The organism is Rhodococcus sp. 1R11 (assembly GCF_004563845.1).
In the GTDB taxonomy this organism is placed as follows: domain Bacteria; phylum Actinomycetota; class Actinomycetes; order Mycobacteriales; family Mycobacteriaceae; genus Rhodococcoides.
On record NZ_SPNG01000002.1, the window covers coordinates 230687 to 286523 of the forward strand.

Below are 55837 nucleotides of genomic sequence, written 5' to 3' on the forward strand. Positions count from 1 at the left end.
CGATGCGTGCGCAGTATCTGGACCGGATGGACATCGAGCGCGAACGCGGAATCACCATCAAGGCGCAGAACGTGCGTCTGCCCTGGGTCGTCGACGGCGAAGAATTCGTTCTGCACCTCATCGACACACCCGGCCACGTCGACTTCACGTACGAGGTGTCCCGCGCGCTCGAAGCGTGCGAAGGTGCTGTCTTGCTCGTCGACGCTGCTCAGGGCATCGAGGCGCAGACACTGGCCAACCTCTACCTGGCTCTCGACAAAGAACTCACCATCATCCCGGTGCTCAACAAGATCGACCTCCCCGCTGCCGACCCGGATCGCTACGCCGCCGAGATCGCGCACATCATCGGTTGCGAGGCCGACGATGTGCTGCGAGTGTCCGGCAAGACCGGAGTGGGCGTCGAGGAACTGCTCAACGAGGTCGTCAAGCTGGTGCCGGCCCCGGTGGGCAATCCCGACGGCCCGGCCCGCGCGATGATCTTCGACTCGGTGTACGACACCTACCGCGGCGTCGTGACCTACGTCCGAGTGGTCGACGGCGCACTCAACCCTCGTGAGAAGGTCACGATGATGTCGACCGGCTCGACGCACGAGTTGCTCGAAGTCGGCATCGTGTCGCCGGACCCGAAGGCCACGAAGGGCCTGGGCGTCGGCGAGGTGGGGTACCTGATCACCGGTGTCAAGGACGTCCGTCAGTCCAAGGTCGGCGATACCGTCACCACGTTCCGCAAGGGCGCGACCGAGCCGCTGACCGGTTACCGCGAGCCACGTCCGATGGTCTACTCGGGCCTCTACCCACTCGACGGCTCGGACTACCCGGACCTGCGCGACGCCCTCGAAAAGCTTCAGCTCAACGACGCGGCCCTGACCTACGAGCCGGAGACCTCCGTGGCTCTCGGGTTCGGCTTCCGCTGCGGCTTCCTCGGGTTGCTGCACATGGAGATCACCCGCGAGCGGCTCGAGCGTGAATTCAACCTCGACTTGATCTCGACCTCACCGAACGTGGTCTACCGCGTCGAAATGGAGGACGGTGCCGAGCACATCGTCACCAACCCGTCGTACTGGCCCGAGGGCAAGGCGCGGGAAGTATTCGAACCCATGGTCAAGTGCACCATCATCTCGCCGAGCGAGTTCATCGGCTCGATCATGGAGCTGTGTCAGGGTCGACGGGGCGAGCTCGGCGGTATGGACTACCTGTCGGAGACCCGCGTCGAACTGCGCTACACGATCCCGATGGCCGAGATCATCTTCGACTTCTTCGACATCCTGAAGTCACGTACTCGGGGATACGCCAGCCTCGACTACGAGGAAATCGGCGAGCAGAGCGGTGCATTGGTAAAGGTCGACATCCTGCTGCAGGGCGAGGCCGTGGACGCGTTCTCGGCGATCGTCCACAAGGATGCTGCCGCTGCTTACGGCAACAAGATGACGACCAAGCTCAAGGAACTGATTCCGCGGCAGCAGTTCGAGGTGCCGATTCAGGCTGCTATCGGATCTCGCATCATTGCCCGTGAGAACATCCGCGCCATCCGTAAGGACGTGCTTGCCAAGTGCTACGGCGGCGACATCAGCCGTAAGCGCAAGCTGCTCGAGAAGCAGAAGGAAGGCAAGAAGCGAATGAAGACCATCGGACGGGTCGAGGTTCCGCAGGAAGCCTTCGTGGCGGCACTGTCCTCGGAGTCCTCGTCGGACAAGCCGAAGAAGTAGCCGGACGTAACCTCCGCTCTCCGAAGTCGTTGTAACGCAACCTGTTCCGGCCCCGCACCGTGTTCTCGGTGCGGGGCTGGTGTGTTTGTGTGGGGCTGGTGTGTGTTTTGCGTGGGGTTCAGGCGATGTGGGGGCCGGCTCGGGCGTGGGATTGTCGGGGTTGTCGGTTGGGGTCGACGGTGGCCGGGGGTACGAACCAGGGGTGCTGGTCGGCGGCGATGAACACTTCCCAGTCGCTGTGGTGGATGAGTCGGTGGTGGAATCCGCAGAGTAGGACGAGGTTGTTCATGTCGGTGGGGCCGCCGTCGGCCCAGTGCCAGATGTGGTGGCCTTCGGTCCAGGCGGCGGGTTTGCCGCAGCCGGGGAACGCGCAGCCGTGATCGCGGGCAGTCAATGCGCGTTTCTGTTTGGCGGTGACGGTGCGTGCGGTGCGGGCGAGGTTGAGTGGGTTGCCGTTCTCGTCCATGACGATGGCGGTGAGTAGGCAGTCGCAGGCGAGTTGGCGGGAGGTGTTGCGGGAGAGGGGCCCCATCCAGGGCAGCCACCCGACCGACGTGCCGTCACCGAACAGGTCCCGATACGCGCCGCGGTCGGCGGCGACTGGATCGCCGCCGCCACCGTCGGCGTTGGCTTCGTCGTTGTCGGATTCTGCTGCGGCGCGGGTGGTTTCGTCGTCGGTGATGTCGCTGTTGTTCTGACTGTTCTGGCTTTGGAGGTCTTGTAGTCGGATGTGCAGGTTGATGTGTGGTTTTTCGCCGCCTTCGGTGGGTCTGTTGCTGGAGGCGAGGTAGCGGTCGAGGATGTGCCCGAAGGCGTCGGCTCGTCTCTTGGCGGGGCTGCGGTCGTCTCCGGCTTTTAGTGTCTCGGTGCCGTCGGCGGCGGGGTGGGGTTCGGTGAGCGGGGAGAGTGCGGTGAGGAGTTTCTCTCCGGTGATCGCGTCGAAGTCGCCTTTGAGCACCAGGCGCCCGTTCAGGGTTGTGGAGGCGAAGAGTTCGTTGCGGTCGGTGTCTTCGGCGGGTGGCTTGTTGTTGCCGAAGGTGTCCTGCAACCTGGTGATGGCTGCGCGGATGCGGCTGGTGCGGGCTTCGGGTCCGGTGGCGGCGGCGATCAGAGCTTTACGTGCGACATCGCGACCCTCTTCCGACAGGTTCTTCGGGGGTGTTTCGGCGAAGGTGAGGATCAGGGCGGCGTGGTCGACGGACATGACGCCGGTGTTCACGGCGTCGGCGATGTCGGGGAAGTTCTTCATGCCGCGGGCGAGGGCGACGATCTTGGTGGCTTTGGACGGTGAGAGAAGGGTGGTGGAGGTGAGCCAGCCGGCGGGTCCGGGGAACCCGAGCTTCTCTCGGCTGACGCGGGTGTCGATGTCGGCGACCAGAGCAATCCGTCGTGCTTCGAGCAGTTGGATCCGGTGGGAGACCGCGGCAGCGTCGGCGAGGAGTTCTGCCTCGCTCAGTTGCCAGATCTCCGTGGTCATGGATCAAGTGTATCGAACGGGTGTTCGACACGCAATTATGATCAAGTCGAAAACTATTGCTGCGCAGAATGATTCGTGAATCGAAACCTGTCGGTGGTCCGTGGTATCGGACGGAGAGTACATTTCGAATCTGTGACGACGCCGATCCTGAAGAAATTGCGTGTTCCCGTTGTCGGTGCGCCCATGGCGGGCGGTCCGAGTACTCCCGAGCTCGCCCGGGCTGTGTCCGAGGCCGGCGGACTCGGAATGATCGCCGGCGCGTTGTTGACGCCGGATGCCCTTGCCGCGCAGGTAGATTCGATGCGGGGTCTGGTGTTCGGGGTCAATCTTTTCCTACCCGAGGAGCCGTCGGGCGCGAACGTCGACTCTTACGCCGAGCATCTGGCACCGTGGTTCGAGCGATTCGACGCCGAACCCGGCGTGCTGAAACGCCGCGATGATTACTACCCGGAGAAATTCGCCTGGCTGATTGCCCATCCGGTGCCGGTGGTGTCGAGTACATTCGCCACCTTCGATGCCGACGAGGTTGCCCAGTTGCATTCCGTGGGAACCGAAGTGTGGGCAACGGTGGCAACCGCCTCCGATGCGTCGATCGCCACCGCGAATGGTGTGGACGCGCTGGTGGTGCAGGGGCCCGAGGCGGGCGGACACCGAGGCACGTTCGACGGGTCGGCTCCGGAGGAGCCGTTGACGGAGTTGCTGGTCGCCGTACGTGGAATCTCGGATCTGCCCCGTATCGCGGCCGGCGGGCTCATGGACGGCAACGATATTGCGCCGCTGCTGGATTCGGGTGCCGCGCATGCAGCTCAGCTGGGTACTGCGTTTCTGAACACTCCCGAGGCAGGAACGAAGCCTGTGCACCGCGAGCAGCTGGCCAGTGCGTCGGGTACCGCCGTGACGAAGGCGTTTTCGGGTCGTCCTGCGCGAGGCTTGGTGAACGAGTTCATGCGCGAGAACTCCGAAGCCGCTCCGCTGGCGTATCCCGATCTGCATTACCTGACCGCGCCGATGCGCGCGAAGGCCGCAGCAGCGGGTGACCCGTCGGGACTGTCGATGTGGGCCGGGACCGGTTATCGCCGCGCTCAGGCGAAACCGGCGGCCGAGCTGGTCGCCGAATGGGCGAGGCAACTCGGCCGCTGAACCAGACAGCTCAGGGGTTGGCGTGGGCGGGCTGGAAGTGTCCCGATGCCTGGGCTTCCTCGGCTCGGATGACGTGCACCACTGCGTTGATCAACGCCAAGTGCGTGAATGCTTGCGGAAAGTTGCCGAGGTGACGGCCGGTGCGATGGTCGATCTCTTCGGCGTAGAGCTTGAGCGGGCTCGCGTAGGCGAGCAGTCGTTCGCACAGGTGCTTGGCGCGCGGGAGTTCGTCGATCTCCACCAGAGCGGACACGAGCCAGAACGAGCAGATCGTGAACGTGCCTTCCTCGCCGGCCAAGCCGTCGTCGGTGGTGTCGGTTCGGTAGCGCAGAACCAAGCCGTCCTCGGTCAACTCGTCGGCGATGGCGAGCACTGTGGCGCGGATTCGCTCGTCGTCGGCCGGCAGGAATCGCAGCAGCGGTGCCAGCAGCAACGACGCGTCGAGCGACGGGTCGCCGTAGCGCTGGGTCAGTACTCCGCGCGAGTCGGTGCCGTTCTCGAGAATGTCGGCCTTGATCTCGTCCGCGATCTCGTTCCACTGGTCCGAGTAGTCCTTCTCGCCGTGGATATCGGCGAGCTTGGCTCCGCGATCGAGCGCGACCCAACACATGAGCTTCGAAGACGTGAAGTGCTGCGGTTCGCCGCGCACCTCCCAGATGCCACGGTCCGGTTTGCGCCAGTTCGCGATCGCTTCCTCGACCTGTCGTTTGAGCAGCGGCCACAGGAATTCCGGGACGTGCTCGCGCGACTTGACGTGCAGGTACACCGAGTCGAGCATGGTGCCCCAGATGTCGTGCTGCTCTTGGTCGTAGGCCCCGTTGCCGATGCGCACCGGCCGCGCGCCGTCGTATCCGGACAGGTGCGGAAGCTCGCTCTCGTCGAGGGTCTTCTCTCCGCCGATGCCGTACATCACCTGCAGCGGATTGACCTCGCCGTTCGCCGTCGTCGCCACGTCGGACATGAACGCGAAGAAGTCGTTGGCTTCACGGTCCAGTCCGAGCGTGTACAGACCCCACAGAGCGAATGTCGAGTCGCGGACCCAGGTGTAGCGATAGTCCCAGTTACGTTCTCCGCCCGGTGTTTCGGGTAGCGACGTGGTCGACGCGGCGAGCAGTGCTCCCGTGGGTGCGTAGGTCAGTCCTTTGAGGGTCAGAGCGCTGCGCTGGAGGTAGCCGCGCCACGGATGATCGGGGAATCGGCCGATTGTGATCCACTGCCGCCAGCATTCCGAGGTCTGCCACATCTTGCTGGCCGCTTCCTCGAACGTCTGGGGTGCGGGAAGATCGGACCACGACAGCGCGACGAAGATGTTGTCGCCCTCCGTCATTCGGGTTCGCGCGCGTGCTTCGCGGCCCTCGATGCCGATCCGAAGATTGGTGGTCAATTTCAGGGTGGGCTGGTCGCCGTCGGCGCTCGCCTCGCAGGTCGCGGTGGTCTCCTCGTACACCTTGCCGGTGTACTCCCATGTCGCGGGTGCCCTATGGTAGTCGAAGGCGGGCTCGCAGCTCATCTCCAATTCGACTGTGCCGCTGACACATTTGATGGTACGGAGCAAGATGTGCTCTGCATCCCAGTCGCTCGGTGCGCGCTTGTGAGTTCGAGAACGCTGATCGGTGTTGTGCCAGGGGCCCATCACCAACGCGTCACGCACGATGAGCCACCCGGTCTCGGTCTGCCAGGTCGTCTCCACGATGAGGCCGCCGGGCAAATAGCGCCGCGCCGCAGGGACCGACTGACCGTAGGGGCCGACTCGAAAGTGGCCGGCACTTCGATCGAGAATCGCTCCGAAGATGCTGGGGGAATCCGGCCGGGGCACACACATCCACTCGACGGAGCCGTTTCGGGCGATGAGGCACGTCGTCTCGCAGTCCGAGAGAAATGCGTAGTCGTCGATGGGCGGGAACGCGCTGCGATAAGAGACCAACGTGGACACCGGCGCATCGGTGCTGCCCAACGCACCTTGGACCTCCGTTCCGCCCAGGCCTGGATGTCCTGAGCCCATGGCCGGCTCCTCGGCGACCGGGGGCACGGGCGAAACCTCATCGAATGCCGTCATGGCGTAATCATCGACCGATCCGTGGCAGCCGTCCACTGAGAGGCTGCACTCGGCGTGGCGCGGCTCGGGTGAAGGCCTGGTTTAAGCTGCGAGGATGGAATCGTTCGCGCGGTGGTGGGACGGCGTCGAGCTGTGGGTGACGGGCCTGCCGTTCGTTCCGCAGTCGGTGGTCGTGCTCGCGGTGCTCGTTCCTGTTGCGTTCGTCTCGGCTCGGGTGTTCGATCGCGTGCTGGCAGTGATCCTGCGCGTGTTGGGCCGTGACGCCAGCGCAGCACGCGAGGCCGAGTTCTCGGCCTCGACGTCTACGACGAAGGATGGACTGTAATGCCGCGGTCTCGGGTGACATGGGCTCTGCTCGCGCTGCTGGCGTTGGTCGTCATCGCGTGGTTGATCACTCGCTGATTCTTACGCCTCGTGCACGTGCACGACTCCTCTGATTAGAGTCGGTTCGGAACCTCTGCTAGATTCCTGACCGTGTCTTCTGCCGCCGAGTACCGCGTCCGCCACCAGTTGGCGTTGATTGCTGTCGGCATGCTGGCAGTCGCCGATATCGACTGTTGTTGATTCTTTCCTTCGCGAATCGGTTTCGTCGATCCACCGTCGCCGCGTAGCGCAGTGTGTCCGCAAGACGGACCGGAGTCCGTGCCGCCAGTTCACTGCTTCGTCGGCCGGGTCCTGACTGCTGCGGCGTTCAGCGCGAAACTCCTTGCGTGTCTTGTGTTCTTTCCTCATCGTCACACCACCATGAAAGGCCTTTCGCAATGAGGCATCGTTCTCGTTATCTGCTCACCACGTTCGCAGCTGTGGGAACTCTTCTGGTCACCGCCTGCGGCGGCGGTTCCAGCGATGTCGTCGGGGGCGGGTCGGATACTGCCAGCGGTCCGGCACTGACACTCGTCGGCTACGCAGTGCCGAAGAACGGCTGGGACGCAATCGGTCCGGCGTTCGCGGCCACCGAGGACGGAAAAGGTACGGCGATCAACGCCGATTACGGCGCCTCGGGAAACCAGTCGCGCAAGGTCGCCGACGGCGCGCCTGCGGACATCGTCAACTTCTCCGTCGAGCCGGATGTCACTCGACTCGTGAAGGCGGGCAAGGTCGACGAGAACTGGAACCAGAACGCGTACGGCGGGGTGCCGTTCGGCTCGGTGGTGACCATCGTCGTCCGCGAGGGCAACCCGAAGAACATCAAGACGTGGGACGACCTGATCAAGCCCGACGTTCAGGTTATCAGCCCGAGCCCCCTCAGCTCCGGATCGGCGAAGTGGAACCTGCTCGCGCCGTACGCCGCCAAGAGCAACGGTGGCCAGGACAAGCAGGCCGGTCTCGACTTCGTCCGTACGCTCGTCGCCGATCACTTCCCTGTGCAGCCCGAATCCGGCCGCGCCGCAACCGAAGCGTTCCTGCAGGGACAGGGCGACGCGCTGCTGAGCTACGAGAACGAGGCACTGCTCATCGAGGAGCAGGGACAGAAGGTGGAGCACGTGGATGTCCCCGTCACCTTCCGCATCGACAACCCGGTGGCAGTGATCAACAGCAGTGCGAACCTCGAGCGTGCCAACGCACTCAACGATTTCGTCTACTCCGACGAAGGCCAGAAGATCTGGGCCGAAGCGGGTTTCCGGCCGACCAACCCGGAGATCGCCTCCGAATACTCGGACAAGTTCTTCACGCCCGAAAAGCTGTACACCATCGATGATCTCGGCGGCTGGACTCAGGTCGACGCCGACCTGTTCGGAGACAACGGCGCAATTGCGACGATCTACCAGGAAAGTACTCGGTAGATGTCGTCGTCGACCGGTGAACCCGAAGCCCCGGGTTCGATCGTCCCGCCCAGTGCGACACCTCGGTTTCGTGCTGGTCGGGAAGGTCGCAAGTTCCGGGGCCCCGGTTCGGTGGGTCCGCTGGGCCTCGGTGTCGCCGTTCTGTGGCTCAGTGTCATCGTGCTGCTGCCGTTGGCGGCGTTGACGGTTCAGTCGTTCGACGGCGGCCTCGGTGGTTTCTGGGATGCGGTCACCGAGACACGTGCCATCGCCACGTTCAAGGTGACTCTGCTGGTGTCCGTGGCCGCCGCCGTGATCAACCTCTTTCTCGGCACTCTGATCGCGTGGGTTCTGGTGCGAGACGAGTTTCCCGGCAAGCGTTTCGTCAATGCCCTGATCGACCTGCCGTTCGCGCTGCCGACGATCGTGGCGAGCTTGGTGTTGCTGTCGCTGTACGGACCGTCGAGTCCGATCGGCATCGTGTTCAACGCCACCAAGCCCGCGGTGATCGTGGCGCTGCTGTTCGTCACGCTCCCGTTCGTGGTGCGTGCGGTGCAGCCGGTGCTGATCGAACTCGACAAGGATGTCGAGGAGGCGGCCGCATCGCTGGGTGCGAACAACTGGACCATCTTTCGGCGCATCGTGTTGCCGGTGTTGCTTCCGGCTGTGCTTTCGGGCGGCGGGCTCGCGTTCGCCCGCGCCATCGGCGAATTCGGGTCGGTGGTGTTGATCGGCGGCAATATCCCCAACGACACGCAGGTCGCTTCGCAGTACATCCGTGAACTCATCGAGTACGACCGCCCGATCGATGCAGCCGCAATCTCCGTGGTGCTGTTGGCAATCGCCTTCGCTGTGCTGTTCGTGCTCCGCATCGTCGGCAACAGGTTGGCCAGACGGGAAGAGCAGATCTCGTGAAAATCGGTCTCCCGATCAAACTGTCCCTGCGTGCCGTCGCACTGATCTATCTCGCCGTGCTCGTGCTGTTCCCCCTCGGTGCCATCCTGTTCCGCACGTTCGAGGACGGAGTGGTGGCGTTCTGGGAGCAGATCACCACTCCCGCCGCGCAATCCGCTCTCCAACTGTCGCTGTTGATCGTGGCTGTCGTGGTTCCCATCAACGTCGTATTCGGAATCGTCACGGCGTTGGCATTGGTACGCGGACGGTTCCGCGGCAAGGGGATACTCGAAGCGATCGTGGACTTGCCGTTCGCGGTGTCGCCGATCATCACCGGCGTCGCGCTCATCCTGCTCTGGGGTGCCAACGGATGGTTCGGTGGCATCGAAAGCCTCGGTTTCAAGATCATCTTCGCACTGCCCGGCATGGTGATCGCGACGATATTCGTTACCTTGCCGTTCGTCGTTCGCGAGGTGGAACCGGTCCTGTACGAGATCGGTGAAGAGCAGGAAGAGGCTGCCTCGACCCTGGGTGCGAGTACCTGGCAGACGTTCTGGCGAATCACGTTGCCTGCCATCCGCTGGGGACTGACCTACGGCGTGGTGCTCACCGTCGCGCGTTCGCTCGGAGAATTCGGCGCGGTCATCATGGTCTCCACCAACCTGCCCGGCATTTCCCAGACGCTCACCCTGCTGGTCAATTCACGGTACGAGGACTTCAATCAGCAGGGCGCATATGCAGCGTCCACACTGCTCATGGCGATTGCCGTCATCGTGCTGCTGCTGATGACGGTGCTCGACAAGAAGAGGACGAAGTAATGACCGAGACATCTTCCGAGATCGAGATCTCCGTGGTCGGCGCGAACAAGCGCTACGGCGATTTCGCAGCCCTCGACGACGTCAGCATCGACATCCCGAAGGGCTCGTTGACGGCGCTGCTCGGACCCAGTGGCTCGGGCAAGTCCACGCTGCTTCGATCGATCGCAGGCCTCGAGCAGCTCGATACGGGCCGAGTGGTGCTGGCCGGCCAGGACGTCACCTGGGTGAGCCCGCAGCGTCGCGAGATCGGGTTCGTGTTTCAGCACTACGCCGCGTTCAAACACCTGACGGTGCGCGACAACGTTGCGTTCGGATTGCAGATCCGCAAGCGCCCCAAGGCCGAAATCGCCAAGAAGGTCGACGAACTGCTCGAGATCGTCGGTCTGGCCGGTTTCCAAGGCCGCTACCCGGCGCAGCTGTCCGGAGGACAGCGTCAACGCATGGCGCTGGCACGTGCACTCGCCGTCGACCCGCAGGTTCTCCTCCTGGACGAGCCCTTCGGGGCCCTCGATGCCAAGGTGCGCGCAGATCTACGGACGTGGCTGCGTCGATTGCACGACGAGGTGCACGTCACCACCGTGTTGGTGACCCACGACCAGGAAGAAGCGCTCGACGTCGCCGATCGAATCGCGGTGCTGAACAAGGGCAGAATCGAACAGGTCGGCACCCCGGAGGATCTCTACGATCGCCCTGCCAACAACTTCGTGATGTCGTTCCTCGGTCAGGTGGCCAGGCTGAATGGACTTCTGGTGCGCCCGCACGACATTCGTGTCGGACGCGACCCGTCGTTGGCGCAGGCGCAGGCGAGTGGCACGGCAGAATCTGCCGGGGTGACGCGCGCCGTCGTCGAACGGGTCGTACGCCTCGGCTTCGAGGTGAAGGTCGAGCTGAAGAACGCGGCTACCGGCGAGTTGTTCGCGGCGCAGATCACACGCGGCGACAGCGAGGCGCTGGGGTTGCACGAGGGTGAAACGGTGTACGTCCGTGCGACCCGGGTGCCGACGATCACGGATGCAACCGAATCGGCTCCGGTGCACTGATCGGACGAGCAGGGCTCTTCGTGCTACGCGATCGAGCGATCGTGCACGAGAGCTGCGTCGTACCGCCGGGAGGCGAGCTCGGCCACTGCCGGATGAGGGCCCAGGACATCGGCATACGTCACGTTCGGGACGCCGTCCAGCACCTGTGAGATGCGGTCGGTGAGTCTTCCGGGTGCCAGGAACCAGGGAGCCACCACGATCCGGGTGGCTCCCAGCGCATGCAACTGCGCGACCGCGTCCAGTGCAGACGGATCGACGGACGTGGCGAAACAGGTGACAACTCCCGCCCAGCCGGTGCCGGACATCAGTACGTTCGCCACTCGGCGGCTACGGTCGTTCGCCGAGGAATCGCTCGATCCGACGGCAGCCAAGGCGACTCCGACGGTCGAATCGCCGAGCGCCGCGCCGGTGTCGAGGACACGGTCACGAACGGCGTCGACGAGAAGTCGATCGTCGCCCAGCACCTCGGACTGACCGACCGATACGTGCGGATGCCGTACCCGCGCTTCGGCCAACAATGCAGGCAGGTCCACTCGGGCGTGAAAAGCACTGCCCAACAACAGCGGAACCGCGACGATGCGAACATGCCCTGCATCGGCCAGCTCGTCGAGTACCTGCCCGACACCGGGCTCGGTGAGGTCGAGAAACGCGACGCGAACGTCGAGATCCGGACGCCGTCGACGCAGGACGTCGACGGCGCGGTGGATCGTCTCGCTCGAGCGGGGATCGCGGCTGCCGTGCGCCACCGCGAGCAGAGCCGTCACGCCGGAACTGCCGACCCCAGCTCGACAGCAGCCAGTGCGTTACCCACCAGGCCGGCCGCCAGTGTGTTGCCACCGGCCGGATCGATCAGCAAAAAGCTGCCGGTGTGCCGATTGACGGCGTAGTCGTCCGCCACGATGGGTTCGGCGACGCGAACAGAGATACGTCCGATCTCGTTGAGTTCCAACGACTCCGGACCTTCGTGTGCAGTGAGGTCCTGCTCGTCGAACCGCTCCACGAGAGCCCCGACGATGGCCTGGGTGGTCCGAGTGCCGTGCTTGAGCAGCAGACGAGCGCCCGGGCGAAGCGGCTTCTCGGCGAGCCAGCACACGGTGGCCTCGAAATCGCCGATCGGCTCCGGTGCGTCCTGCGGGGAGGCGATGGTGTCGCCGCGCGAGACGTCGACATCGTCGGCCAGCACCAGGGTGACGCTGCGGCCCGCATGCGCCGTGCGCAGCTCGCCGTCCGCGGTGTCGATGCGCTCCACTGTCGTTCGGGTACCCGAGGGCAGGATGACGACCTCGTCGCCGACGTCGACGGAGCCTGCTGCGACCTGTCCGGCGTATCCGCGGTAGTCCGGGAATTCCGCTGTGCGCGGCCGGATCACGTACTGCACGGGGAAGCGTAGACCGACCCGGTGCGGTTCGGCGTCCACCGGGACCGACTCGAGGTGCTCGATGAGGGTGGGACCGTCGTAGTACGGGGTCTTGTCGGACTTCACTGCCACGTTGTCGCCGTGCAACGCCGAGACGGGGATTTCGATGACGTCCTCGCTGGACCATCCGAGCGAGGAGGTCAGGGAGTTGAATTCCGCCGAGATGTCGGCGAATACCGTCGCGGGGTCCTCGACCAGGTCGATCTTGTTGACGGCGAGCACCAGGCGCGGAACACCGAGCAGAGCCAGAACGGCGGCGTGCCTGCGGGTCTGGGTGATCACGCCTTTACGGGCATCGACGAGCAGGATGACCAGCTGGGCGGTCGACGCACCGGAGACGGTATTGCGGGTGTACTGCACGTGTCCGGGGGTATCGGCGAGAACGAACGAGCGCTGCGGCGTCGCGAAGTAGCGGTAGGCGACATCGATCGTGATGCCCTGTTCGCGTTCCGCGCGCAGACCGTCGACGAGGAGGGACAGGTCCGGTGTGGCCAGACCCTTGTCCACGGACGCGCGCGTCACGGCGTCGATCTGGTCTGCCAGAACGGATTTGGTGTCGTACAACAGCCGTCCGACGAGAGTGGACTTGCCGTCGTCGACGCTGCCCGCGGTGGCGAGGCGAAGAAGCTGAGTGCCGCGAGTGGAGCCTGCGGAATGACCATTGGATATGCCCGTGCTGCTCATCAGAAGTATCCTTCTCGTTTGCGATCTTCCATGGCAGCCTCGGACACGCGGTCGTCGCCGCGAGTGGCTCCGCGTTCGGTCAGCCTGGACGCGGCGACCTCGGCCAGGATTGCCTGATTGTCGGCAGCCTCGGACAGGACGGCGCCGGTGGTGGATCCGTCGCCGACGGTGCGGTAGCGCACCGACAGTGTCTGCAACTCTTCACCTTCGGCCGGTCCGCCCCAGACGCCCGGCGTCATCCACATGCCGTCGCGCTGATACACCGGGCGCTGGTGGGCGTAGTAGATGCTGGCCAACTCCACGTCGTCGCGAGCGATGTAGCGCCAGATGTCGAGTTCGGTGAAATTGCTGAGCGGGAACACGCGCACCTGCTCGCCGGGGGAGTGCTTGCCGTTGTACAGGTTCCACAGTTCCGGGCGCTGCTTCTTGGGCTCCCACTGCCCGAATGCATTGCGCAGCGAGAAGATTCGCTCCTTGGCGCGGGCGCGTTCCTCGTCGCGTCGGGCACCGCCGAACACGGCGTCGAACCGGTTCTCGGAGATCGCGTCGAGGAGAGGAACGGTCTGCAGAGGGTTGCGGATGCCGTCGGGGCGCTCGGTGAGACGTCCGTCGGCGAGGTACTCCTCGACGCTGGCCACGTGCAGGCGCAGGTTGTACTTCGCAACCACGTGGTCGCGGAAATCCAGCACCTCCTGCAGGTTGTGCCCGGTGTCGACGTGCAGCAGCGCGAACGGCAGGGGAGCGGGCCAGAACGCCTTGATGGCCAGGTGCAGCAGAACGGTGGAGTCCTTGCCGCCCGAGAACAGGATGACGGGGCGCTCGAATTCGCCGGCCACCTCTCGGAAGATGTGGATGGCTTCGGATTCGAGTGCGTCGAGGGTGTCGAACCGATCTGCATCGAGATGGGTGCGTCCGACGGTCGCCGTCGTGAGGTCGAGTGTCATGAGGCGTGCAACCCACATTCGGTCTTGGCCTTGCCGGCCCAACGACCGCTGCGCGGGTCGGCTCCGGGGGCAGGTTTGACGGTGCACGGTGCGCACCCGATGGACGGATATCCCTCGTCGACGAGAGGGTTGACCAGGATCGAATGTTCGTCGATGTAGGCCTGCATCTCCTCGTCCGACCACGGTGCGATCGGGTTGATCTTCACCAGGCCGAACGCGTCGTCGAACGAGATCAACGGAGCGTTGGCGCGCGTCGGGGCCTCGACTCGCCGGATGCCGGTGACCCACGCGCTGTAGTTCGCCAGTTCCTTCTTCAGCGGCGCCACCTTGCGCATCGCGCAGCAGCGGTTCGGTTCGCGGGCGAACAGGTCCTTGCCGTCGATCGCATCCTGTTCTGCGACAGTCTTCTCGGCGCGGGCGTTGACGACGTGTACGCCGTAAACCGCCTCGACGGCATCGCGCGTTCCGATGGTCTCGGCAAAGTGGTAACCGGTGTCGAGGAACAACACGTCCACTCCGGGATGAACCTGTGCAGCGAGGTGAACGAGAACCCCGTCCTGCATGTTGGAGGCGACGATGAAGTCGCTACCGAAGGTGTCCTCGGTCCATTGCAACAACTCGAGCGGGCTTGCGCCGTCGAGTTCGCGGGCACCGCGCTCGGCGATGTCCTTCAGCTGGTCGACCGTCAAATTCAGTCTGGTACTCATCGCAAATCCGCCTCGTCTGCTCGCACGGCCCATTGAGCGAACCGTTCGCCGTCTTCGCGGTGCTTGTCGAAATTGCGCACCACTCTGTCGATGTAATCTCCCAGCTCGGAGCTGTTGACCTTGTGCTGACGCAACTTTCGGCCGAACGCACTGTCCAGGCCGAGGCTGCCTCCGAGGTGAACCTGGAAACCCTCGATCTGATTCCCGTCCCCGTCGTCGACCAACTGTCCCTTGAACCCGATGTCGGCGATCTGCGACCGCGCGCACGAGTTGGGGCAACCGTTGATGTTGATCGTGATCGGAACGTCGAGTCGACTGTTGATGTCGGACAAGCGCTCTTCGAGCTCGGGGACGAGAACCTGTGAGCGCTTGCGGGTTTCGGCGAACGAGAGCTTGCAGAACTCGATGCCACTGCACGCCATCAGATTCTTGCGCCAATGCGAGGGGCGAGCCGGTAGGCCCAGCGCATCGAGGTCCGAGATCAGCTGCTCGAGCGTCTCGTCCGGAACATCCAGCACGATCAGCTTCTGATACGGCGTGAATCGGACGCGATCCGACCCGGCCTTCTCGGCGGCGTCGGCGACGGCCGCGAGGATGGTGCCGGACACGCGACCCGCGATGGGCGCGACACCGACGGCGTTGAGCCCGTTCTTGAGCTTCTGGATCCCGACATGATCACGGGGCCGAGCGGGCTTCTCGGGAGCCGGGCCGTCGATGAGCTTGCGGTGCAGGTACTCGTCCTCGAGAACCTGGCGGAACTTCTCGATGCCCCAGTCCTTGATGAGGAACTTCAGGCGCGCCTTGGTGCGAAGCCGGCGGTAGCCGTAGTCACGGAAGATCGAGACGACGCCTTCCCACACATCGGGAACGTCCGCGAGCGGAACCCAGACTCCGACGCGCTGCGCGAGCATCGGGTTGGTGGACAGGCCGCCGCCGACCCACAGGTCGAGTCCTGGTCCGTGCTCGGGGTGGTTCACACCGATGAAGGCGACGTCGTTGATCTCGTGCACTACGTCCTGCAGACCCGAGATCGCGGTCTTGAACTTGCGTGGCAGGTTCGAGTACTCGGGCTTGCCGATGTAGCGCTCGACGATCTCGTCGATGGCCGACGTCGGGTCGAGAATCTCGTCGACCGCTTCACCTGCCAGCGGGGAACCGAGCACCACACGGGGGCAGTCTCCGCACGCCTCGGTCGTCTTCAGGCCGACTGCCTCGATCCGACGCCAGATCTCGGGGACGTTCTCGACCTCGATCCAGTGGAACTGGACGTTCTCGCGATCGGAGAGGTCTGCGGTGTCGCGACCGAACTCCTTCGAGATCTGAGCCAGAGTACGCAGCTGCTCCAGATTCAATGCACCGGCATCGCACCGGATGCGCATCATGAAGTACTTCGCCTCGAGCAGGTCGATGTTGTCGTCACCGGTGAAGGTGCCGTCGTAGCCCTGTTCACGCTGGGTGTAGAGACCCCACCAGCGGAACCGGCCGCGCAGATCGCCCTTGTCGATGCTGTCGAAACCCTGCTTCGAGTAGATGTTCTCGATGCGGGCGCGCACGTTGAGCGGGTTGTCGTCCTTCTTGGACTGCTCGTTGGCGTTGAGCGGCTCTCGATAGCCCAGAGCCCACTGGCCTTCGGCGCGACGCTTGGTCGGCCGCGGCGCTCGCTCTCGCGGTGTGGCGGAGGCAGCGTCGGTGGTCGCGTCGCTGGTCGACGACATGCAATGCTCCTGCATCTTCGGTGCGGGCCGGCTCCGATCGTTGCGCAGAAGAGCGCTCACGAGATGGTGCGGAACCGGTGGATCGAATGGACTTGCTCCAAGGAGGGCTGGGTCAGCAGCCGGTCGTGTGTCGACACGACGCGCTGCAGACACGGCCGAGATCGACGTGGCGGCGCGCCACGAGTTGAATTCCTGAGTCGGTCACGGGTGCCATTGTGCCACGTCATCGACCGGGTGCCGACCGCGGCGGCCTATTTACCCCAAAATTCCGGTAAATAGGCTGGCAGGGTGCGAGTCGTGCGTGCACAACGCCCTGGGCGGCGCGTGGATCGGGTCGCCGGTGAACTCTGGGACACTGGAGTCCGTGAATACCGTCGTCGATACCTCCTCAGTCTTCGAGCTGCCGTCCGGCGCATTCGACGGAGTGGGGGAACGTGCGTTCGGGATCTACGTGCATGTGCCCTTCTGCGCCACGCGATGCGGGTACTGCGACTTCAATACGTATACGGCCGGGGAGCTGGGCACATCGGCGTCGCCGCAGTCCTGGTTGGAGGGTCTGCGCAGAGAACTCGACGCTGCGGCGAACCTGATCGGAACGGGCACGGGTCGTGTACCGACGGCCGACACAGTCTTCGTCGGAGGTGGGACGCCGTCGTTGCTCGGCGGCGACGGCCTCGCAGACGTATTGGGCGCGGTCCGGTCGAGCTTCGGGCTGTCCGACGGTGCGGAAGTGACCACGGAATCGAACCCGGAATCGACGTCGCCTGCATTCTTCGAGCGGCTGCGGGACGCCGGGTTCACTCGGGTGTCGTTGGGCATGCAGTCCGCGGCGCCGCACGTTCTGGCGGTTCTGGATCGCACCCACACTCCGGGGCGAGCGGTGGCCGCAGCGAAGGAAGCGTCCGCAGCCGGCTTCGAGCACGTGAACCTCGACCTCATCTACGGAACGCCGGGCGAGCGAGACAGCGATCTCGACCAGTCCCTCGCTGCGGTGCTCGACGCGGGTGTCGACCATGTCTCCGCGTACGCACTGATCGTCGAGGACGGCACCGCCATGGCGCGAAAGGTGCGTCGAGGTGAGTTGCCCGCACCCGACGACGACGTGTTGGCGAGCCGATACGAGCGCATCGACACGGCCATGAACGCGGCAGGCCTGTCCTGGTACGAGGTATCGAACTGGGCCGCCGATGCCGATGCGCGTTGCCGGCACAACATCGGCTACTGGGACGGCGGCGATTGGTGGGGTGCCGGGCCGGGAGCGCACAGCCACATCGGCGGCACGCGATTCTGGAACGTCAAACACCCGGCCACCTACGCCGATCGGCTCGCCGCGGGCGAGTTGCCGGTGCAGGGCAGTGAGCTGCTCACCGCGCAGGATCGTCATCTCGAAGAACTGATGCTGACCGTGCGTCTGCGCTCAGGAGTGCCGATGAGTCTGCTGGGGCCGACCGAGCTCGCAGCCGCCGAGCAGACCGTGGCGGACGGGTTGATGGTGCAGCGAGGCGATCACCTCGTGCTGACCGACCGCGGCCGGTTGCTCGCCGACGCCGTGGTGCGCACCATCGCCGCGGCCTGAACGATCTGTTTCAGGCTGCAGTGTTCTCAGGCTTTCGAACCCTCAGGCTCCCAGGGCGTCGTAGTCGAACACTCTGGCGTGCAACACCGTTCGACTGCGCAGCGCGGCCCGGACAGCGCGGTGCAGACCGTCCTCGAGGTAGATGACGCCTCGGAACTGCACAGCGTGGGGGAACAGGTCGCCGTAGAAGGTGGAGTCCTCGGACAACAACCGGTCGAGTTCGAGCACCTTGGTGGTGGTGACGATCTCGTCCAAACGCAGTTGGCGTGGAGGAATTCTCGACCAGTCCCTGATGGACAGGCCGTGCTCCGGGTAGGGCTTTCCGTCTCGTACACCCTTGAAGATCATCGCGAGCCTCGAACCGCTGGACCGAATCGAAAGACAGTTTCCACTCGGACCACAGTAAGGCCTTGCACGAGCATGCGTTCCTCGGCTACTAGACTCGAGCGACGATTGGCAACGAGAACGGAGGTGGGCACCGATGTCGAGCACCGACGACAGGCGGTTCGAGGTTCTGCGAGCGATCGTGGCGGACTACGTGTCCACTCAGGAGCCCGTCGGATCGCGTGCTCTTGTCGAGCGTCACAACTTGGGTGTGTCGAGTGCGACCGTGCGTAACGACATGGCTGTCCTCGAGGCAGAGGGCTACATCGCCCAACCGCACACCAGCTCCGGGCGGGTGCCGACCGACAAGGGCTACCGCCAGTTCGTGGACCGGATCGCCGACGTCAAGCCGTTGTCAGCGGCCGAGCGTCGCGCCATTCTGGAGTTTCTCGAGAACGGCGTCGACCTCGACGATGTGCTGCGCCGTGGGGTTCGACTGCTCGCTCAGCTGACCCGGCAGGTGGCCGTGGTTCAGTACCCGACGCTGTCGGCGTCCTCGGTTCGACATCTGGAGGTCGTCGCTCTCACACCGGCTCGGCTGCTGTTGGTGCTCATCACCGACTCCGGCCGGGTCGATCAGCGCATCGTCGAACTCGGTGACGTCATCGACGACGAGAACTTGGCCCAGTTGCGGCGGTTGCTCGGCGGCGCACTGGAAGGCAAGCGGCTGGCGGCGGCGTCCGCAGCCGTGGCCGAGCTGGCCGAGAATGCACCTCCCGCCCTGCGTGACGCGATGATTCGTTCGGCCACGGTGCTGGTGGAATCGCTCGTCGAACATCCCGAGGAGCGGCTGGTTCTCGGCGGGACGGCCAATCTGACGCGCAACGCGGCGGACTTCGCGGGCGACGCAGGGTTTCCGGGATCGCTCCGAGCGGTACTCGAAGCGCTGGAAGAGCAAGTGGTGGTACTCAAGCTGCTCGCCGTGACGCAGGACACCCGCACCGTCACCGTGCGTATCGGCGAGGAGACGCAGGTCGAGGAGATGCGCGGAACATCGGTGATTTCCACCGGATACGGCTCTGCTGGCATGGTCCTGGGAGGGATGGGCGTTCTCGGCCCCACCCGAATGGACTATCCAGGAACAATCGCGTCGGTCGCGGCGGTTGCCAGGTACATCGGCGAGGTCCTGGCCGAGCGCTGACACGAGCCCACGACCCATCGTCGGCCGCGGGGGCACAGCGGCCGCGACACAGCATCAACGAACGAGATTCATCTTCTAGGACGAAAGAGACGACGTGGCACGGGATTATTACGGGACTTTGGGCGTCGGCCAGCAGGCGACGGACCAGGAGATCAAACGCGCTTACCGCAAATTGGCGCGAGAGTTGCACCCGGACGTGAACCCGGACGAGGCCGCACAGGCCCGGTTCAAGGACATTTCCACCGCATACGAGGTGCTCTCCGATCCGGAGAAGCGTCGGATCGTCGACCTCGGCGGCGATCCTTTGCAGCAAGGCGGCGGCGGTGGTGGCGGCGGATTCGGCGGTGCCGGATTCGGCGGCGGCCTCGGCGACGTCTTCGAAGCGTTCTTCGGCGGTGGCGCAGGCGGTGGACAGCGCGGACCCAAGGGACGCGTACAACCCGGAGCCGATTCGCTGCTGCGAACCAAACTCACCCTCGACGAATGCGCCACCGGCGTCACCAAACACATCACCGTCGACACGGCGATCCTGTGCGACCTGTGCACCGGCTCGGGCACCAACGGCGATTCCAAGCCCGTTCGGTGCGAGACCTGTGGCGGTGCCGGCGAAGTGCAGTCGGTGCAGCGCTCGTTCCTCGGCCAGGTCATGACCAGCCGTCCGTGCCCCACCTGCCGCGGTGCGGGCGAGACCATCCCGGACCCCTGCCGCAAGTGCGGCGGCGACGGCCGGGTGCGTTCGCGTCGGGACATCTCGGTGAAGGTCCCGGTCGGCGTCAGCAACGGCATGCGCATCAGGTTGGCCTCGCAGGGCGAGGTCGGGCCGGGTGGCGGCCCCGCAGGCGATCTCTACGTGGAAATCGTCGAGCAGCAGCACGAGGTGTTCGTCCGTGACGGCGACGATCTGCACTGCACCGTTCGCGTCCCGATGGTCGACGCGGCACTCGGGACGTCGGTGACGGTCGACGCCATCATCGACGGCCCGACCGAGATCTCGATCGAGCAAGGGACACAACCGAACTCGACGACGGTGCTGCGCGGGCACGGGATGCCCAAGCTCCGTTCCGGTATCCGCGGTGACCTGCACGCCCACCTCGAGGTCATCGTGCCGACCAAGCTGGACAGCAAGCAGACCCACCTGCTCGAACAGCTCAAGACCATGCGCGACCGCGATTCGGCGGAGGTCGTCACCACCGGTTCGGCGCACAGCGGTGGCCTGTTCTCGCGGTTGCGGGAAGCCTTCAGCGGGCGCTGATTCATGGCCCCCACGGTCTTCTATCTCACGCCGCTGCCGGCCGTGGGAGAGCTCGCCGTGCTCGACGGCAAAGAAGGTCATCACGCCGCGACCGTGCGGCGGATCCGAGTCGGCGAGCGGCTGCTGCTCAGTGACGGTGCCGGCGGTCTGGCCGACACGGTCGTCGTCGGTGCCGAGAAGAACCGACTCGAACTGACGGTGCAGTCGCGCACGGACATGCCGCGAGCCACGCCCACGGTGACGCTGGTTCAGGCGTTGCCGAAGGCGGACCGCTCCGAACTGGCGATCGAGCTGGCCACCGAGGCCGGGATCGACGCCGTGGTGCCGTGGCAGTCGGCGCGATGCGTCGCTCGCTGGGAAGGGCCCAAGGCGACCAAGGGGGTCGCGCGCTGGCGCAGCACCGCCGCCGAGGCGGCCAAGCAATCGCGTCGCGCATACATCCCCGAGGTATCCGAGTTGCACGATTCACGCTCGGTGTACGCCCTCGTGAACCGCATCGTGGCGGGCGGCGGCATCGTCGCCGTGCTGCACGAAGCAGCCACCTCGGCGTTTCGCGACCTGCCGTTCGATTCGGTGCCCGAGGTCGCGATCGTCGTCGGACCGGAGGGTGGCCTCGACGACCGAGAGATCGCGGCTCTGACCGAGGCAGGCGCGACCCCGGTGGTGCTGGGCCCGACGGTGCTGCGAACCTCGACGGCCGGAGCCGTCGCGTTGGGAGCCTTGGGCGTTCTGACGACGCGGTGGGCGCAACTTCCGCCCGACTTTCCGAACGCATGAGCGTTCGCATCAAGATCGCGTACGGCGAGCATCCGGAACAGTTCGGTCACCTCTATCTGCAGTCCGCGCCGGTCACGCCCGCCACACCGGTGGTCGTGATCGTGCACGGTGGATTCTGGAGTGGGCAGTACGCGTCGAACCTGGGAACCCAGTTCGCCCGGGCTGTCGCCGGAGCCGGCGCGGTCGCCTGGAACATCGAGTACCGACGTGTCGGTGCGGGCGGGCACTGGCCAGAGATGCAGGCCGACGTGCGCGCCGCACTCGACGCCGTGGCCGGGGTGGTGCAGCACCATGCCCCGGTCGGTGTCGACGATGTCCGCGTCATCGGGCACTCGGCGGGCGGACACCTGGCCGTGTGGCTCGGCGGCGAAACCGACACGACGGTCCGGCCGTCGCGCATCGTCTCGCAGGCGGGTGTCCTCGATCTGGAGCCGCGCGGGGCGTCGGGACGTACCAATCCGGCGGTCGAGGCCCTACTGCAGGCCCGCTACGAAGACGAGCCCGAGCTGTACCGGTCGGCCTCACCCCTGGCCCGACTACCCATCGGCATCCCGACGATCTGTCTGCACGGATCCGATGACCTTAAGGTCCCGGCTTCGCAGAGCTCGAGGTACGTCGAGGCCGCACGAGCCGCGGGCGACGACGCGGAGCCGGCGATCGTGCCGGGCGAGGACCACTTCGCCTTCCTGAACCCGGATTCGCGGTGCTGGGCGCTCTCGCTCGAGGCCGTCCTGGGCGAGCGCCGTGGGTAATAGGAATGCGCATCGATCCTGCGGCGTTAAACTTGGTCCGAGCGCGACCTGACGGACGCGTTCGACAACATCAGCGTCACCGGTCGAAACAAGAGAGCAGGCCATAGCCACCACGTGAGTGAACACAGCGAATTTCCCGCCGAGCGCGACGTTCGGTCCACCTTGGAGCTCGCCCCCGAAGCAGTGATGCCGCTGCTGGGACAGTCCGACGAGAACCTCCGGGCGCTCGAGCAGATGCTGACGGCCGACATCCACGTACGAGGAAACGCCGTGACGCTCACCGGGAAGGTGCCCGATGTGGCGTTGGCCGAGCGGGTGATCACCGAATTGGCGGCATTGGCCAAACGTGCTCAGCCACTGACTCCCGACGCAGTGCGCCGGTCGATCGCCATGCTCACCGAGGGGGTGTCGGATTCTCCCGCCGAGGTGCTGAGCCTGGACATTCTGTCGCGTCGAGGCAAGACCATTCGACCCAAGACGTTGAACCAGAAGCGCTACGTCGACGCGATCGATTCCAACACGATCGTGTTCGGAATCGGTCCTGCCGGAACGGGCAAGACCTACCTGGCCATGGCCAAGGCAGTGCAGGCATTGCAGACCAAGCAGGTCAGCCGCATCATCCTGACGCGGCCTGCGGTGGAGGCGGGTGAGCGTCTGGGCTTTCTGCCCGGAACCTTGCACGAGAAGATCGACCCGTATCTGCGTCCACTGCACGACGCCTTGCACGACATGATGGACGACGAGGCTATTCCCAAGCTGATGCAGGCCGGAGTCATCGAGGTCGCGCCGCTCGCCTACATGCGTGGCCGTACGCTCAACGACGCGTTCATCATTCTCGACGAGGCGCAGAACACCACGGCCGAACAGATGAAGATGTTCCTCACGCGTCTCGGATTCGGATCGAAGATCGTCGTCACCGGAGACGTGACGCAGGTCGACCTACCCGGCGGTGCCCGCTCGGGCCTTCGTGCGGCGTCGGAGATTCTCACCGATGTGGACGACATCCACTTCGCGCAACTGACCAGTAGTGACGTGGTGCGGCACCGGCTCGTCTCGGAAATCGTCGACGCCTACGAGCGCTTCGAGTCCGCATCGGAGGGCGTCATCGCGAACCGCGCGCAACGCCGTGCCGGTGGGCCGCGTTCGGCGAGAAGATGATTCAGGCGTACGGAAACGGTAATGCAGGCAACGAGAGCGTGGGTAGTGGCTAGATGAGTATCGAAGTGTCCAACGAGTCGGGGATGGACATCTCCGAGCCCGAACTGGTCTCGGTCGCACGGTTCGCGATCGCAGGCATGGACGTGCACCCCGCTGCGGAACTGTCCATGGTGCTGGTGGATTCGGCAACCATGGCAGATCTGCACATGCGCTGGATGGATCTGCCCGGCCCCACCGACGTGATGTCGTTTCCTATGGACGAGCTCGAACCGGGCGGTCGTCCCGATGCTCCCGAGCCCGGACCGGCGATGCTGGGAGACATCGTGCTGTGCCCGTCCTTCGCGGCGGATCAGGCCGCGGCAGCAGGACATTCGCTCGAACACGAGCTCGCGCTGCTCACCGTGCACGGCGTGCTGCACCTGCTCGGCTACGACCACGCCGAGCCGGACGAAGAGAAGGAAATGTTCGAGCTGCAGAACCGTCTGCTGGCCGAATGGTACGAGGACGCCAGGCGGGCGGAGCAGGCAGCCGAACAGGCCGTTCGAGACGCTCGGCTGCTCGGCAAGGCCGGCTTCGTCGACGGTCTCGACCGATGATGTGCGTGTTCGGACCAGCGGGAGTGCGGGGTCCTAGCGCGTGAGCAGTGCTGCCGCACTCATCGTCTTCGCCGTTCTGCTGGTTCCTCTCGGCGGCTTGTTCGCCGCAGTCGATTCGGCCCTGAACACCGTCTCGCGGGCGCGAATCGAAGACATGGTCAAGGACGAGCGACCGGGTGCCACCGGCCTCGTCGTCGTGGTTGCCGACCGCCCGCGGTACGTCAATCTCATGGTGCTGCTTCGTATTCTGTGCGAAATCGGCGGCACGGTGCTGCTCGCAGGCGGCCTGACCCAATTGATCGACTCGACCACCGCGCTCGTGATCACCGCTGTGGCAATGGTTTTGGTCAGTTACGTCGTGATCGGCGTCGGTCCGAGAACGCTGGGTAGGCAGAACGCGTACTCGATCGCGCTCGCCGCAGCGTTGCCGTTGCGCGCCCTCGGCTGGCTCCTCGGGCCGATCAGCAGGCTGCTCATCCTCATCGGTAACGCGATCACCCCGGGCAAGGGATTTCGCAACGGCCCGTTCGCATCCGAGATCGAGCTACGTGAGCTGGTCGACATGGCTCGCGAGCGCGGAGTCGTGGCCGACGACGAACGCCGAATGATTCAATCGGTGTTCGAGCTGGGCGATACCTCGGCCCGCGAGGTCATGGTGCCGCGGCCTGAGATGGTGTGGATCGAATCCGACAAGTCGGCGGGGCAGGCGACGTCGCTGGCCGTGCGCAGTGGGCACTCTCGCATCCCGGTGATCGGCGAGAACGTGGACGATATCGTCGGCGTGGTGTACCTCAAAGACCTTGTGCAGCAGACGTATTACTCCACCGACGGTGGGCGAGGCGTCCAGGTCTCCGAACTGATGCGTCCGGCGGTGTTCGTACCGGACTCCAAGCCGCTCGACAGTCTTCTCGCCGAGATGCAGCGAGACCGAAACCATATGGCGTTGTTGGTCGACGAGTACGGCGGCATCGCGGGCCTGGTGACCATCGAGGACGTCATCGAGGAGATCGTCGGGGAGATCGCCGACGAATACGACTCGGACGAGGTAGCACCCATCGAGCAACTCGAAGACGGACGGTTCCGGGTGTCCTCGCGGGTACCGCTCGAGGATCTGGGTGAAATCTTCGGTATCGACATCGAATCCGAGGAGGTCGATACCGTCGGCGGACTCCTCGGCTACGAGCTCGGCCGCGTGCCGCTGCCCGGTTCCGAAGTAACCACTCACGGGCTGTTGCTGCGCGGCGAGGGCGGAGCCGACCCGAAGGGCCGCGTCCGCATCACCACCGTGCTGGTCGAAAAGCTCGAACCCGACGAAGAATCCACCGAGGACGACGACTCGTCGGACGTCACTCACCAACACTGAAATCTGGAGGTGCTCGATGTCCGAGCAACACACCGAAGAGTTCCGATCCGGATTCGTCTGTTTCGTAGGCCGGCCCAACACCGGCAAGTCCACCCTGACCAATGCACTGGTGGGGTCGAAGATCGCCATCACGTCCTCGCGACCCCAAACCACGCGCCACACGATCCGCGGCATCGTGCACCGCGACCACGCGCAACTGATCCTCGTCGACACCCCGGGGCTCCACCGACCGAGAACGCTTCTGGGACAACGCCTCAACGACCTGGTGCAGGACACCTACTCCGAGGTCGACGTCATCGGACTGTGCATCCCCGCCGACGAGAAGATCGGACCGGGCGACCGGTGGATCCTCGAACAAGTGCGGCACATCGCGCCGAAGACCACCCTGATCGGCATCGTGACCAAGATCGACAAGGTCAAGAAGGAACGCGTCGTACAGCAGTTGATGTCGTTGTCGAAGTTGCTGGGCGAGAATTCGCACGTGATCCCGGTATCGGCCGAGTCCGGTGAGCAGATCGAGAAGCTCGTCGACCTCCTGGCCTCCGAATTGCCGCCGGGGCCTGCCTTCTATCCCGACGGGGAGCTGACGGACGAGCCGGAGGAAATCCTCATGGCCGAGCTGATCCGCGAGGCAGCGCTCGAAGGTGTTCGCGACGAGCTCCCGCACTCGCTGGCAGTGGTCATCGAGGAGGTCGTGCCGCGCGAGGGCCACGACAACATGCTCGATGTGCACGCGATCCTGTACGTCGAACGGTCCAGCCAGAAGGCCATCATCATCGGCAAGGGCGGCTCGCGACTCAAAGAGGTGGGCACCGCGTCGCGACTGCAGATCGAGAAGCTGCTCGGTACCCGCATCTACCTGGATCTGCACGTCAAGATCGCCAAGGACTGGCAGACCGACCCCAAGCAGATGGGCAAGCTCGGTTTCTGACGTGCCCTGACGAGCAGGCTACGAGGTGTCGCTCACCTGGGTCCACCACGGCTCGGGGCGTCGGCGATGCCACTGCAGTACGTTCTCGAGTTGAGCGGCCACCGACACCAGCAGAGGCTCTGTGGATTCGTGGCCCATCAGCTGCAGACCGATCGGTAGACCGGCTTTCGTCAGTCCCGCGGGGACGTTGACACTCGGCCAACCGAGGACGTTCCACGGCCACGTGTACGGGCAGTGCTCGGTGATCACACGGTCGGTGTCGGCGTTGGAGATGCCGTCGATGGCGTCGACCCGCGGAGGCGGCGTGGCCGTCGTCGGGGCGAGCACGATGTCGTAGTCGTCGAAGAACCGGCCGATGCGGCGGGCTATCCGTGGCTCTGCCGCGCGGGCCGCCCGCAGTGGTGCGCCGGCGAGGGCTCGTCCGCTCTTCGCGTTGGCTCGGGTGCGTGGGTCGGCCAGCGACGGGTCGGGCAGGCGGTCGAGCCAGGCCGCGACCCCGGCCAACGACCGCGGTAAGAAGTTGAGCCCCAACAACATTCCGTATGCCGGATCGTCGACGACCACGCGGTGGCCGAGCAACCGCAGCACGGCAGCCATCTCGTACGCCGCAGCCGTGATCTCGGGATCCAGTGCCGCGGGTGTCGGAATGAACGGCTTGCGCAGACTCAACGCGATGCGCAGGGAACCGGGGTCGCGGCCGACAGCGTCCGAGACGGTCAGCGGAGTGGGCCGGTGCAGATCGCCGTCATGCCCACCGGAGACCACGTCGAGCAGCAGGGCGGCGTCGGCCACCGTTCGGGCGAGCGGTCCGATGACGGTGATGCCGTTGAACGCCTCGGCATCGGGCCAGGTGGAAATTCGGCCGCGCTGCGGCTTGATGCCGACGAGGTTGGTCCACGACGCCGGGATGCGCACCGAGCCGGCACCGTCGGAACCGAGAGCGGCAGAGACCAATTCGGCTGCGACCGCGGCAGAACTGCCACCGGAGGAACCGCCCGGAGTCCGGTCTCGGTGCCACGGATTTCTCGTGTGGCCGAACGATCCGCCCGTGAACGGCCATTGCCCGAGTTCGGGACTGTTGGTCTTTCCCACGATGATCGCCCCTGCTGCACGCAGTCGGCGAACCACCTCGGAGTCCTCGGTGGCACGCGGAAACGGGCCGGCGCAGCCGAATGCGGTCGGTTCGCCGACGATGTCGACATCGTCCTTGACTGCGATCGGAACGCCGAGCAGGGGAGCGGACGAGCCCGCAGCGATCAGCCGATCGGCCTCGGCGGCTTCGGCGAGGGCGGCATCGCGCCGCACGATCCGGAACGCGTTGAGAGTGGGTTGACTGCGTTCTATGCGATCCAGTGCGGCGGTGACCACCTCGACCGAGGTGACGCGTCTCGACGCGAGTTCGGCAGCCTGAGCAACGAGTGTCGACCGATGGAAATCCACGTGTGCACAGTATCGACTCACCGTCAGCGCGGGAACGATCTTCGTCGACGCCCACGTGGGACACTGGAGAGCGTGAGGCCATACCGTGACAACGCAGTCGTCCTGCGCCAGCACAAGCTGGGTGAGGCCGATCGCATCGTCACGTTGCTGACCAGGGAAAACGGTATCGTCCGTGCGGTGGCCAAGGGGGTACGCCGCACCAAGTCCAAGTTCGGCGCACGGCTCGAGCCGTTCGCGCACATCGACGTCCTGCTCTATCCGGGACGCAACCTCGACATCGTCACCCAGGTGCACACGGTGGACGCGTTCGGCGGGGACATCGTTGCCGATTACGGCCGCTACACCACCGGCTGCGCAGTCCTCGAAACCGCCGAGCGTCTGGCCGGTGAAGAACACGCCCCCGCGCAGCGCCTGCATCAGCTGACCGTCGGCGCGCTGCGTGCCCTCGCGCAGCACGTGCGGCCGCCCGAGTTGGTACTCGACGCGTATCTACTGCGTGCGATGGGTTTCGCCGGATGGGCTCCCGCACTGACGGACTGTGCTCGATGCGCTGCGGTGGGGCCGCACCGAGCGTTCCACGTCGCCGCAGGTGGCGCTGTGTGCGTGCATTGCCGACCGCCGGGATCTGCGACGCCATCGACCGGTGTGCTGGATTTGATGGTGGCCCTCGAGCGAGGGGAGTGGGACTACACCGTCACCACCTCCGATGCGGTCCGAAAGCAGGCCAGTGGCCTGGTGGCGGCTCATCTGCAGTGGCATCTCGAACGCCAGCTCCGCACACTTCCGCTCATCGAGCGCTCGCACCCACACCAGGTGCCGCTGGCCCAACCTGACTCCGTGTTCGCCGACACCGTCGGGCAGGATGGGGACCGTGATCCGACGACGCGAGCCGCAACACCGGCCTGACGAACGGTCGGCGGTCCGCCCGCCGGACCCGCACCCCTCGGGTGCGCGGCCGCCGATCTTGCAGCCGGAGCTGATTCCTCGTCACGTGGCTCTGGTCATGGACGGTAACGGCCGGTGGGCTCAGGATCGTGGATTGCCACGAACCGCAGGGCACGAGCAGGGCGAAGCAGTACTGATGGATGCCGTCTGTGGCTGCATCGAAATCGGTGTGCAGTGGTTGTCTGCGTACGCTTTCTCGACGGAGAACTGGAAGCGCAGTCCCGACGAGGTCAAGTTCTTGATGGGCTTCAATCGCGACGTGATCCGGCGTCGACGTGACGAGATGAACGAGATGGGTGTGCGGGTGCGCTGGGCCGGTCGGCGACCGCGACTGTGGGGCAGCGTCATCAAGGAACTCGAAGTGGCCGAGGAGCTGACCAAGCACAACACGGTGATGACGCTGACCATGTGCGTCAACTACGGCGGGCGAGCCGAAATTGCCGATGCTACAAGGGAAATTGCGCGTCAAGTTGCCGCCGGAAAGATCAACCCGGAGAAGATCACCGAGGCGACCGTCGCGAAGTACCTCGACGAGGCGGACATGCCCGACGTCGATCTGTTCCTGCGTCCCTCGGGGGAGCAGAGAACCTCCAATTTCCTGCTGTGGCAGTCGGCCTACGCGGAGTTCGTGTTCCAGAAGAAACTGTTCCCCGATTTCGATCGTCGAGATCTGTGGGAGGCCTGCATCGAATTCGCGTCGCGGGACCGACGATTCGGTGGAGTGAAATATGAGTGACGATGTATCGGGCCTGACCTTGCAGACGCGGGCTCAGTTGGCGCTGGCGCAGTTCGCCCCTGTAACGGTGGGTGAGGAAGGCTCTCTGGGGTTCGACTATGCGGGTGCGCTGTGCTCGCTACGCGCGGTGCAGCTCTCGCCGGAGCTCGAGGTTCTCTCGCTCACCGCGGTGCTGGCCTGGGATCGACCGCTCAAGCCCGCACTGCACAAGAAGGTAGCCGACCGCAACGCCGATTCACAGTTCGGCGCGATTTCGGTCAACACCCACGACAAGCTCGCAGATGTGTTGTTGCGCTACACCTTTCCGGCCAACGGGTTGGACGACGAAGCGATGTTGACGATGTTGATTCTGGTGCTCGCCGGGGTCGAGAAGGCCCGCGAGGGTCTGCTGCCCTGAACGGTCGTCTAAGGTAAGCCTTTACTTACTCACGTGAAGGTGGTTGCAATGGCGGTACGTGTGTCCAGAATGCTGACGGCAGTGGTGGCGGTGATGGCAATCGGCGCGTCCGCGACTGCCTGCTCCACAGCAGAACCCGACAACAGTGGGGCCCAGTCTGCGGACGGTGTCTTCCCGGTCGTCATCGACCACATCTACGGCAGCACGACCGTTCCCGAGAAGCCCACCCGCATAGTCACGCTCGGGGTGTCCGACGCCGATGCCGTCATCGCGCTCGGAACCGTCCCGGTCGGAAACACCGGGTACACCTTCTACGAGACCGGACTCGGTCCGTGGACCGACGAGTTGGTCGGCGACGCACCACTGACGCTGCTGGGCTCGGAGTCCGAACCGAACTTCGAGCTGATCGCCTCTCTGCAACCGGACCTGATCACCGGACTGAACGCCGGCTTCGACGAGGCCACCTACGCACAACTCAGTGACATCGCCCCGACCGTCGCTCGACCGGCAGGATCGGCGGCATACGCCGTCGATCGCGAGGTGGCCACCGACACCATTGCACGCGCGATGGGCGAATCCGAACGTGGCAAAGAGCTCAATGCACAGACCACCGCTGCGCTCGAACAGGTGCGAGCCGCACATCCGGAGTTCGCGGGTAAGACTGCCGCCGTGGTACTTCCGTACGACGGTCAGTTCGGCGCATATTTGCCAGGCGATGCACGCGGTACGTTCGTCACGTCGTTGGGCTTCGGCATTCCGGACCCGATTCTGGCCGAGGACAACGGCACCAACTTCTTCGTTCCGGTCTCGGCGGAGAACATCTCGAAGCTCGACGCCGATGTGGTGCTCTATCTCGGCACCGGCGACGGCATCGACGTCGTGGCGGAGAATCCGATCTTCGGAACACTGACAGCCGCCCGCAACGACGCCATCGTTCCGTTGTCCACCGATCAGCGTGGGGCGATCACGTACAACTCGGTGCTGTCCATTCCGTTCGCCATCGATTCGGTAGTGCCTCGCCTGGCGGGTGCGGTGGGGTGACAGCTGTTCAGTGACCGGCCGTGCTGCACTGGCTGCAGGTGCCGAATATTTCGATCGTGTGGCTCACGTCGCTGAAGCCGTTGGACTCGGCAACGCTCTGTGACCACTTCTCGACGGTGGGTCCCTCGACCTCGACGGTAAAGCCGCAGGAGCGGCACACCAGGTGATGGTGATGGCCGGACGAACAGCGGCGATACACCGACTCGCCGTTGTCGGTACGCAGGACGTCGACCGTTCCTGCGTCGGCGAGAGTCTGCAGTGTGCGGTACACGGTCGTCAGGCCGATGCCCTCGCCGCGCTTGCGAAGCTCGTCGTGCAGATCCTGTGCGGACTTGAACTCCTCGATGGTGTCGAGCAGATCCGAGATCGCACTGCGTTGCTTGGTGGCGCGCACTCCGACCACGACCGGTCGTCTCGGAGTGGCGGTATCGGTCGTCTTCTCGGTCACAGGTTTCGGCCTTCCTCGGCGTGAGCCACCGCGTCGACGACGATGTGGGAGAGATGGTCGTCGACCAGTCTGTACAGGACCTCGCGGCCGTTGCGTTCTCCGCGCACCACGCCGGCGGCCTTGAGGACCCGCAGATGCTGGCTGATCAACGGCTGCGTCACACCGAGGGCGACGACGAGTTCGTGAACGCAGCGCTCGGATTCTCTGAGCTGCAGCACGATGGCGATCCGAACCGGTGCGGCCAGTGCCCGCAGGATGTCGCCAGCCGCGGCCAAGGTCTCTTTCGGCGGGAGCAAAGCAGGGGGAGCGGCGGCGAACGGGTCGTCGTGCACCGGGCGTTCCGGATCCTGCAGGTGCGCCGCCGTCTCCATGGACGAGTCGGTTCTGTGGGTGTGCACCGTGGACATGGCTGCGGCTCCTTCGGTCACCGGTCGGTTGTCGAATTCTCCCTGCACGGTCGACGTCATGAACTCAGGTTAGTGCAGTCATCGTTATTGCAAATCGTATTCATTGTGATATGCACAGGTGCGCATGTCAATTTCGGTGCCCGACCGCTGTTCGGAATCGATGACCGAGCCAGATAGTCTGATCAGGGCGAAAACCGCCCACGTCACCTCTTACCCGATGTAACCGAAGATGGAGAGCTCCGCCAGTGGCACCCAAGTCCAAGGTCGAAACCGTCGCCAACCTCGCCAAGCGCAGAGGTCTCGTCTACCCGTGCGGCGAAATCTACGGCGGTACGAAGTCGGCCTGGGACTACGGTCCGCTCGGCGTCGAGCTCAAGGAGAACATCAAGAAGCAGTGGTGGCGCAACATGGTCACCAGCCGCGACGACACCGTCGGGCTCGACTCGTCGGTGATTCTGCCGCGCCAGGTCTGGGAGGCCTCCGGCCACGTCGAGACGTTCTCCGATCCGCTCGTCGAGTCGCTGCACACCCACAAGCGCTACCGTGCCGATCACCTCATCGAGGCCTACGAAGAGAAGCACGGCCACCCGCCCGAGAACGGCCTCGCTGATATCCGCGATCCGGAGACGGGTGAGCCCGGTTCGTGGACCGAGCCGCGCGCATTCTCCGGCCTGCTCAAGACCTTCCTCGGCCCGGTAGACAACGAAGAGGGGCTGCATTACCTGCGCCCCGAGACCGCTCAGGGAATCTTCGTCAACTTCGCCAACGTGCTGACGACCTCACGCAAGAAGCCGCCGTTCGGCATCGGCCAGATCGGCAAGAGCTTCCGCAACGAGATCACTCCCGGAAACTTCATCTTCCGCACCCGCGAGTTCGAGCAGATGGAGATGGAATTCTTCGTCAAGCCCGGTGAGGACGACGAGTGGCATCAGTACTGGATCGACTACCGCATGAAGTGGTACACCGATCTCGGCATCGATCCGGAGAACCTGCGGCTTTACGAGCACGCCAAGGAAAAGCTGTCGCACTACTCCAAGCGCACCGTGGACATCGAGTACAAGTTCGGCTTCCAGGGCAGTGCCTGGGGTGAGCTCGAGGGCGTCGCGAACCGCACCGATTACGACCTGACGGTGCACTCGAAGGCGTCGGGCCAGGACCTGAGCTACTACGAGCAGGCCACCGACACCCGGTACACCCCGTACGTCATCGAGCCGGCCGCCGGCTTGACTCGGTCGCTGATGGCGTTCCTCGTCGACGCGTACACAGAGGACGAGGCCCCCAACGCCAAGGGCGGCGTCGACAAGCGTGTCGTGCTCAAGCTCGATCGTCGTCTTGCCCCGGTGAAGGTCGCGGTGCTCCCGCTCTCGCGTAACGCCGACCTGACGCCGAAGGCGAAAGATCTTGCGCAGCAACTGCGTCAGTACTGGAACGTGGAATTCGACGATGCCGGAGCCATCGGCCGTCGCTACCGTCGTCAGGACGAGATCGGTACCCCGTTCTGCATCACCGTCGACTTCGACACCCTCGACGACCACGCCGTCACCATTCGTGAGCGCGACACGATGGCACAGGAGCGCGTGGCTCTCGATCAGGTCGAGGGCTACATCGCCGCCCGTCTGATCGGCGCGTAGGGCTGTAGGCAATACACAGGGCCCGATCTCTCGGTGAGAGATCGGGCCCTGTCGCATGTCTGGGTCGAATCAGAAGCGGCCGCCGCCGCCACCGAAGCCGCCGCCTCCGCCGCCGAAGCCCCCGCCCCCGCCGAACCCGCCACCGAATCCGCCGCCGCCGCGCAGCACGCTGTTGATCAGGATTCCGCCGAGCACCGCGCCTGCTACGTTGCCGCCGCTACTGCCGCCGCGTGGACCGTGCCGATTTTCCCAGTTCTGCACGTCGGACTGGGCGATCTGCGACGCGCGCGAGGCCAATTGGCTGGCGGCATGCGCGTGCTTGAGAGCCTCGTCGGGATTGCCCGGCTCGAGCTGACGAGCTGCACCGAGATGCCGTTCGGCTTCGGACAAACGCGTTCGAGCATCGGCACCCACGCCGCCGCGGCGCGTCGAGATGTAGTCCGCAGCAGCAGTGATTTGCGCCTGAGCAGCCGCAATATCGCGTTCCAGACGCGCCCGCAGCTGATCCTCGGCGGCCTTCTCGGCCGATGCTTCGTCGACGATCTTCTCGAGTTCGGAATCTGCTGCGGCAAGGGCGGTGTAGCTACCGAGCGGATCGCTCGACTGTGCCGTCTCCGCATTCTTCAATGCCGTCTGTGCCGCAGCCATCGCCGCCTGCAGTTCGGTACCGCCGTGTTCGGCCAGTCCGCGAGCCTGCTCGATGTCCCGGCGGACGTCCGCGATGGCGTCGGGCAGGGTGGCTATTGCGTGCCGTATGTCGTCGCGGGCGTGGTCGACTCCGTCGAGCAATGACTTCGCCTGATCGACGGCTCGTTCCGCGGTCCGAATCGCGGTCACGGCCGGGCCCTGCTTTCCGGGCGGCAGTGCTGCGGCCTTGCGGCCGGCTTCGATGTTCTCCTCGGCCAGGGAAACTCGATCCTTGGCCATCGTGACGTTGTCGGCGATCGATTTCAATGCAGACTCGGAGAACTCCGAATGCAGCTGAGAGAGTAGGGCTTCGGACTGCGGAATGCGCACCGTCAAGCCGATGATGGCTTGGGTGAGCTCGTCGAGATGCGAACCGGCGTTCATGACGAGGTCGCGGAATCCGTCGAATTCCTCGACCCGAGAGTCGAGTTCGCGATCTGCCTGGCCGCACGAGGAGATGATCTCGACGAGCATCGCCCGTCGCTGATCGGGGGTTTCGGGAATGGTGTCGTCGAGCCGCTGACGGATCTCGAAAGCAGAGGCCAGAGCTTTCTTTGCGTTGTCGTACGCAGTGATGAACGGAGCGGCTGCCGAATCGCCGAATTCGCCTCGGGCCAAGGTCAATTCCTCCTCGCTGGCTCGCACGGCGTTGTCGGTCTCGATCAGAATTTCCTTGGCGCGGGTGTCGAGAACGTCGATCGGGAATTGGGCCAATGCTGCCGGGTCACTCGGGTCGATCTTCGCCACCGCTTCCACCTCGGCGGCCACTCGAGCCTTCTTGCGCCGTGAGGAGTAGACAACAGCTCCGCCGCCTGCGACGGCCAACACACCGACACCGATCAGCAGCGGTGCCGACGACCCACCTCCACCGCTCGACGCATAGGCCTCGCCGAGAGCGCCGGCCGCAGCTATGGCCGCTCCCGACCAATCCTCCTCGCCCAGTGCAGGTTCGACGTCGTTGACACGAATGTCGTCCTGTTCGGACGTGGTGATCTGCGAGAGCCCGGTGTTGACAGCGAGGTAGTACGAACGGTCGACGGTCGCCACTGCGAGCAGGACGTCACGCTGACCGAGATCACTTCGTTCATATGTCTGCTGGGCCCAGTTCGTTGCCGACATGTTGTCGAAATCCGCGACGTAGGTGACCCACAGCCTGAGCTGGCTGCTGCCGTAGAGGTCGTCGATGGAAGTCTGCACCTCGGCCAGCGAATCAGGGTCGAGAGCCTGCACGTTGTCGGTGATCTGGGTGGCGAGGCGCGACGGTGCCTCGGCGGAGGCGACACCGGGGGCGAGGAGAACCGCAGCGAACAAGGTCAGAGCACCTGTTGCGGTGAGGCGACGGAATCGATGAACCGACCTACGGACTGTGGCGCTGGAATGCCGCCGGTGCTGGACTGCCATGCGCTGAAATCTACCGGCTGGGTCGTGTCCGAATCGAGCAGGTCGATCCATGACAGTTGTCATCGTGCAATCGTGACGCTCGGTCGAGGTGGTCGGGCTCGGATCGCAGCAGAGTAGCTGTCATGACCACAACGAAGGCAGTCGAACTGCGAGGCGTCACCAAGACATACGGATCGGTCCGTGCGGTGGACGGAATCGACCTGTCCATCGAGCCGGGCGAGGTAGTCGCTTTTCTCGGCCCGAACGGTGCCGGAAAGACCACGACCATCGACATGATGCTCGGGCTGGCCACACCCACCACCGGGACGGTCTCGGTGTTCGGCGGCACTCCGGCCGACGCCATCGCTCAGGGGCGTATCTCGGCGGTGATGCAGACCGGCGGACTTCTTCGCGACCTGACCGTCCGCGAAACCGTCGAACTGACCGCGGCTCTGTTCGCGAGAACCAGGTCCGTGAAAGAGGTGTTGACGCGGGCAGGCATCGCCGACATCGGCGACCGGCGGGTGGCGAAATGCTCCGGCGGCCAGCAACAGCGACTGCGATTCGCACTCGCTCTGTTGCCCGATCCGGACTTGTTGGTGCTGGACGAGCCGACCACCGGCATGGACGTCGAGGGGCGACGCGACTTCTGGAATGCCATTCGCCAGGACGCGAGCACCGGAAGAACGGTGTTGTTCGCGACGCACTACCTCGACGAGGCCGATGCCTACGCCGACCGAATCGTGCTGGTGCGGCACGGCAAGATCGTCGCCGACGGCAGCGCTGCCGAGGTGAAGAACCTGGCTGCAGGACGCACCGTCACCGCCACGCTGCCCGGCGTCGACCGGTCCATGTTGCTCGCTCTGCCCGGAGTCGACCGCGTCGAAACTCGCGGCGATCGGGTGATCGTGCATGGCCGAGATTCCGATGCGGTGGCTCGATACCTGCTCAACGACGCACATGCGACCGATCTCGAAATCGTCTCGCGCAACCTCGAGGACGCCTTCCTCGCCCTGACCACCGATGCCGACACCGAACTCGCCGGGAGTATCCGATGACCACGACCTCGCCCCGCCCCACCGCTACCAGAGCCGTTGCGTACGGCGGATTTTCGCCCACGTTCCTCGGACTCGAAATACGTCGACTGTTCAGGAACAAGCGCACGTTGATCTTCACGTTGGTGATGCCCCCGGTGTTCTTCGTCATCTTCGGGACGCAGTCGGACTACCGGACCAACTACCCTTTCGCGCACGGCAACGTCACCGGCTACATTGCCATCAGCATGGCCGTCTACGGCGCGATGCTGGCCACCACGAGTGGGGGAGCGATGGTCTCCGTCGAACGCGCTCAGGGCTGGAGCAGGCAGCTGCGATTGACCCCGCTCAAGCCCGTGGCCTACATCGTCACCAAGATGCTCGTCGCCATGACGATGGGTGCTGCAGCGATCGTCGTGGTCTTCGTTGTCGCGGCATTCTTCGGAGCCGACATGCCGATCTGGGTGTGGCTCGCGTGCGGAGTGATCGCGTGGCTCGGATCTGCGGTGTTCGCCGCATTCGGGTTGTTCATGGGGTACCTGCTGCCCTCGGAGAACGTCATGCAGATCCTCGGACCGGTGCTGGCCTTCCTTGCCCTGGCCGGCGGATTGTTCGTCCCGCTCGGTGACAGCGGCTGGTTCCCGATGCTGGCGAAGTTCACTCCGCTGTACGGTCTGGCGACCGTGGCCCGGGCTCCGTTCACCTCGGCCGACGCAGGAATCCTCGCCGTCGCAGTGGTGAATCTGGTGGTGTGGGCGGTGGTCTTCATCGCAGGAGCGGCGCTGCTGTTCCGGAAAGACACCAAGCGTGCCTGACGCGGAAACCACCGATCGTGTCGCCCACGGAGATACCGTGGGCGACATGACCACGTTCACCGCCGACCTCCCCGAGGGCAGGGTCTGGCGGTACGGCTGGATGTTCGGAGCCATCTGGCTGATCTACCTGATCTATCCGTTGAACGAGATTCTGTCCTTGGAATCTCTGGCGGCACGGGTCCTCGGCATTGCCGCGATCGTCGGATTCGGAGTCGTGTTCACCGCCACCTTCTGGCGATTTCGCAACGGTCACCGCCGCGGAAATCCGCTGCCGGTATGGCAGGCCTGGGTTGCACTCGGGGCGATGCTGGCCCTCACCACGGCCATGAGCGCGCTGATCGGAACCACCGGTTTCGGCGCAACGATCTACATCGCGGTCCTGGCGATGATGACGCTGCCGGTTCGGCAGGCGTGGACGTTGGTCGCGGTGATGGTGGTGCTCATCGAAGTGGCACCGCGGGTCGTCCCGTCCTGGGAGCCCGACAACTTCTTCGCGTTTCAGTTACTGATCAGCTCGGCCGCCGCGTGGGGCATCACTCAGGTCTTCCAGCGCAACCACGAATTGGCCGTGGCGAGGCAGCAATTGGCCGACCTGGCGATCGTCGCCGAACGCGAGCGGATGAGCCGAGACGTACACGACATTCTGGGGCACTCCTTGACCGTCATCACCGTCAAGAGCGAACTGGCCGGCAGATTGCTCGAAATCGATGCTGCCCGAGCAGCTGTCGAGATCGCCGAGGTGGAAACCCTTGCAAGGCAAGCACTGGCCGACGTTCGCAGCACCGTAGGCGGCATGCGTCAAATCGACATCGGCACCGAACTGGCAAGCGCACGAACAGCTCTGGTAGCCGCCGCCATCGACGTCGAGCTGCCCGCGGATGCCGACGTCGTTCCGCTGAGACACCGCGAATTGTTCGGCTGGGTCCTACGTGAGGCGGTGACCAACGTGGTTCGACATTCCCACGCACGCCACTGCCGAGTGATGCTGACGCCGTCGAGCATTTCCATCGTCGACGACGGATGCGGGCCGGCCGAGGAACACTGTGGAGGAAACGGGCTCCGCGGGTTGGGTGAACGCGTGAGCGCTGCCGGTGGTTCACTGACGCTCGCCCGGGTTCCGACCGGCGGATTCAAGGTGGAGGTCTCGGCACCATGAGTATCAGACTGTTGCTGGCCGACGACCAGGCGCTGGTGCGTGGTGCTCTTGCGGCATTGTTGGGGCTCGAACACGACCTCGACATCGTCGCCGAGGTGGGACGCGGTGACGAAGTGGTGGCTGCGGTTCTCGAACACCGACCTGACGTCGTGCTGCTCGACGTGGAAATGCCGGGCAAGAACGGCATCGACGTCACCGCCGAGCTGGCTCAGGTGGTACCGGAGTCGAGAGTGCTGATCGTCACGACATTCGGCCGGCCCGGATATCTGCGCCGTGCGATCGATGCCGGAGCCTCTGGATTCGTCGTCAAGGACACCCCGGCCAAGCAGTTGGCCGACGCCGTACGACGGGTCCACATGGGTCTACGGGTCGTCGATCCCGCTCTGGCGACCGAAACGCTCACCGAAGGCATCTCCCCGCTGACCGCCCGTGAGCAGGAAGTTCTTCGCGCAGCGTCGAAGGGTGGGACGGCCGGTGCCATCGCGGCGCAGGTGCACCTGTCGGAGGGGACGGTGCGTAACCATCTCTCTTCTGCGATCGGAAAGACAGGCACCAGCACCCGGGCCGAAGCGGTCCGAGTCGCCGAGGACCGTGGGTGGCTCTGACCTTCCGAGGCGCGCCGTGACCGCCGAAGATGCGCGGGCCTGGCAAACTCGAGGGGTGAATGCAACTCTCGACCGAGATTCGTACGGCGACCCGTACGACGACCGGTATGCCCCGGACCCCGGTCCCGAGCGGCTGGGCTTCTTCGGAACGCTCGGACGCTGGACGGGTCGGTTGGTCGCGGGAGTCATACTGATGGCCCTCGTCCTGGTGGCAGGCACTGCGGTGCGAGTGTGGCAGGTGGCTCGAATCGACGACCATACTGCCGCGGACGCCATCGTCGTACTCGGTGCGGCGCAGTACAGCGGTACGCCCTCGACGGTGTTCGAGGCACGCTTGGCGCAGGCCGCGTCGTTGTACGAGCAAGGCATCGCTCCCGAGATCGTCACCGTCGGCGGCAAGCAAGAAGGTGACCTGTTCACCGAGGCGGCGTCGGGCCGCAATTACCTGATAGAACAGGGCGTGCCTGCCGACGCGATCGTGGCCGTGGAAACGGGATCCGACACCCTCGAAAGCATCGAAGCCGTCAGTGCCACGCTTCGAGACCAGGGTAAGACATCGGTGGTACTGGTCAGCGATCCGTGGCACTCGCTGCGCACCCGGACCATGGCGCGCGACGCCGATCTCGACGCGTGGACCTCGCCCACCCGCACCGGACCTGCCGTCTACACCCGCGAATCGCAGGCGCACGGAATAGCCAGGGAGACAGGAGCTCTCCTGTGGTACCAGTTGACGCACTTCACCGCTGATTTCTCCTACACGGCAGGCCAGTAGATGACCGGCACATACTCCGAGCACGACGTGGAACGATTCGTCCCCGAACCGCCCAAGACCGCTGGGCTTCGATCGGGGGCGGACAACGCCTCTCATCGAAGCGCGTTCGCGCGAGATCGGGCGCGGGTCTTGCACTGCGCGGCGCTGCGTCGTCTCGCGGACAAGACCCAGGTGACCGGGCCTCGTGACGGCGACACCCCGCGCACCCGGTTGACGCATTCGCTCGAGGTCGCGCAGATCGGGCGCAGCATCGCGGAGGGGCTCGGCAGCGACCCCGATCTGGTCGATCTGGCGGGCTTGGCACACGACATCGGCCATCCGCCCTACGGACACAACGGCGAGCGAGCTCTCGACGAGGTGGCCAAGGATTGCGGGGGATTCGAGGGCAACGCGCAGAACCTGCGCATCCTGACCGGCCTCGAGCCCAAGATCCTCGACTCCGACGGCAACAGTGCGGGACTCAACCTCACCCGCGCCGCCCTCGACGCCGCGATGAAGTACCCGTGGACCAGGCCCGCGCCGGGCGCGAAATTCGGTGCCTACGACGACGACTCGGCCATTCTCGGCTGGGTACGCGACGGTGCACCGAACAAGCACAAGTGCCTCGAAGCGCAGACCATGGATTGGTCCGACGACGTCGCCTACTCGGTACACGACGTCGAGGACGGCGTCATCGACGCCAGAATCGACCTGCGCGCACTATCCGATCCGATCGAGCAGCGGGCACTGGCCGAACTCGGTGTCTCGGAGTTCCGCGGACTCGACGGCGACGAGTTGATCGAGGCGGCGAGCCGGTTGTCCAAGATGGACGTCGTCGTCGCGGTCGGCAGATACGACGGCACCCTCACCGCATCCGTGGCGCTCAAGCACATGACCAGCGAGCTGGTCGGGCGATTCGCCACGGCTGCCATCGACGGAACTCGCCAGAAGTACGGCACGGCAGCGTTGACGCGGTACGACGCCGACCTCGTGGTGCCGTCGATCGTCGCGTCCGAAGTGGCTCTGCTCAAGACCATGGCACTGCGGTACGTCATGTCCGACGCTGGCCACAAGATTCGGCAGGAACGTCAACGTGACCGGATCCATCGCGTCGCCGAGTGGTTGATGCGCTCGGCGCCGGGCGAACTCGATCCCATCTTGGTGCCCGCGTGGCAACGCGCGAACAGCGACGCCGAACGGACTCGCGTCGTCGTGGATCAGATCGCGTCGTACACCGAGAGTCGACTCGAACTGGTGGACAAGCGGTCGCTCGGGGCTCAGGCCAGCTGGGGTTGATCGACGGGTGTCGGGCGTCTTGTTCGACGCTAGACTCCAGTCGTGGCCGGCCGAATTCCTGAACGTGACATTGCCGCCATTCGCGAACGCACACGGATCGAAGACATAGTCGGCGACTACGTCTCGCTCAAGCGCGCGGGCGGCGACTCCATGAAGGGGTTGTGCCCCTTCCACGACGAGAAGTCCCCGTCGTTCCATGTTCGGCCCAATCATGGCCACTATCACTGCTTCGGCTGCGGCGAAGGTGGTGATGCCTACTCCTTCCTCCAGAAGATCGAGCACATTTCGTTCGTCGAGGCCGTCGAGCAACTCGCCGATCGGCTGAACTACTCGATCTCCTACGAGGGCGGAGGGCCATCGGTCCAACGTGACCGCGGGACCCGAGCGCGCTTGATCGCCGCGAACGCGGCGGCTCAGGAGTTCTACGCCGGTCGGCTCAGCGGGCCCGATGCCCAGGCCGCCCGGGACTACCTGACCGAACGCAACTTCGACGGCCACGCCGCGCTGGCCTACGGCTGTGGATACGCACCCGACGGCTGGGACACCCTCACCAAACATCTGCTGGGCAAGGGCTTCGAAGCCAAGGAGATAGTCGACGCCGGCCTGGCAACCCCGGGCAAGCGCGGCACACCCATCGACCGATTCCGGCGCCGATTGGTGTGGCCCATTCGCAGTCAGAGCGGCGACGTTATCGGATTCGGCGCACGCAAACTGTTCGACGACGACACGATGCCCGGAAAGTACATCAACACTCCGGAAACGATGCTGTACAAGAAGTCTCAGGTGTTGTTCGGGCTGGATCTCGCGCGCAAGGAGATCGCGAAGTCGCATCAGGCCGTCATCGTCGAGGGCTACACCGACGTCATGGCGATGCACCTCGCCGGCGTCAAGACCGCGGTGGCGTCCTGTGGCACCGCGTTCGGCGAAGACCACCTCGCGATGCTGCGCCGACTGATGATGGACGACAGCTACTTTCGCGGTGAGGTGATCTACACCTTCGACGGTGACGACGCAGGCCAGGCCGCGGCCATGAAGGCGTTCGAGGGGGATCAGAAGATCGCCGGGCAGACCTTCGTCGCCGTCGCACCCGACGGAATGGACCCGTGCGACCTGCGCCTGAAATCCGGTGACAACGCCGTTCGCGATCTCGTGGCCCGGCGGACCCCGATGTTTGCCTTCGTCGTCAAATCGCTGCTCCGAGAGCATGATCTGGACACGCCCGAGGGGCGCGTCGAAGCGCTCAAGCGCACTGTTCCGGTGGTCGCGCGAATCAAGGACGCCTCACTGCGGGACGAGTACGCCAGGCAGCTCGCCGGGTGGACCGGCTGGGACGACACTGCGATGGTGCTCGCCCGCGTGCGCGACGAGGCGAAGAAGGGTGCCCGAGGCGACACGAGCGGTAAACGCGTGCCCTTCGAGAAGCGTCAGGCAGCGCCGACGGAAGCCCCCACCGGGCCGCCGCGTCCGAACCCCACCGATCCGACGCTGTGGCCGCAACGAGAGGCCCTCAAGGCGGTGCTGCAGATGCCCGCGGTCGCCGGCACCGTCTTCGATTCGCTGCCACCCGAAAGCTTTCATCATCCGGCGTACGCCGCGGTGCGTGATGCCGTGGCCGCGGCCGGCGGCACTGCCGCGGGCCTGGGCGGTGGGGAGTGGGTCGACGCAGTGGCCAAGCAGGCCAAGGACGCCGTGGTGGTGTCGTTGGTGACGGAGTTGGCCGTCGATCCGATGCGCGTGGCCGACGACGCTCTCACGCGCTACATCTCCGGTGTGCTCGCCCGGCTTCAAGAGGTGTGGGTGGGCCAACAGGTCGCCGAACTGAAGTCCAAGCTGCAGCGCATGTCGCCTGCGGAGAAGCCGGACGACTACAACGCCCTGTTCGGTGATCTCATCGCCCTCGAGCAGTACCGCCGCAGCCTGCTCGAACTCGCCGTGGGAAGCGTCGCCGAGGTCGGTTAGCGCCGCAGCTGATCGCGCGGGACGAAAACCTGGTCTTCGTCGTCGACCGGCTTCATCGGCTCGAGTCTCGGCTGCGTGTTCAGAGAGTCGGACAACTTCTGACGGCCGACCTCGATGGCCTTCTTGGTGGCCGGGCTCGACGCGACGGCGCTGGCCGTCTTGCGAATCTGCTCGTAGCGGCCCCGTCCGGCCTTGGCTCCCAGTACATATGCAGCTCCAGCCGCCAGTACCAAACGAATCATCAGTGGGTCCTCCCGTAGAGCGTGCGGCCGTTCTTCCATCTTGCCCGACGAACCTCGAGCAGGGCGATTCGGTACACGGCGGAACCTGCTTCGGCGCTCTCGTGGGCCCGATTTGGTACTCACAAGGGGGTGTGCGCTATTGTTTCCAACGGCTCGCACGAGAGTGTGACGCCGCAAGGTAATCCCCCATAGCTCAATTGGCAGAGCATTCGACTGTTAATCGAAGGGTTCCTGGTTCGAGTCCAGGTGGGGGAGCGCAGTCCCCGTCCGGCTTGTCCGGGCGGGGATTTTTGCTGTCCGGGGTCGCTCGCCCGTGACCGGGTCGGTCGGCGAGAACGTACCGCACATGTGGTACCGAGAGTCCCGGACAGCTATCAGATCGTGACCGAATCTTCTGTATATCGATCGAATGAATCAGGTCGACGGATGCCAGTTTTGTCGGTGTCTCGCGACATACTGTTCGTGCGATCCGGGACGCTCGGAAGTGCTGGAAAAAAGACGGATCGGTCGGGTTCTAAGGGGCTTTGAAGTGAGTTTGAGTTACGCATCCACCGTTCCACGCCAGCTCGTGCATCGGCGCTCTCCGGCGGACGTGCTGTTGACCGACTACGAGACGGTCGACGGTACGCATCGTGCGGCGGTACAGCTGCCGACGTCGCATCGCATGTTCGTACCGGTACGTCGCACCCACGATTCGTTGATGATCGCCGAGGCGCTACGGCAGGCAGTGAGCCTGTTCTGTCACGTCGAACACGACGTCCCGCTCGACCACGTGGTCTACATCGAGCACTTCCGGTTCGACATTCTCGACCTGCTGTCGGTCGACGACATCGACGATTCGCTTGTCGCCGAGTCGATCACGACCGACCGGACATTCGAGGACGAGTCGCTGGACAACCTGAAGCTGTCGGCTCGACTGCTCAACCGCGGTCAGGTCGTCGCCTCCGGAACGGCGTCCGTGCGTCCTATCGGACCGGACGTCTACTCCAAGGTCCGCAAGCCGACGATGGCCGACCCACACTTCCGGTACCTTCCCGCCGGAACCGAGGTGGTGGAACCGGCCGGTGTCGGCCGTCTCGACCCCGCCGATGTAGTACTGGCTCGTCATACGTCGGACGGGACGCTCGTGGTCGCTCCGGATCCGCGAAACCTGGCGATGTTCGATCATTCGGTGGAATACCTACCGGGCGTCACCATGCTCGAAGCCGCCCGTCAGGCGTTGCGTTCGGCCACCGGTTGCGTGGGACTGGATTTCACGTCCCTGGAGGTCAGGTTCTTGGGGTTCGCCGAATGGGCCAACCCGTGCACGGTCATCGTCGACAGCGACACGACCGACGGAATTCACCGCATTCAGTTCGAGCACGACGGGGTCGTGCTCTCGGCGATGTCCGTCACGGCGACACCCGAACCGTGGCTACCGCTCAGCGATCGTTCCAGTCGATGAGCGGTGCATCGGCTACCGCTCGTATCCGGGCCAGTCGCCGGCGAGGGGCGATCGACGGTAGCAACAGGTGCCACATCTCGGTCATCCGAAGCTGGAGGTCGGCGCGTCCGGTGAGCATCTCCGAGACGGTCTGAACTCCCGTGAACGATGCAACGATCATCCTGGCGAGTGCGGCCGTGTCCACGTCGTCGACGATGTCGCCTTCGGTCCGGGCGCGCTCGGTCAACTTCGCGATCATTCCGATCCAGTCGTCGAACGATTGCGCATTCGGATTCTGAGCCGTCGTCGATTCCAACGTCAACCGCATGCCGCCACGTGCGATGGGGTCGGTCTGCAGCTGACGCGCCAACTCCTTGGTGATCAGGATCAGGGCATCGATGGCCTTCGGTGTGCTTTCGATGATGGTGACGGTGGCAGCGGTGGCAAGAGCCATCTGTGCCTCGATCACGGCCTGCGCCAGATCTTCCTTCGACGAGAAGTGGAAGTACATCGCACCCTTGCTGACGCCGGCGTTGGCGATGATGGTGCTCAGACTGGCTGTGCCGTAGCCGAACTTGTCGAAGCTCGATGCGGCTCCCACGAGTACGGCCTGCCTGGTCGATTCTGCGCGCTCTTGCATCGGTAGACAATAGCTGGTACCCGCTTTCGCGGCACTCTCCGAGTCAAAAGACGGCAATTCACCGAAAATCGGTGTCGATGCCCAAGGGGCGAACCGTGCGGGCCTGCTCGATGCGGCCCACGAGATAGTCATCTATTCAGTCGAACGACGTCGAACCCAGCGGCAGTCGAAGAGGGGGCTCGTCCGACGAAATCGCTTCGATCACAGCGTCGACGCCGCGGCGTGGGTCGCCGGGCTGGGATCCGTGCGTCGATTCGAAGGCGACTCGCGCCGGCCCGATCAATTCGGCGTAATCGTCGAGTGGGTTGCCCCACTTCAATGATCGACCGCTCGCATCGGTGCGAAAAGGTCCGGGTTCTACGATTGTGACGCCGATACCCAGGTGGCGTACCTCTGCGGCCAGAGCTTCGGAGAAACCTTCGAGTGCAAACTTGGCTGCTGCATACGCTGTCCCGCCGGGGCCAGGGACCACGCCTATTACCGAGGACATCTGCACGATGTGACCGCTTTGCCGTGCCCGCATCGAGGGTAGAACGGCTCGAGTAACCGCGCAGGGACCGAAGAAGTTGACGTCGATATTTTCTCGGAAGCGGTCTTCGTCGATCTCCTCGAACGCTCCCAGTAGACCGTAGCCGGCGTTGTTGACGAGAACGTCGATGCGTCCGAACTGATCGAGGGCCGCACCCACCGACGAATCTATCGACTGCTGGTCTGTGACATCGAGACGTGTCCGAAGCAGGCGATCGTTGGCGGGTTCGCGTATATCGGCAACTCTGCGGGCGGTGGCCACCACACGATCGCCGCCATCGAGTGCAGCGCGAACGAACTGTCGGCCGAACCCTGAGCTTGCTCCGGTGATCAACCACACTCTGTCGGTATCGATCGCGTTCATGTTGTCGTGCCCTTCGCATCGAGGTCGTGAGCCGCGATAACGGTAATGATGCGGGATGACGGTGAGCAACCGAATTGATGGCACGCTCATCACATGGTCAACAAGAGCGCGGGCATTCTGCTGTTTCGTGTGAACGCCGAGGTGGTGGAGGTCCTGATCGCCCATCCCGGCGGCCCGTTCTGGGTGCGGAAGGACGACGGTGCGTGGTCGATAGTGAAGGGGGAGTTCACCGAGGCCGAAGACCCGTGGACCGCGGCTCAGCGCGAGTTCCGCGAGGAAGTCGGCGTCGATGTGCCGGCGGGCAACTCCATCGAGCTCGGCACCGTCACACAGCGCGGCGGGAAGATCGTCACCGCGTTCGGGATCGAGTCCGACCTCGATGTCTCCACTGCGATGAGCAACACATTCGAGATCGAATGGCCGCCGAAATCCGGAAAGATGCAATCGTTTCCCGAGGTAGACCGCATCGAATGGTTTCCGGTGCCGCTGGCGAGGACAAAGCTACTGGCCGCGCAGCACCCATTTCTCGACGCGGTGGAGGCCATTGTGGAGTCGCGCTAGTTTCGGCGTCGAATCCAGGGGTATCCGGCGGCCGGAAACGACGGCCGCGGATGCAGGGTGGGAAGTGGAACATGACACCGATGGAGACGACCGACGCCGACACGGCTCGCGTGGAAACGGCTCTGCTGGAAGGTCAGTGGGCAGGTCGAATCGTGGCCTCGGGGTTCGTGGCTCTGGCCACCGGCCTGACCTGGATGTTCGCCGCGTCCGCAATGATCGGCTAGCAATACCAGACCGTTCGGTCGATACTGCTCAGCGACTACTACGAAGGGCAGTGCAGTGACCGACGGTATTGCGTCAGCGACCCCACCGGCGATCGAGGTACCCAAGCGCGCCTGGCAAGCCCTGGTGGTTCTGTTGCTCGGGATGTTCATGGCCCTGCTCGACACCACCATCGTCAACGTCGCATTGCCGACGATCAGCACGACGCTGGAGGCATCGGAATCCGTTCTGTCGTGGATTATCTCGGGCTACGCGCTCGCGTTCGGTCTCGCCCTGATTCCGGCGGGCAAGGTCGGGGATCGGATCGGGCACAAGTGGGTGTTCTTCACCGGTCTCGCTCTGTTCACGGTGGCCAGCTTTGCCTGCGGACTCGCTCAGGACGATCTGCAGTTGGTGGTTGCCCGAGTGGTTCAGGGTCTGGCAGGCGGAATGTTCGTGCCCGCTGTCACAGCGTTCATTCAACTGCTGTTTCCAGGTCCTGTGCGCGGCAAGGCATTTGCGATCATGGGTGCGGTCATCGGAGTGTCGACTGCGTTGGGGCCGATCGTCGGCGGGTTGATCATCCAGGCTTTCGGTGAGGAGAACGGCTGGCGGTTGGTCTTTTGGGTCAACCTGCCGATCGGCATCGTCGGTCTGATCGCGGCGGCGGTTCTGCTGCCGAAAAAGGATGAATCCGAGCCGACTGCAAGGCCGGGCATCGACTGGCTCGGGTTGGTGCTGATCTCCGCCGGCCTCATCGCGCTACTCGTACCGCTGATCGAAGGCCAGGAGCTCGGGTGGCCGCTCTGGACCTACGTGACCATTGCTGCAGGCGTGGGCCTGATTGCAGTGTTCGGCTGGTGGGAGGTGATCCACAGCGGTCGTGGACACAATCCGCTCGTGCCGCCGCGACTGTTCACCCGACCGGCATTCACCGGCGGTGTGATTCTCGCGCTGGTGTACTTCGCAGCGTTCACCAGCATCTTCTTCACCATCTCGTTGTTGTGGCAGACCGGGCTCGGCAATACGGCCCTCTCGTCCGGGTTGGTCTCGATACCGTTCGCGATCGGCAGCATTATCGCGTCCTCGCAGAGCAACAAGCTGACGATCCGACTCGGCCGCACCGTATTGATCCTCGGCGCATCGCTGGTGTCGATCGGCTTGATCTGGCTGTGGATCATCTTGGCGACCAGTTCCGCCGACACCATCTCCCATTGGACTCTGCTGGTCCCGCTGTTCATCGCGGGCTTGGGCAACGGCGCGTTCATCGCTCCCAACGCGCAGTTCATCGTCGCAACCGTCGACCGCGACGACGCAGGGGCCGCGAGCGGCGTCATCTCGACGATGCAGCGCGTCGGCTCCGCAATCGGCATCGCAGTCATCGGTAGCGTGCTGTTCGGCTCACTCACCATCACCGGCCCCGATACCGTGGGATCCGGCTTCCTGCACGGTGCCGCAATGGCCATGGCCGTCAGCGCCGCGTTCAGCGTCGTTGCGTTGGCGTTGGTGTTCGCTCTACCGAAGAAGGTGCAGAGCGGTCATTGACCTCGGCGCGTTCAGCTCGACAGGCCCTTGCCGTGCCGCTGGACGACCGTCGATGCGAGATCGGCGATCTTGACGTTCAGATCCTGCGACGATTTGCGGAGCAGTGCGAACGCTTCTTCGTCGGATACTTTGTGCAGCGCCATGATGAGGCCGATCGCCTTGCCGATCTCGCGGTTACTCTCGAGGCCGTCGCGCAAGGTCGATGCCTCTTGGCCGTTCAGCATCGCCCCGACCGTCACAGAAGTGAATGCAGTCAGGATGACGGCTTTGTCGGCGGTGTCGGCATCGAAGGCACCCGCGATGTCGGTGAACAGGTTGAGAGCACCCACCTTCTGCTCGTCGACCTTGAGGCGGAACCCCATCGCTCCCCGGACCGGCGTGCGGTTCAGGACACCCCGAGCCATTGCGGGCCACTGGGTGGGGCTGCTGAAATCCGGCTCGAGTTGGACGGCCTCGGTGGTCAGCGCATCCAGGCACGGTCCCTGACCTGTGGCGCGTTCGATGTCGTCGACGACGCGTGCCACGTCATCCGAGGCCGCGACGGTGACGGCCTTTCCGTGGCGCAACAACATGAGGCTCGCGTGATCGCAGTGAGGGACAACCATCGTCGCGGCGTTGCAGATAGCGGTGTAGACCTCTTCTGCGCTACTGCCGCGATACACGATGTCGGCCAGAGCGGCGAATACAGTTGCCGGGTCGGTCGACGGAGCATCGAACTGTTCGTCGTCGGTCATTGCTTCTCCCGTCGTGTGGCGCATGCCGGGCAAACCGGTTGCGCAGCACATCAACCGTACCGCCCTGCGCCGGGGTCCCTGCACCAACGGGCTGGCAGTAGCCTCATGTCGTGAGCAATGCGCAGGAATCTACGGGATTCGAGTACGGCCACGACGGCCCGAAGTCCATCGTGGTGGGCGTCGACGGCTCGGATTCGTCCTGGCGGGCCGCCGCATACGCCGGAGGACTGGCCCGTAGGCAACAATCGCTTCTGGTGCTGGTCTACGTGCAGCCCATCGCCACCGCGTCGTGGGGCCAGGCGGGGATCTCGATGGTGGAAACGGGCCTACAGATCGCCGACGAACTTCTTGACTACATCAGAACCTCGGTGGCCCGCTTCGGGGAGCGAGAGCAGGTTCGCTGGGAATTCCGCACTGCGCAGGGTGATCCTTACAACGGACTCGTCGCGGTTGCCGATGGACTCCGCACCGACGCCGTCGTGGTGGGGGCCTCCGAACGCGCCGGGCACCGATTGGCGGGATCTGTGGCAGTGCGACTGGTCAAGGCGGGCCGCTGGCCGGTCACAGTGGTGCCATGAAGGCTCGAATTCCAACCAGTCCGCGGTTTTCCCCGTAAAAATAGGCAGTCACCTCGTCGGATGCGAGGCGCATGTGGTGCGGTTCTCGGATTCGGGGAGTTCCATGGCTGGTCTGTCGCGTCGTCAATTCGTCACCCGGGTGGGCACCCTCGCCGCGGCATGGGGAATCGCACCGCAGGTTCTGGGCCACGCCCTTGTCGCTCGGGCGCAGCCGGCTTCAGGAGAGACAGATGTCGGCGGAACGCTGGCGCAGACCATCCTGAGATCGTCGACCGGCCCCGGTCGGTACCGGGTGCTTGCTGCGGGGCCGGGTGAGCCCTACGTCCCTCGCCTCGACATCCTCGGGCGGGCACCCAGCGCGTCTCGGGTGCAGGCCAGGCGGTCGTTGCTCTACCTGGGGCACCTGTCGGACATGCATGTCATCGATGCTTAATCGCCCGGTCGGATCGAGCCCATGATCGTCTCCGACCATGCGGCGTGGGGCTCGGCCTTCCACCCGCAGGATCCGCTGACCGTGCACGTCACGGCAGCGATGGTGAAGGCATTTGCGGATGCGCGAATCAGTTCGGTCACCGGCGCTCCCATGGGAGCCGCGGTTGTCACCGGTGACAGCGCCGACATGCATTCTCATCTCGAACTTCGTTGGTACATAGACGTTCTCGACGGCGTGGCGGTCCGGCCTACGAGCGGCGCATCCGACGTCTTCGAGGGCGTGCAAGCGTGGCCCGAGGCGCAGTGGGCGTATCGGCCGGGCGATCCGTCGGGAGGGTCGTTCGGGGACTACGGATTTCCGACGCTTCCCGACCTGCTGACGCAGGCGATGTCGGGGACCGTCGAATCGGTGGGGCTACCCGTCCCGTGGTATTCCGTCTACGGCAATCACGACACGTTGTTGCTCGGCACGTTCGATCTCTCCTCTCAGCTGCATGCCCTCGCGGTCGGCGGACGCAAGGCGTACACACTCGAAGCGACGGCCACCTCGGCATTGGCCGGGTACGCATCGACAGGTAGTCCGCTGCAGAGGATGGTCGATGCGCTCGGGGTCGGATCCGGTGCCCGGCCCGGGTTTCGAGCAGTGTCGGCAGATCCGGCTCGGTACCTCTTCGAGCAGCGTGAGTTCATGCAGGAGCACTTCGAGACGACTCCCACCCCAGGGCCGATCGGGCACGGTTTCACCCAGCACAACCTCGACTCGGGTGAAACCTGGTGGGCGGCGGACCCGACTCCCAACGTTCGCACGTTCGGACTCGACACCTGCAACGCCGTCGCCGGCCCCGACGGGGCGGTGCCCGAGGAGCAGTTCGATTGGCTCACTCAGCAATTGGAGAAGGCGCAGGCCGAGCGCAAGCTCGTCCTGATCTACACCCACCACAACAGCCTGACCCTGGAGAACCGTGCACAGCGGCCGGGACAGTCGGTGAAGCTGTACGGCGCAGACGAATTCAGCGACCTGCTTCTGAAATATCCAGTGGTGATCGGTTGGCTCAACGGACACACCCACCAGAATCAAATCGTGGCGCATTCGCGAGATGGACGAGGGTTCTGGGAGATCACCACCGCGTCGTGCATCGACTTTCCGCAGCAACAGCAGGTGGTGGAGATCGTCGACAACAGAGACGAGACATTGTCGCTGTTCACCACGGTGCTCGATCACGCGTCGCCGATCACGCCCGGGAACAGCGGCAGCTACCTGGACCTGGCTTCGCGTAGTCGTGAGCTGGCTGCGAACGACTGGGCCGAGAATCCGCTGATGCGACGAGGTTCGCGCCTCGACCGCAACGCCGAACTCCTCCTGCCCGCCCCGTTCGACCTGAGCACCATCACCGACGCTGCTCTGGAACAGCAACACCTCGACGAGCACGCCAGACTGATTGCGTACGAGACGAGGCAGGGGCGATGAACGGTGTTCGTAGGCAGCTCTTCACGGTGGTGATGGTGCTGGCCTGCGCGGGGTGCTCGCAGACCGCTGCGCTCGCCCCGGTCGGGGGAGCCGAACTCGGGAATCTCCGCTACGCGGTGAACGACGTTCTGTTCGAGCAAGGAATCGAGATTCTGGTTGCGCCCGTGTGCTCGGGCACCGGGGCGGACATCGAATGTGCCGGGACGACAACCGGTAACGAGGCGATCACCGGTACGGCCACGTCCGACGATGCCAGTACCGTCGGAGTGAAGGTCGGCGCAACCGTTCTCTACTCGGGTTCGGTGCAGGACGTACTCGACCGCAATTCGACGGTCGGTGCGCCGTGAAAGGGGTGCTGCTGCTCGCATCGGTGGCGATCGTCTCGGCTCTGATTCAGGCGCTGACCGTGGTGGGGGATCCGGCTCCGACGTCGTCCCTCGGATTCGCTGCGCTGGTCGTCGTTTCCGCCGCAACGGTGGTGTGTGCGCTGTGGTTCACCGCCTCGACGGCACTCGATGTGGTGGACGGCAACGCGTCGGGTGCACTGAGCCGGACGTGGCGACGACCGCGGGTACTGGCGTGGTGCGTGGTGCTGACCGGGATGGCCGTTGCGCTCGCAATTCTCTTCCCCCTGCTCCCGGCTATCGTCATAGTCATTGGCGCTGCTGATACTTCCAGCGGCAGTGGACGGTGGCCTAAACCCTCTGCGCGCTGCACTACACACCGTGAAGCAATCCCCGTGGCGCTGTACCGCCGCGGCGGTCATCACGATCCTCGCCTACCTACTCGGCTGGGTGGTGGCCCTGGTGCTGGGATTCTTCGTCACCGGCGTGGTGGCGGCATTCCTGACGTGGCTGTGGTTCGGGGCCAGTGCTGCTGCGCTGCTGGTGTATTGGTCGACTTTGTATCGCAGGGCGACAGGGCCCTGATTCGCGTTCGCGGGACGGCTGCACTCGGCCGCGGGCACGTCGATCCGTCGACTCGACCCGATCTCGCTGGGGTGTGAATGTATATCGCTCGCGTGAGCCCACAACCGAGGAGATCCGGTCTCCGCAATGCTGCGCTGGGGATGTGCTGCCCGGGCGACGCAAGCCGGATGAGCTCGCTGTTGCTGCTGATCCGGCTTTCGGCGCGTGGTGGGGCGGGCGGGGCTCGAACCCGCGACCAATGGATTATGAGATCGAACCGGGGTGCAGGTCTAGGGTTGAAATACCCTGTTAGCAGCGATTTCCCGACCTCTCCCGATCGTTCCCGACCTTGATTGTCTCGTGCAGAGTGGGCAAAAAGTGGGCAGGAAACTCAGTCGGCATTGACCACTCGGAGCGTCACGACGTCGGCCATGGGTGGGCCTTCGATCCTGTCCGCGACATCGTTCAGGTCGTCCTCGAACAGTCCTGCGTAGAGATCGAGCGTCATGGCGGCCGACGCGTGTCCGAGCATCCGCTGTACTGCCTTCACGTTCGCGCCGACCGAGATCGCGATCGACGCCGCCGTGTGCCGCAGATCGTACGGAGTGACGCGGGGGAGTCGAGCGTCGACGACTGCCTAATCGAACCAATCGCGGCGCGCATTCTTGTTTTGAAGGACGCCACCTGCCGGAGTGGAGGACAGGAGATCGTCCGGCCCCTTGCCCGCGGTGCTCTCGGTGATTCGCTCGGCGAGCCATGTCGGTACCGGCACCGTGCGGGTGGCGTGAGTCTTGGGAGTGCCCCAATTCAGTAGGCCGTTGATCTCGGTCACCGATTCGGCCACGGTCAGCCGTCGGCGGCCGCCGTCCCAGCGCTGGACCTTGAGTGCTGCCATCTCGCCCCACCTGAGGCCAGTGAACCCAAGGGTGAGGACGACGAGCTTGCCCGGGCCGGCCTTCTCGGCGAGCGTGAACAGTTGCTCCCTCGTGAGAAACGTCGGTTCATCGTGGCGAGCGCGCGGCAGGTTGATTCCCGATGCCGGGTTGGCAGCAATTCGCCTGTCGCGCAAGGCAAAATCGAGGATCATCGACATCGCGTGGTGCGCCTTCTTGACCGTCGATGGTGCCCGATCCCGCGAGAGCTCGTTGATCCACGCCTGAAGTGCCGGCGCGGTCCCCTTGGCGACGCTCACGTTCTGCCAGCAGGGGAGTACCTGCTGTTCGAGCGTCTGCCGGTACCGCTCGAGCGAGGACGGCTTCACATCGATCTTGCTGCCGTACCAATCCTGAGCGAGGTGCCCGACCGTGAGCAGTCCGGCCGCCGGTGCGACATAGCGCCCCTAGAGCTTGTCGACCTCGACGACGTTGGCGAACGTCTCGGCCGCAGCCTTGGTCGCGAACCCGCGCTTGTCGGTCAGGCGACCCTCGGGCGTGCGGTACCGAACGCGGTAGCGGGTGCCCTTCGCGGTGTCGTACGGCTTGACCGTTGCCATCATCCGGCCCTTCGTAGTTTTGCTCGGCTGTCGCGGATGCGGCGCAGTCGTTTCACGAGGACCGGGTCGGCCTTGAGGGCGTCGGGGTCGTCGAGTAGTGCGGCGAGAATCTGATAGTAACGCACCCGCCGACAGCCCGAGCTGGTCGCGAATGTCAGCTTCCTTGTTGCCTGGCGCTGTGTACCAACGCTTTTCGAACTTCAAGGATTCTGCCTGTTGTGGTGTCACGGCTGTCTCCGTTCGAGTTGTTCGTCGATGAATGCGCGCTCGTCGTCGGTGAGATCGCGAACGCGGGTGAGCAGGGTAGGAAGGTCGACCCACAATTTCTCGGCCGCCTCGTCGTCGATGCGGTACCGATTCCATGCGATGACGTCGATCAGGCGGTCGAGATCGATCAGTCGCTCGGCGGAAATGCGGTCGACCTTCTCTTCCTCGCGCAGTGCGAGTCGGAGATCCGGGGGGTGTCCCTATGGTTTTTGTCAAGCAGCGTGAGCTGCGGGCGGTTGGTAAAGGGTCTTGTTCTTGAGCATGGTCGGACTAGCCTCTAGCTGTCGAACGCCGTTGCCAGGTGTCGATCGTAGGCGTAGGTTGATCGAACATACTTTCGATGAATGGAATGAAATGGCTGATAAATCGTCGATCGAGTGGACAGAAGCCACCTGGAACCCAGTCACTGGGTGTGACCGTGTATCCGCAGGCTGCGATCACTGCTACGCGATGACGTTGTCCAAGCGGCTGAAGGCGATGGGCGCAGCGAAGTACCAGAACGATGGCGACCCTCGGACATCCGGTCCCGGGTTTGGGGTGACCGTACATCCGGCCGCGCTCAGTCAGCCGCTGCGCTGGCGCGCACCTCGTGTTGTTTTCGTGAACTCGATGAGCGACCTGTTTCATGCCAAGGTGCCGATTGGCTTCGTCCGCGACGTGTTCGACGTAATGAGAGAAACGCCACAGCACACCTACCAGGCGCTCACTAAGCGTTCGCTGCGGCTGTCTCGGCTAGCTGACAAGCTGGACTGGCCCGGCAATCTCTGGATGGGCGTGTCGGTCGAGAACGCTGATCACCTGGATCGCATCGACCATTTGCGTTCAGTTCCCGCATCCGTACGGTTCCTCTCGTGCGAACCGCTACTGGGTCCGTTGGACGGCATTGACCTTGCCGGTATTGGGTGGGTGATTGCGGGCGGCGAGTCGGGCCCCAACTACCGCGTGATGGATATCAGTTGGGCACGACAAATCCGCGACGACTGCCGGGATGCTGAAGTCCCGTTCTTCTTCAAGCAATGGGGAGGACGCACACCTAAGCAGCTCGGCCGCGAACTAGACGGCGAACTCTGGGACGAGATGCCAAATCGCGGGGCTGCTTAGGTGAAATCAAAAGTAACGCCATCAGAAAACTGAGTCTTTTTGTAAGGCCTATGCACGGTGATCAGACCTTCCTGTTCGAACTGCTTTAAGAATGGAGTCGCGTGCACCTCGCGAAAGTTCGTCTCAAGTATTGTAAATCTGTGAATATCTTTCTTGGTCACTCCTGACCTGCCAGAGAATTTCTTCAACAGAAGTGAACGCAGCGGGGATGTATCGGGACTGGCCGCGAAGAGCACTGGTAGGCCGTGCGTTCGATCTGAGAACTTGTAAGTTCCGCCTGGGTCGACTTTCCACATCGCCGACTTCATGCGCTGAACCCCCAGTTCGCTTCCGC

60 protein-coding genes, 1 tRNA gene and 1 pseudogene (2 of these 62 cut by a window edge) are annotated in these 55837 nt (G+C 64.4%); 41 read left to right on the forward strand and 21 right to left on the reverse strand.

The genetic code is table 11. The features are described from left to right. Positions 1-1706 carry the 3' portion of a translation elongation factor 4 gene (gene lepA / locus E4P29_RS04310; protein WP_027497517.1) on the forward strand. Its footprint begins 136 nt before the window's first position, so the window shows 1706 of its 1842 coding nt (coding positions 137-1842); its start codon lies beyond the left edge, outside the window; its stop codon occupies positions 1704-1706. A 118-nt stretch (positions 1707-1824) separates the two neighbouring features. On the opposite strand, the gene E4P29_RS04315 is transcribed toward lepA, so the two are convergent. Beyond that, positions 1825-3183, reverse strand: a complete 1359-nt coding sequence (locus tag E4P29_RS04315; protein WP_135042245.1) for an HNH endonuclease signature motif containing protein — start codon at positions 3181-3183, stop codon at positions 1825-1827. Positions 3184-3315: 132 nt separating this feature from the next. Between E4P29_RS04315 and E4P29_RS04320 the strand changes: the two genes are divergently transcribed. Beyond that, complete coding sequence (locus E4P29_RS04320) at positions 3316-4323, forward strand: nitronate monooxygenase (protein WP_135042247.1); 1008 nt, start codon at positions 3316-3318, stop codon at positions 4321-4323. 10 nt (positions 4324-4333) lie between these two features. Here the strand turns inward: E4P29_RS04320 and E4P29_RS04325 are convergent, their stop codons facing one another. Further along, positions 4334-6379 carry a glycoside hydrolase family 15 protein gene (locus E4P29_RS04325; protein ID WP_135042249.1) on the reverse strand — a complete coding sequence of 682 codons (2046 nt, stop codon included), beginning with the start codon at positions 6377-6379 and terminating at the stop codon, positions 4334-4336. Positions 6380-6473: 94 nt separating this feature from the next. Between E4P29_RS04325 and E4P29_RS04330 the strand changes: the two genes are divergently transcribed. The 6 genes from E4P29_RS04330 to E4P29_RS04350 all read left to right on the forward strand — a co-directional run bounded on the left by E4P29_RS04330 (position 6474) and on the right by E4P29_RS04350 (position 10894). Next, positions 6474-6704 (forward strand): hypothetical protein, encoded by a 231-nt coding sequence (locus E4P29_RS04330; protein WP_135042251.1) that lies wholly within the window; start codon positions 6474-6476, stop codon positions 6702-6704. Positions 6705-6853: 149 nt separating this feature from the next. Then, positions 6854-6943 (forward strand): Ms4533A family Cys-rich leader peptide, encoded by a 90-nt coding sequence (locus E4P29_RS26585; RefSeq protein WP_310180897.1) that lies wholly within the window; start codon positions 6854-6856, stop codon positions 6941-6943. A 197-nt stretch (positions 6944-7140) separates the two neighbouring features. After that, a complete protein-coding gene (locus tag E4P29_RS04335; RefSeq protein ID WP_135042253.1) occupies positions 7141-8163 on the forward strand; it encodes a sulfate ABC transporter substrate-binding protein in 1023 nt (340 codons plus the stop codon). Beyond that, positions 8164-9057: a sulfate ABC transporter permease subunit CysT gene (gene cysT, locus E4P29_RS04340; RefSeq protein WP_167735373.1), complete on the forward strand. Its 894-nt coding sequence runs from the start codon at positions 8164-8166 to the stop codon at positions 9055-9057. Further along, the gene (gene cysW, locus E4P29_RS04345) at positions 9054-9854 is read left to right on the forward strand and encodes a sulfate ABC transporter permease subunit CysW (protein ID WP_135042255.1); all 801 of its coding nucleotides are present in this window, start codon (positions 9054-9056) and stop codon (positions 9852-9854) included. The genes cysT and cysW overlap by 4 nt, the downstream gene beginning before the upstream one ends. Then, entirely contained in the window at positions 9854-10894 is a 1041-nt protein-coding gene (locus E4P29_RS04350; RefSeq protein ID WP_135042257.1) for a sulfate ABC transporter ATP-binding protein, read from the forward strand. The genes cysW and E4P29_RS04350 overlap by 1 nt, the downstream gene beginning before the upstream one ends. A gap of 23 nt (positions 10895-10917) precedes the next feature. Here E4P29_RS04350 and E4P29_RS04355 read toward each other — a convergent pair whose 3' ends face one another. The 5 genes from E4P29_RS04355 to E4P29_RS04375 are packed head-to-tail and all read right to left on the reverse strand — an operon-like array spanning position 10918 to position 16361. Next, on the reverse strand, positions 10918-11658 hold the full coding sequence (locus tag E4P29_RS04355) for a sirohydrochlorin chelatase (RefSeq protein ID WP_135042259.1): 741 nt from the start codon (positions 11656-11658) through the stop codon (positions 10918-10920). Further along, complete coding sequence (locus E4P29_RS04360) at positions 11655-12995, reverse strand: GTP-binding protein (protein WP_135042261.1); 1341 nt, start codon at positions 12993-12995, stop codon at positions 11655-11657. Before E4P29_RS04360 ends, E4P29_RS04355 begins: the two co-directional genes overlap by 4 nt. Continuing rightward, positions 12995-13939, reverse strand: a complete 945-nt coding sequence (gene cysD / locus E4P29_RS04365; protein WP_027497507.1) for a sulfate adenylyltransferase subunit CysD — start codon at positions 13937-13939, stop codon at positions 12995-12997. Before cysD ends, E4P29_RS04360 begins: the two co-directional genes overlap by 1 nt. Then, a complete protein-coding gene (locus tag E4P29_RS04370) occupies positions 13936-14646 on the reverse strand; it encodes a phosphoadenylyl-sulfate reductase (protein WP_032368442.1) in 711 nt (236 codons plus the stop codon). Before E4P29_RS04370 ends, cysD begins: the two co-directional genes overlap by 4 nt. Then, positions 14643-16361: a nitrite/sulfite reductase gene (locus E4P29_RS04375; RefSeq protein ID WP_032374560.1), complete on the reverse strand. Its 1719-nt coding sequence runs from the start codon at positions 16359-16361 to the stop codon at positions 14643-14645. Before E4P29_RS04375 ends, E4P29_RS04370 begins: the two co-directional genes overlap by 4 nt. Positions 16362-16725: 364 nt before the next feature. Here E4P29_RS04375 and hemW point away from each other — a divergent pair, with 364 nt between their 5' ends. Beyond that, complete coding sequence (hemW, locus tag E4P29_RS04380; protein ID WP_032384593.1) at positions 16726-17937, forward strand: radical SAM family heme chaperone HemW; 1212 nt, start codon at positions 16726-16728, stop codon at positions 17935-17937. 42 nt (positions 17938-17979) lie between these two features. Here hemW and E4P29_RS04385 read toward each other — a convergent pair whose 3' ends face one another. Then, positions 17980-18285, reverse strand: coding sequence for a type II toxin-antitoxin system VapB family antitoxin (locus tag E4P29_RS04385; protein ID WP_027497503.1), 306 nt, complete (start codon positions 18283-18285; stop codon positions 17980-17982). A 133-nt stretch (positions 18286-18418) separates the two neighbouring features. On the opposite strand from E4P29_RS04385, the gene hrcA reads away from it, so the two are divergent. The 8 genes from hrcA to era all read left to right on the forward strand — a co-directional run bounded on the left by hrcA (position 18419) and on the right by era (position 26291). Continuing rightward, a complete protein-coding gene (gene hrcA, locus E4P29_RS04390) occupies positions 18419-19462 on the forward strand; it encodes a heat-inducible transcriptional repressor HrcA (protein WP_027497502.1) in 1044 nt (347 codons plus the stop codon). Positions 19463-19556: 94 nt separating this feature from the next. Then, entirely contained in the window at positions 19557-20714 is a 1158-nt protein-coding gene (gene dnaJ / locus E4P29_RS04395) for a molecular chaperone DnaJ (protein WP_027497501.1), read from the forward strand. A gap of 3 nt (positions 20715-20717) precedes the next feature. After that, positions 20718-21491: a 16S rRNA (uracil(1498)-N(3))-methyltransferase gene (locus E4P29_RS04400; RefSeq protein ID WP_032390960.1), complete on the forward strand. Its 774-nt coding sequence runs from the start codon at positions 20718-20720 to the stop codon at positions 21489-21491. Next, complete coding sequence (locus E4P29_RS04405; RefSeq protein ID WP_135042263.1) at positions 21488-22243, forward strand: prolyl oligopeptidase family serine peptidase; 756 nt, start codon at positions 21488-21490, stop codon at positions 22241-22243. The genes E4P29_RS04400 and E4P29_RS04405 overlap by 4 nt, the downstream gene beginning before the upstream one ends. A gap of 114 nt (positions 22244-22357) precedes the next feature. After that, positions 22358-23401 carry a PhoH family protein gene (locus E4P29_RS04410; RefSeq protein WP_032370242.1) on the forward strand — a complete coding sequence of 348 codons (1044 nt, stop codon included), beginning with the start codon at positions 22358-22360 and terminating at the stop codon, positions 23399-23401. A gap of 53 nt (positions 23402-23454) precedes the next feature. Next, on the forward strand, positions 23455-23997 hold the full coding sequence (ybeY, locus tag E4P29_RS04415; protein WP_032368173.1) for an rRNA maturation RNase YbeY: 543 nt from the start codon (positions 23455-23457) through the stop codon (positions 23995-23997). 40 nt (positions 23998-24037) lie between these two features. Beyond that, complete coding sequence (locus E4P29_RS04420) at positions 24038-25360, forward strand: hemolysin family protein (RefSeq protein ID WP_027497496.1); 1323 nt, start codon at positions 24038-24040, stop codon at positions 25358-25360. A 16-nt stretch (positions 25361-25376) separates the two neighbouring features. After that, positions 25377-26291, forward strand: coding sequence for a GTPase Era (gene era, locus E4P29_RS04425; protein ID WP_027497495.1), 915 nt, complete (start codon positions 25377-25379; stop codon positions 26289-26291). Between the two features lie 18 nt (positions 26292-26309). Here the strand turns inward: era and E4P29_RS04430 are convergent, their stop codons facing one another. After that, complete coding sequence (locus E4P29_RS04430) at positions 26310-27731, reverse strand: amidase (protein ID WP_135042265.1); 1422 nt, start codon at positions 27729-27731, stop codon at positions 26310-26312. A gap of 72 nt (positions 27732-27803) precedes the next feature. Here E4P29_RS04430 and recO point away from each other — a divergent pair, with 72 nt between their 5' ends. Genes recO through E4P29_RS04450 form a run of 4 tightly spaced genes read left to right on the forward strand, consistent with a single transcriptional unit; the run spans position 27804 to position 30850 of the window. After that, entirely contained in the window at positions 27804-28637 is an 834-nt protein-coding gene (recO, locus tag E4P29_RS04435; protein WP_135042267.1) for a DNA repair protein RecO, read from the forward strand. Further along, positions 28594-29412 (forward strand): isoprenyl transferase, encoded by an 819-nt coding sequence (locus E4P29_RS04440; RefSeq protein WP_135042269.1) that lies wholly within the window; start codon positions 28594-28596, stop codon positions 29410-29412. Before recO ends, E4P29_RS04440 begins: the two co-directional genes overlap by 44 nt. Then, positions 29405-29809: a hypothetical protein gene (locus E4P29_RS04445; protein WP_135042271.1), complete on the forward strand. Its 405-nt coding sequence runs from the start codon at positions 29405-29407 to the stop codon at positions 29807-29809. The genes E4P29_RS04440 and E4P29_RS04445 overlap by 8 nt, the downstream gene beginning before the upstream one ends. A 48-nt stretch (positions 29810-29857) precedes the next feature. Beyond that, entirely contained in the window at positions 29858-30850 is a 993-nt protein-coding gene (locus tag E4P29_RS04450) for an iron-siderophore ABC transporter substrate-binding protein (RefSeq protein ID WP_135042273.1), read from the forward strand. Between the two features lie 7 nt (positions 30851-30857). On the opposite strand, the gene E4P29_RS04455 is transcribed toward E4P29_RS04450, so the two are convergent. Both E4P29_RS04455 and E4P29_RS04460 read right to left on the reverse strand, forming a co-directional pair. After that, positions 30858-31298, reverse strand: coding sequence for a Fur family transcriptional regulator (locus E4P29_RS04455; protein WP_094694950.1), 441 nt, complete (start codon positions 31296-31298; stop codon positions 30858-30860). Beyond that, positions 31295-31669: a metalloregulator ArsR/SmtB family transcription factor gene (locus E4P29_RS04460; RefSeq protein ID WP_048318751.1), complete on the reverse strand. Its 375-nt coding sequence runs from the start codon at positions 31667-31669 to the stop codon at positions 31295-31297. Before E4P29_RS04460 ends, E4P29_RS04455 begins: the two co-directional genes overlap by 4 nt. Before the next feature lie 281 nt (positions 31670-31950). Here E4P29_RS04460 and E4P29_RS04465 point away from each other — a divergent pair, with 281 nt between their 5' ends. Then, entirely contained in the window at positions 31951-33336 is a 1386-nt protein-coding gene (locus E4P29_RS04465) for a glycine--tRNA ligase (protein ID WP_135042275.1), read from the forward strand. Positions 33337-33405: 69 nt separating this feature from the next. On the opposite strand, the gene E4P29_RS04470 is transcribed toward E4P29_RS04465, so the two are convergent. After that, positions 33406-35424: a TPM domain-containing protein gene (locus E4P29_RS04470; protein WP_245154157.1), complete on the reverse strand. Its 2019-nt coding sequence runs from the start codon at positions 35422-35424 to the stop codon at positions 33406-33408. Positions 35425-35546: 122 nt separating this feature from the next. Here E4P29_RS04470 and E4P29_RS04475 point away from each other — a divergent pair, with 122 nt between their 5' ends. Genes E4P29_RS04475 through dnaG form a run of 7 tightly spaced genes read left to right on the forward strand, consistent with a single transcriptional unit; the run spans position 35547 to position 43019 of the window. Next, positions 35547-36461, forward strand: a complete 915-nt coding sequence (locus E4P29_RS04475; protein ID WP_135042277.1) for an ABC transporter ATP-binding protein — start codon at positions 35547-35549, stop codon at positions 36459-36461. Then, entirely contained in the window at positions 36458-37252 is a 795-nt protein-coding gene (locus E4P29_RS04480) for an ABC transporter permease (RefSeq protein ID WP_135042279.1), read from the forward strand. The genes E4P29_RS04475 and E4P29_RS04480 overlap by 4 nt, the downstream gene beginning before the upstream one ends. 46 nt (positions 37253-37298) lie before the next feature. Further along, on the forward strand, positions 37299-38408 hold the full coding sequence (locus E4P29_RS04485; protein ID WP_135042281.1) for a sensor histidine kinase: 1110 nt from the start codon (positions 37299-37301) through the stop codon (positions 38406-38408). After that, a complete protein-coding gene (locus tag E4P29_RS04490) occupies positions 38405-39013 on the forward strand; it encodes a response regulator transcription factor (protein WP_135042283.1) in 609 nt (202 codons plus the stop codon). Before E4P29_RS04485 ends, E4P29_RS04490 begins: the two co-directional genes overlap by 4 nt. A gap of 55 nt (positions 39014-39068) precedes the next feature. Continuing rightward, positions 39069-39785 carry a YdcF family protein gene (locus E4P29_RS04495; RefSeq protein ID WP_135042285.1) on the forward strand — a complete coding sequence of 239 codons (717 nt, stop codon included), beginning with the start codon at positions 39069-39071 and terminating at the stop codon, positions 39783-39785. Continuing rightward, positions 39786-41060, forward strand: coding sequence for a deoxyguanosinetriphosphate triphosphohydrolase (locus E4P29_RS04500; protein ID WP_135042287.1), 1275 nt, complete (start codon positions 39786-39788; stop codon positions 41058-41060). A gap of 42 nt (positions 41061-41102) precedes the next feature. Next, positions 41103-43019 (forward strand): DNA primase, encoded by a 1917-nt coding sequence (gene dnaG / locus E4P29_RS04505; RefSeq protein ID WP_032384555.1) that lies wholly within the window; start codon positions 41103-41105, stop codon positions 43017-43019. On the opposite strand, the gene E4P29_RS04510 is transcribed toward dnaG, so the two are convergent. Beyond that, the gene (locus tag E4P29_RS04510; protein WP_027497479.1) at positions 43016-43261 is read right to left on the reverse strand and encodes a hypothetical protein; all 246 of its coding nucleotides are present in this window, start codon (positions 43259-43261) and stop codon (positions 43016-43018) included. The genes dnaG and E4P29_RS04510 overlap by 4 nt on opposite strands. A 182-nt stretch (positions 43262-43443) precedes the next feature. Between E4P29_RS04510 and E4P29_RS04515 the strand changes: the two genes are divergently transcribed. Further along, a tRNA-Asn gene (locus tag E4P29_RS04515) sits at positions 43444-43516 on the forward strand. Between the two features lie 274 nt (positions 43517-43790). Then, positions 43791-44705, forward strand: coding sequence for an AfsA-related hotdog domain-containing protein (locus E4P29_RS04520; RefSeq protein WP_167735374.1), 915 nt, complete (start codon positions 43791-43793; stop codon positions 44703-44705). On the opposite strand, the gene E4P29_RS04525 is transcribed toward E4P29_RS04520, so the two are convergent. Both E4P29_RS04525 and E4P29_RS04530 read right to left on the reverse strand, forming a co-directional pair. Further along, positions 44683-45324 (reverse strand): ScbR family autoregulator-binding transcription factor, encoded by a 642-nt coding sequence (locus tag E4P29_RS04525; RefSeq protein WP_027497477.1) that lies wholly within the window; start codon positions 45322-45324, stop codon positions 44683-44685. The genes E4P29_RS04520 and E4P29_RS04525 overlap by 23 nt on opposite strands. Positions 45325-45460: 136 nt before the next feature. Next, a complete protein-coding gene (locus E4P29_RS04530) occupies positions 45461-46216 on the reverse strand; it encodes an SDR family NAD(P)-dependent oxidoreductase (protein ID WP_167735375.1) in 756 nt (251 codons plus the stop codon). Positions 46217-46309: 93 nt separating this feature from the next. Here E4P29_RS04530 and E4P29_RS04535 point away from each other — a divergent pair, with 93 nt between their 5' ends. From E4P29_RS04535 to E4P29_RS04540, 3 genes are all read left to right on the forward strand, one after another. After that, positions 46310-46777 (forward strand): NUDIX domain-containing protein, encoded by a 468-nt coding sequence (locus E4P29_RS04535; RefSeq protein WP_135042293.1) that lies wholly within the window; start codon positions 46310-46312, stop codon positions 46775-46777. Between the two features lie 71 nt (positions 46778-46848). Then, a complete protein-coding gene (locus tag E4P29_RS25840) occupies positions 46849-47001 on the forward strand; it encodes a hypothetical protein (protein ID WP_167735376.1) in 153 nt (50 codons plus the stop codon). 55 nt (positions 47002-47056) lie between these two features. Continuing rightward, positions 47057-48523 (forward strand): MFS transporter, encoded by a 1467-nt coding sequence (locus E4P29_RS04540; protein WP_027497475.1) that lies wholly within the window; start codon positions 47057-47059, stop codon positions 48521-48523. An 11-nt stretch (positions 48524-48534) separates the two neighbouring features. Here the strand turns inward: E4P29_RS04540 and E4P29_RS04545 are convergent, their stop codons facing one another. Next, positions 48535-49257: a GAF and ANTAR domain-containing protein gene (locus E4P29_RS04545; protein ID WP_167735377.1), complete on the reverse strand. Its 723-nt coding sequence runs from the start codon at positions 49255-49257 to the stop codon at positions 48535-48537. A gap of 110 nt (positions 49258-49367) precedes the next feature. Between E4P29_RS04545 and E4P29_RS04550 the strand changes: the two genes are divergently transcribed. From E4P29_RS04550 to E4P29_RS04560, 4 genes are all read left to right on the forward strand, one after another. Beyond that, positions 49368-49835, forward strand: coding sequence for a universal stress protein (locus tag E4P29_RS04550; protein WP_135042295.1), 468 nt, complete (start codon positions 49368-49370; stop codon positions 49833-49835). 103 nt (positions 49836-49938) lie between these two features. Continuing rightward, positions 49939-50268, forward strand: coding sequence for a twin-arginine translocation signal domain-containing protein (locus tag E4P29_RS26275; protein ID WP_245154158.1), 330 nt, complete (start codon positions 49939-49941; stop codon positions 50266-50268). Positions 50269-50289: 21 nt separating this feature from the next. Next, complete coding sequence (locus E4P29_RS04555; protein WP_245154159.1) at positions 50290-51735, forward strand: TIGR03767 family metallophosphoesterase; 1446 nt, start codon at positions 50290-50292, stop codon at positions 51733-51735. Next, positions 51732-52082 carry a hypothetical protein gene (locus E4P29_RS04560; RefSeq protein WP_135042297.1) on the forward strand — a complete coding sequence of 117 codons (351 nt, stop codon included), beginning with the start codon at positions 51732-51734 and terminating at the stop codon, positions 52080-52082. Before E4P29_RS04555 ends, E4P29_RS04560 begins: the two co-directional genes overlap by 4 nt. A 46-nt stretch (positions 52083-52128) precedes the next feature. Here E4P29_RS04560 and E4P29_RS04565 read toward each other — a convergent pair whose 3' ends face one another. After that, positions 52129-52392, reverse strand: coding sequence for a hypothetical protein (locus E4P29_RS04565; protein WP_135042299.1), 264 nt, complete (start codon positions 52390-52392; stop codon positions 52129-52131). 68 nt (positions 52393-52460) lie between these two features. Between E4P29_RS04565 and E4P29_RS04570 the strand changes: the two genes are divergently transcribed. Then, positions 52461-52664 carry a hypothetical protein gene (locus tag E4P29_RS04570; RefSeq protein ID WP_135042301.1) on the forward strand — a complete coding sequence of 68 codons (204 nt, stop codon included), beginning with the start codon at positions 52461-52463 and terminating at the stop codon, positions 52662-52664. 370 nt (positions 52665-53034) lie between these two features. Here E4P29_RS04570 and E4P29_RS04575 read toward each other — a convergent pair. The 3 genes and pseudogenes from E4P29_RS04575 to E4P29_RS25845 form a co-directional block, all read right to left on the reverse strand. Beyond that, positions 53035-53247 (reverse strand): annotated as a pseudogene (locus tag E4P29_RS04575) (tyrosine-type recombinase/integrase); the annotation flags it as partial. A 33-nt stretch (positions 53248-53280) separates the two neighbouring features. Continuing rightward, positions 53281-53955 carry a hypothetical protein gene (locus E4P29_RS04580; protein ID WP_280634524.1) on the reverse strand — a complete coding sequence of 225 codons (675 nt, stop codon included), beginning with the start codon at positions 53953-53955 and terminating at the stop codon, positions 53281-53283. 27 nt (positions 53956-53982) lie between these two features. Next, positions 53983-54138: a hypothetical protein gene (locus tag E4P29_RS25845; protein WP_167735378.1), complete on the reverse strand. Its 156-nt coding sequence runs from the start codon at positions 54136-54138 to the stop codon at positions 53983-53985. 215 nt (positions 54139-54353) lie between these two features. Between E4P29_RS25845 and E4P29_RS25850 the strand changes: the two genes are divergently transcribed. Together E4P29_RS25850 and E4P29_RS04590 are read left to right on the forward strand one after the other, a co-directional pair. Continuing rightward, positions 54354-54683 (forward strand): hypothetical protein, encoded by a 330-nt coding sequence (locus tag E4P29_RS25850; RefSeq protein WP_167735364.1) that lies wholly within the window; start codon positions 54354-54356, stop codon positions 54681-54683. A gap of 73 nt (positions 54684-54756) precedes the next feature. After that, positions 54757-55503, forward strand: a complete 747-nt coding sequence (locus E4P29_RS04590; protein ID WP_135042735.1) for a phage Gp37/Gp68 family protein — start codon at positions 54757-54759, stop codon at positions 55501-55503. Here E4P29_RS04590 and E4P29_RS04595 read toward each other — a convergent pair. Beyond that, on the reverse strand, positions 55500-55837 hold the 3' portion of the coding sequence (locus E4P29_RS04595) for a three-Cys-motif partner protein TcmP (protein WP_135042307.1). 775 nt of this gene lie beyond the right edge of the window; 338 of the gene's 1113 nt are visible here — the last part of the coding sequence; the start codon falls outside the window, past its right edge — the gene reads right to left on this strand; it ends in the stop codon at positions 55500-55502. The genes E4P29_RS04590 and E4P29_RS04595 overlap by 4 nt on opposite strands.

Coding starts and splice junctions, on each gene's coding strand:
- E4P29_RS04325 (WP_135042249.1), bottom strand. CDS start 6,379: ATGACGGCATTCGATGAGGTTTCGCCCGTGCCCCCGGTCGCCGAGGAG.
- ybeY (WP_032368173.1), top strand. CDS start 23,455: ATGAGTATCGAAGTGTCCAACGAGTCGGGGATGGACATCTCCGAGCCC.
- E4P29_RS04555 (WP_245154159.1), top strand. CDS start 50,290: ATGATCGTCTCCGACCATGCGGCGTGGGGCTCGGCCTTCCACCCGCAG.
- E4P29_RS04450 (WP_135042273.1), top strand. CDS start 29,858: ATGGCGGTACGTGTGTCCAGAATGCTGACGGCAGTGGTGGCGGTGATG.
- E4P29_RS04490 (WP_135042283.1), top strand. CDS start 38,405: ATGAGTATCAGACTGTTGCTGGCCGACGACCAGGCGCTGGTGCGTGGT.
- E4P29_RS04370 (WP_032368442.1), bottom strand. CDS start 14,646: ATGAGTACCAGACTGAATTTGACGGTCGACCAGCTGAAGGACATCGCC.
- E4P29_RS04510 (WP_027497479.1), bottom strand. CDS start 43,261: ATGATTCGTTTGGTACTGGCGGCTGGAGCTGCATATGTACTGGGAGCC.
- E4P29_RS04460 (WP_048318751.1), bottom strand. CDS start 31,669: ATGGAGACGGCGGCGCACCTGCAGGATCCGGAACGCCCGGTGCACGAC.
- E4P29_RS04375 (WP_032374560.1), bottom strand. CDS start 16,361: ATGTCGTCGACCAGCGACGCGACCACCGACGCTGCCTCCGCCACACCG.
- hrcA (WP_027497502.1), top strand. CDS start 18,419: ATGTCGAGCACCGACGACAGGCGGTTCGAGGTTCTGCGAGCGATCGTG.
- E4P29_RS04475 (WP_135042277.1), top strand. CDS start 35,547: ATGACCACAACGAAGGCAGTCGAACTGCGAGGCGTCACCAAGACATAC.
- E4P29_RS04330 (WP_135042251.1), top strand. CDS start 6,474: ATGGAATCGTTCGCGCGGTGGTGGGACGGCGTCGAGCTGTGGGTGACG.
- E4P29_RS04470 (WP_245154157.1), bottom strand. CDS start 35,424: ATGGCAGTCCAGCACCGGCGGCATTCCAGCGCCACAGTCCGTAGGTCG.
- E4P29_RS04335 (WP_135042253.1), top strand. CDS start 7,141: ATGAGGCATCGTTCTCGTTATCTGCTCACCACGTTCGCAGCTGTGGGA.
- E4P29_RS25840 (WP_167735376.1), top strand. CDS start 46,849: ATGACACCGATGGAGACGACCGACGCCGACACGGCTCGCGTGGAAACG.
- cysT (WP_167735373.1), top strand. CDS start 8,164: ATGTCGTCGTCGACCGGTGAACCCGAAGCCCCGGGTTCGATCGTCCCG.
- E4P29_RS04500 (WP_135042287.1), top strand. CDS start 39,786: ATGACCGGCACATACTCCGAGCACGACGTGGAACGATTCGTCCCCGAA.
- E4P29_RS04385 (WP_027497503.1), bottom strand. CDS start 18,285: ATGATCTTCAAGGGTGTACGAGACGGAAAGCCCTACCCGGAGCACGGC.
- E4P29_RS04350 (WP_135042257.1), top strand. CDS start 9,854: ATGACCGAGACATCTTCCGAGATCGAGATCTCCGTGGTCGGCGCGAAC.
- E4P29_RS04405 (WP_135042263.1), top strand. CDS start 21,488: ATGAGCGTTCGCATCAAGATCGCGTACGGCGAGCATCCGGAACAGTTC.
- E4P29_RS04445 (WP_135042271.1), top strand. CDS start 29,405: ATGAGTGACGATGTATCGGGCCTGACCTTGCAGACGCGGGCTCAGTTG.
- cysD (WP_027497507.1), bottom strand. CDS start 13,939: ATGACACTCGACCTCACGACGGCGACCGTCGGACGCACCCATCTCGAT.
- E4P29_RS04530 (WP_167735375.1), bottom strand. CDS start 46,216: ATGAACGCGATCGATACCGACAGAGTGTGGTTGATCACCGGAGCAAGC.
- era (WP_027497495.1), top strand. CDS start 25,377: ATGTCCGAGCAACACACCGAAGAGTTCCGATCCGGATTCGTCTGTTTC.
- E4P29_RS04560 (WP_135042297.1), top strand. CDS start 51,732: ATGAACGGTGTTCGTAGGCAGCTCTTCACGGTGGTGATGGTGCTGGCC.
- E4P29_RS04480 (WP_135042279.1), top strand. CDS start 36,458: ATGACCACGACCTCGCCCCGCCCCACCGCTACCAGAGCCGTTGCGTAC.
- E4P29_RS04590 (WP_135042735.1), top strand. CDS start 54,757: ATGGCTGATAAATCGTCGATCGAGTGGACAGAAGCCACCTGGAACCCA.
- E4P29_RS04315 (WP_135042245.1), bottom strand. CDS start 3,183: ATGACCACGGAGATCTGGCAACTGAGCGAGGCAGAACTCCTCGCCGAC.
- E4P29_RS04485 (WP_135042281.1), top strand. CDS start 37,299: ATGACCACGTTCACCGCCGACCTCCCCGAGGGCAGGGTCTGGCGGTAC.
- E4P29_RS04360 (WP_135042261.1), bottom strand. CDS start 12,995: ATGAGCAGCACGGGCATATCCAATGGTCATTCCGCAGGCTCCACTCGC.
- E4P29_RS04525 (WP_027497477.1), bottom strand. CDS start 45,324: ATGCAAGAGCGCGCAGAATCGACCAGGCAGGCCGTACTCGTGGGAGCC.
- E4P29_RS25845 (WP_167735378.1), bottom strand. CDS start 54,138: ATGATGGCAACGGTCAAGCCGTACGACACCGCGAAGGGCACCCGCTAC.
- E4P29_RS04440 (WP_135042269.1), top strand. CDS start 28,594: ATGGGGACCGTGATCCGACGACGCGAGCCGCAACACCGGCCTGACGAA.
- E4P29_RS26275 (WP_245154158.1), top strand. CDS start 49,939: ATGGCTGGTCTGTCGCGTCGTCAATTCGTCACCCGGGTGGGCACCCTC.
- E4P29_RS04400 (WP_032390960.1), top strand. CDS start 20,718: ATGGCCCCCACGGTCTTCTATCTCACGCCGCTGCCGGCCGTGGGAGAG.
- E4P29_RS04545 (WP_167735377.1), bottom strand. CDS start 49,257: ATGACCGACGACGAACAGTTCGATGCTCCGTCGACCGACCCGGCAACT.
- E4P29_RS04535 (WP_135042293.1), top strand. CDS start 46,310: ATGGTCAACAAGAGCGCGGGCATTCTGCTGTTTCGTGTGAACGCCGAG.
- E4P29_RS04565 (WP_135042299.1), bottom strand. CDS start 52,392: ATGACTATGACGATAGCCGGGAGCAGGGGGAAGAGAATTGCGAGCGCA.